This window comes from Mucilaginibacter sp. P4_C11, assembly GCF_056402115.1.
Map to the genome: position 1 here is coordinate 115,343 of NZ_JBFUIA010000004.1, position 57,671 is coordinate 173,013.

A 57,671-nucleotide genomic window follows, 5' to 3' on the forward strand; every position below is an offset into this window, starting at 1 on the left:
GATAACCTTAACCAGGAAGTGTTTTTGGACAAGGTGCAGGAATACTATTCCCTACGCTGCGTAACCCAGGTTTTGGGGCCCGTTTACGATACCATTTTTGAAGTGGAGCGCGTTGTTACTGATGAATTGAACTCGGTAAATGACAACCCGGTTATTGATCATGAAGCCAAAAACATTTTCCATGGCGGTAATTTCCATGGCGATTATGTTTCCCTGGCTATGGATAAACTGAAAATAGCTATTACCAAATTGTGTATGCTTTCCGAAAGGCAATTAAACTATCTGCTTAACGAGAAGCTAAACCATAAATTTCCGCCTTTTGTTAACCTGGGCGTGCTGGGTTTTAACTTTGGGATGCAGGGTATGCAGTTTACGGCTACATCAACCACCGCCGAGAACCAGACCCTATCGTACCCAATGTACCTGCACAGTATTCCTAACAATAATGACAACCAGGATATTGTAAGCATGGGCTGCAACGCGGCATTAATGACCAAGCGCGTTATAGATAATACTTTTGAAGTGCTGGCCATACAAATGATGGCTATTTTACAAGCTATCGATCACCTGGATTGCAGCGAAAAGCTATCACCGACAACCCATACCGTTTATACCGATCTGCGGGCTATATTCCCTAAATTTATTGAGGATAAGCCAAAGTATAAGGATATGGTGAACGTGAAGCAATACTTTGAAAAAGCCGAGCACGTACACTTGATTAAAAAGAGAAACTCCCACATTTTATAATTGCAAGCATATACTTTACGTAACAAATTAACACACCAGGACGATGAAATGTGCATTAGTAACAGGCGGATCAAGAGGAATAGGACGCGCCGTTTGCTATAAACTGGCCACTATGGGCTACTACGTGCTTATTAATTATAAAAGTAACCAGGCAGAAGCCAACAATACCTTAGCTGCAATTAAAGAAAACGGCGGCGATGGCGAGATTATGAAATTTGACGTAGCCCGCAAAGAAGATATCCGCGCCGTATTGGGCGGCTGGGTTGAAACCAATACCGAAAAATATATTGAAGTGCTGGTAAATAATGCCGGTATTAAGGATGATACCCTGATGATGTGGATGAAAGATGAACAGTGGGACAGCGTATTAAATACCAGTTTAGGAGGCTTTTTTTATGTAACCCAGGCAGTTTTAAACGGCATGCTGGTTAAAAAATATGGCCGCATTATCAATGTGGTATCTCTATCGGGCTTAAAGGGCTTGCCCGGCCAGGTTAATTATTCGGCTGCCAAGGCTGGTGTAATTGGCGCAACCAAGGCACTGGCGCAGGAAATTGCCCGCCGCGGTGTTACCGTTAATGCCGTTGCCCCTGGCTTTATTAAAACCGATATGACCGAAGGTTTGGATGAAAAAGAGCTTAAATCCATGATACCTATTAAACGCTTTGGCACCCCCGAAGAAGTGGCCAGCGTGGTGGGCTTTTTAGCATCGCCCGAAGCTTCCTACATCACAGCCGAGGTGATTTCTGTTAATGGCGGTTTGTATTCATAATTAATCATTTGTTCATATAAACATGCACATTAATATTTCGGGATTAAATAATTTTATTTAGTTTTAAAGGTATTTGTTAATTGATAGCCGGTATTAGCGTTATGAATAGAGTTGTGATTACAGGGATGGGGATTTACTCGTGCATTGGGAAAACCCAGGACGAGGTGAGAGACTCGCTTTTCCACGGCAAATCAGGGATCCTGCTTGATTCTATGCGCAAGGAGTTTGGTTACCGGTCGGGCTTAACCGGTTTTGTAGACAGACCCAACTTAAAAGAAAAGCTCGACAGGCGTTCGCGCATTATGTTGCCCGAACAAGGCGAGTATGCCTATATGGCCACCATTGAGGCCCTGGCCCAGGCCAGCATCGATATGGATTACCTTGATCAAAACGAAATAGGCATCCTTTACGGTAACGATAGTTCGGCCAAACCGGTTATTGATTGCACCGATATCATCCGCGTAAAAAAAGATACTATGCTGGTAGGCTCGGGAGCGGTTTTCCAAACCATGAACTCCACCGTGAGCATGAACCTGGCCACCATATTCAAATTAAAAGGCATCAACCTTACCGTTAGCGCAGCTTGTGCCAGCGGCTCACACGCCATCGGCCTGGGCTATCATCTCATTAAAAGCGGCCTGCAGGAAGGCATTATCTGCGGCGGTGCCCAGGAGCTTAACCATTTTTCGATGGGTAGCTTTGATGCACTTTCGGCTTTCTCGACATTGGAAAGTACGCCGACCAAGGCATCGCGCCCCTTTGATAAAAGCCGGGATGGCCTGGTGCCAAGCGGTGGCGCGGCTACCGTGATTTTAGAAAGCCTGGAATCGGCACAACGCCGCGGCGCAACTATTTTGGGCGAGGTTATCGGCTACGGATTTTCATCAAACGGCGGCCACATATCCAACCCTACCGTTGGCGGCCCGGTACGCTCACTGGCCATGGCCCTGAAGGACGCGGGTATGACTGCGGCCGATATTGATTACATAAACGCCCATGCCACATCAACCCCAGCGGGTGATGCCAGCGAGGCTAAAGCTATTCACGAGGTTTTTGGATCCAGCAAGCCGCTGGTAAGCTCAACCAAATCCATGACAGGCCACGAGTGCTGGATGGCCGGCGCAAGCGAGATTGTATACTCTATGCTGATGATGCAAAACTCGTTCATCGCGCCAAATATTAACTTCGAAACCCCCGACGAGGATTCGGCTAAGTTAAATATCGCTACTACCACCATCGAACGCAATTTCGACGTATTTTTGTCGAACTCTTTTGGCTTTGGCGGAACAAATTCGTCGCTGATTATTAAAAAATATTGATTAACCTACCCTTATGCAGTTTTTAGAAATTATAGAAAAAACCAATGCTTTTTTAGCAGAAGAATTTGAAATTGATGTGGCGAAAATATCGCCGGAAGCCATCCTGAAAGATACCCTTGAATTGGACAGCCTGGATTATATTGACTTGGTTGTTGTAATTGAAAGCAATTTCAATTTTAAGGTGCAGCCCGAAGATTTTGTTGGCATAGTCACTTTCCAGGATTTTTATGAATATGTTAACACCAAGGTGAACGCCGGGGAACTGGTATAATAATTGGGCAATACGGCAGATCCCTGATCTGCGAAACCTTTTACTAATTTTACCTGAACCACTGTTAAAACCTATTAAACCTGCTGATATGTTTGTACCACCTGCCAATACACCCGACCTTATCCCGCAAAAATTTCCTTTTGTGATGATAGATCATTTAACCTGGACGGATGAGAAAAGCAGCCGCACCCAGTTTTGTATAAAAGCAGATAACGTACTGGTTGAAGATGGCGAATTTAGCGCAGGAGGGCTGGTAGAAAACATAGCGCAAACCGCCGCCGCCCGCGCCGGGTACCTGGCCCAAAACAGTGAAAAAGCCGATGCCATAGGTTATATTGGTGCTGTTAAAAACCTCGAAGTATTTTCTTTGCCTAAAATAAATGATATCTTAGAAACGGAAATTATCATTGATAATCAAATATTTGATGTAACACTGATATCGGGAAAAGTAAAGCGTGGGGAAGAAACATTGGCACAGTGCCAGATGAAAGTATTTATAATTCAACAATAAATAAATTAAATCTACAAAATGAAACCTACAAAAAACACATGGCTGATAGCCTTTTTACTAACAGTTGTAAGCAGCTTACCTGCTGTAGCCCAAAGTACCAAAGCCGATATTTTTTCGGGCAGTGCCAAAATTACCTGGTTAGGACTTGATTTTACACAAACAAAATTTATAGGTACGGCTGAAGCCAAGGTAATGGGCATCGGCAGAAAAGACGATATAAAGCCAGAAGAATTCAGAGACGATTATACCGTAGGATGGAACCGCCTTTTTGTTACCGAGCAAAAGAAATATGATGTGGCCGAATCAATCCACCACAGTTCTGTTGATTATGCGCTTGATGTAGCTAAGGCTTCAAACGCCAAGGCAAAGTTTGATAAACTTTACACCGACAACCCGAGCGACTTTAAATTATTGGATGAGGCAAAAATCGCAGCTATTGTAAAAGGGTATGATTTCCAGAACAAGGAAGGTATTGGCTACATATTTTTTGTGAGCGGCATGAACAAAGGCATTGATAAAGCCGGTGTTTGGATAACCTTTGTTGATATGAAAACAAAAACGGTGTTGCTTACCAAATATTACGAAGGAAAACCAGGCGGTTTTGGCCTTAAAAACTACTGGGCAAAAGCGTTTTTAAACGTGATGAAAGATGTAAAATCTGATTATAGCAGCTGGAAATAAAAAGTACTAACAGAGGTGGATCTGTGCCGGTAAAGGAACAGATCCATCCTTTACAAAATTGAAGCCGGCATACATGTATTGACGGTAAACAGAACGAAGAATTGCAAAAAACACTGATAAATGCCACCGAGATAAGTGTAAAGTTTAGCGAGGTTGATTCGCTGGGCATTGTGTGGCACGGGCATTATGTACGCTACTTTGAAGATGGCAGGGAGGCTTTTGGAAAGGCATATGGTATTGACTACCTTACAGTTTACAATAACCTATACGTAACCCCTATTGTAAGTATAGATTGTAAATACAAACAGGTTTTGCGGTACGGCGACAGTGTAATTATTGAAACCGAATATGTACCAAGCGAAGCAGCCCGGTTAAATTTTAACTATCGCCTATTAAACGCCGCAACAGGCGAGGTAGTGGTTACAGGTTCAACCGTGCAGGTTTTTTTACAGCGCGATAATTTTATGCTTCAACTAACCAATCCGGTGTTTTTTGAAGAGTGGAAAAAGAAATATGGGTTCTGAGATCTGGGGCCCGTGGTTGGAGGTCGGAAACAATAAACTGACTACAGACCATAGATCTCAGACCTCCGACCACAGAACTCAGGCCTCAGAATAATGAACACAAAAGAGTAAAATTGATGAATACAGAAAAAGTTGATGTGTTGGTAATTGGTGCCGGCCCGGCGGGTACGGTGGCTGCTTCTATTGTGAATAAAGCAGGGTTTAAAGTTAAAATTGTCGAGAAGCAAAAATTTCCGCGTTTTGTAATCGGCGAAAGCCTGCTGCCCCGTTGCATGGAAGCATTAACCGATGCCGGCTTTGTTGAAGCAGTGGAAGCAAAAGGATTTCAGAAAAAATTCGGAGCCAAGTTTGTAAAAAACGGCGTTATCTGCGATTACTTCTTTTCAGATCAGTTTACTGATGGCTGGAACTGGACATGGCAGGTGCCCCGCTCTGAATTTGATAAAACCCTGGCTGATACCTGCGAAATCATGGGTATCCCGGTACATTATGAAACTACGGTTACCGATATCAAATTTAACGGATCTGATTCGGTAACAACTGTTGAAGATCTTGACGGAAACCAAACCCAAATTGAGGCCCAGTTTATTATTGATGGCAGTGGCTATGGTCGGGTTATACCCAAGTTATTTAACCTTGATAAACCATCGGGACTACCGCAGCGCAAAGCTTTATTTACACATACTGTAGATGTAAAGCGCAACCTGTTTGAAGAGCCCAACCGCATCACCATCGTGGTGCATAAACCCGGCGTTTGGATTTGGATCATTCCATTCTCCAGCGGAGTAACTTCATTGGGATTTGTAGGCGATCCGGATTTTTTTGCCGGTTATGAAGGCGCGGATGACGAGGCTAAGCTACGCAGCTTAATTGCAGCAGAGCCCTACCTGAGCGAGCGCTTTAAGGATGTTGAATTTGTTTTTGAACCAAGGATATTACAAGCCTGGAGCAGCACCACCAATACTTTTCACGGCGAGGGCTTTGTGCTTACAGGCAATGTAACCGAGTTTTTAGATCCTATCTTTTCATCGGGCGTTACGCTGGCAACCGTATCCAGCCAAAATGCAGCTAAATTGGTTATCCGCAAGCTAAACGGCGAAGATATAAATTGGGAAACCGAATACACCGAAAAGGTAATGCAAGGGGTGGATGTTTTCCGGTCGTACGTAAATGCCTGGTACGAAGGAACGCTTGACACCATATTTTTTTCGGGTACTTTTGTTCCCGAGATCAAAAACCAGATCTGTTCTGTTTTGGCAGGATATGTGTGGGACAAGGAGAACCCGTATGTTAAGCATCATGATACGGCAATAAAAAAATTAGCACGAATTATTAAGTTAGGCGAGCAAATTAACTCGCCTGTATAATTATAAAATGGACAAATTAATGAATGATCTGAAAGAACAGATCATAGACCAGTTAAACCTGCAAGATCTTAAGCCCGGCGATATCGGCGATGATGAATCGTTGTTTGCCGATGGATTAGGATTGGATTCGATAGATGTTTTGGAGCTGATAGTTTTGATGCAAACCATTTATAAAATTAAACTTTCAAAAGCCGAAGATGGCCCCAAAGTGTTTCAATCAGTACGTACCATGGCCGAGTATATTACAGCTAACCAGGCAGCGTAGGGAATAGAATCAAGAGGTTAGAGTCAGGAATTGAGACAAAGAAGTAGTTAACTAATATAAATTCGACGAGACCTACGAAGTTTTAAAAACTTCGTAGGTCTCGAATCTACTCTATGTCATTGCGAGCGATAGCGTGGCAATCTCGTCGGATGCATAGCAAACCACATTGTTCGCGATTGCTTCGTCCCTCGCAATGACATAAAGGCTTACTGTTAATCAAACCATTTTACAACCCCGGTGTCTATCTAAATAATAATTGCCTTTAGTAGTGAAAATAAACAAACTGTTCCTTACTGTAGCCATAATCACCGCCGCATTTACCGCCAATGCGCAGCATACCGGTTATACCCAGCTTACCGATCTCTCGGCATTTAAAGCCCAATTTACGGCAACCGCTCAAAAAACAACCAGCATTAAAAGTGATTTTGTGCAGGAGAAAAACCTGAGCATGCTATCAGAAAAGATCACATCTAAAGGAAAATTCTGGTTTAAAAAGGATAACATGGTGCGGATGGAATATACCCAGCCATTCAAATACCTGATGATCATCAACAAAGACAATATTTTGGTAAAGGATGAGCAGAAGGAAAATAAAATCAATACCAAATCCAACAAACTCTTCCAGCAAATCAACAAGATCATTATCGACTGTGTGCAGGGATCAATCCTGAGCAACCCCGATTTTAAAGTAAAGGTGTTTGAAAACAAGGGGACTTACCTGGTTGAACTGGCACCAGTATCAAAAGCGATCAAAGATTTTTTTAAATCAATTAATATCTCTGTTGATAAAAAAGATAACTCGGTAAGTAATATCGATATGCAGGAGCCATCCGGCGATAATACTACCATTCACTTTATAAATAAAGAGATCAATGCAAACCTGCCTGACGCGCTTTTTGCTGCTAAGTAGTTGCCTGGTTGCCTTGGCGGGCTGCACTTCGGTTTACAAAAACCTGAAGCCAGCTACAGGTAATTTTGATCATATCTACCAATTTCGTCCCCAATTTTCAGTGGTATTATACAATGCCGAAATTAATGTAACCAGCCATCATTTAAGCGGCCTGCTGCTGATGAAGGTAATGCCGGATAGCAGCACCCGCATTGTGTTTTCCAGCGAGATGGGCGTAAAATTTTTTGATTTCGCATTTCTGAAAGATGGTAGCTTTAAAGTATACTCCATCATTTCGCAGATGGATAAGGGACCTGTAATTAAAACATTAAGAAAGGATTTTGATTTGATACTGATGCGCCAGGAAGGCAGCCACGAGCATTATATGCTTAAGGATAGTACGCATTTATATTATGTGCTTCCGCAGGAAAAGGGAGCCAACTATTATATTACCAATATGGCCGGCGATACCCTTTTACGAATGGAAAAATCATCTAAAAGAAAACCCGTTGCCGTTGCTACCATGGCCGGCTATAAAAATGGCGTGCCCGATACTATAGGTATCGACCATAAAAACTTTAAATTTACCATCGGTTTAAAAAAAATAGAACGATAAGCTGAAGGCTCAAAGCATAAGGCAGAAAGCAGAATGCTTTAGTTAAAACATTGATAATATAAAAGAATAAAGCCAAAGGTTTAAAGCAAAAGGCTTTATGCTTTAGGCCTTCAGCTTTAAGCTAAAAATATATGCTCCAGGAATCCTTTTTTCAGTTTACCGCACCACAAACAGATGGTAATACCTCAAAAACAACCATCACGCTAAACGCTGACCACCAGATTTTTGAAGGCCATTTTCCAGGCCAGCCGGTTGTGCCCGGGGTTTGTATGATGCAGATGGTGAAAGAAGTGCTGGAAAACATCGTCGGCACCAAAACAAAACTGCTTAAAGCGGGCGATATGAAGTTTTTGGCCATACTAAACCCGCAGGTAAACAGCACCGCCGATATGCAGGTAACGTATACCACTACCGATGATGGTACGTTAAAGGTAGACGCCGTTATTCAGCATGAGGCCTCCACTTTTTTTAAATTTAAAGGCATATTTAAAAAATGAAGAAATTCAGGAATATATTTTTTTACATCGTCCTTATCGGTGGCTTTTCCTTTTTAATATACCTGGCATTAACAGCAGGCAGCGAGCTTGAAAAAGGCCGTAACATAGTTAAGCTGGCGGCAAGCAGCAAAAGCGCTGTTCACCAGTTTACCGATGGATTGATAAAAAACCTTACCGGGCCCCTGGCTACCTTACTGGCGCAAATAGCCATTATAATAATAGCGGGTAACATGGCAGGATGGGTGTGTAAAAAAATGGGGCAGCCCCGCGTTATAGGCGAAATATTTGCAGGAATATCTTTAGGTCCATCGCTGGTAGGCCGGTTTTTTCCGGCATTGTCTCATGTTGTTTTTCCGGCCCAGTCGTTAGGATCGTTGCAGTTTTTGAGCCAGATTGGCTTAATCATATTCATGTTTGTGATAGGCATGGAGCTTGATTTGCGGGCTATTAAAAGCAAAAGCAAGGATGCCATTGTCATTAGCCACGCCAGTATTATCATTCCGTTTACATTGGGCATCGGGCTGGCTTATTTTATCTATCGTTCGCTGGCTCCTGCCGGGGTGCCTTTCTTCTCGTTTGGTTTATTTATGGGTATCTCCATGAGCATTACGGCGTTCCCGGTTTTGGCACGTATTTGCCAGGAGCGGGGCATTAACAAAACACGCCTTGGCGCTTTGGTAATTACCTGCGCCGCTGCCGATGATATTACCGCATGGTGCCTGCTTACGGTTGTAATAGCAGTGGTTAAGGCGGGCTCGGTAATGAGTTTTGTTTATACAGCCCTAATGGCCATTGCCTATGTGTTGATTATGTTGAAGGGCGTAAAACCGCTTTTAAAGCGCATCTACAGCCGAAACATTAGGCCGGGTTATGTGGGTATGCCGGTGGCTATGTTTTTTTTAACGCTTATTATTTCATCATACGCCACAGAAAGTATTGGCATTCACGCGCTGTTTGGCGCTTTTATGGCCGGCATTGTAATGCCCGATAACATTACCTTTCGCGGGGTGTTTGTGGAGCGCATTAAGGATGTGGCTTTGTTTTTATTGCTGCCCTTGTTTTTTGTTTTTACAGGCTTACGTACGCAGATCGGGTTATTGGATACTCCATACCTATGGGCCATTTGTGGTTTAACTATATTAGTTGCTGTTACCGGCAAATTTGCGGGCAGCGCATCGGCAGCCAAATTTGTGGGCCAAAGCTGGAAGGATAGCCTATCTATAGGTGCGTTAATGAATACCCGCGGCCTGGTTGAGCTTATTGTACTGAATATTGGTTACGACCTGGGCGTACTAAACAAAGAAGTATTTGCCATATTGGTGATTATGGCGCTGGTAACCACCTTCATGACCGTGCCGATATTAAACCTGCTGGATAAGATTTTCGGTAAATCGCCATCGGAAGAAGAACTGCCGGATGAATTGCCCGAGGATGTTTTTATTTCCGGCGATCGATAAATTTAAACGGTTTGCGGCCCGATTCCTTGTACTGCATCTTCTGGATCTCATCATATTGCACATAGGTAACATGCGGGCTTACCCTTAACCTTGCCTGTAAATTGGCACGGATCTTCCGGTCGCACTCATCGGTATAGTTTACCGGCAGGATATGCAGCAGCACTTCGTCCATACCAATTTCGTTGGAGTAAACCTCGGCTACAAAATCCAATATTTCTTCCATCCCATTCAGCAAATCAAAAAGCGACGGCGGATAAAGCGTGGTGCCCTTGAATTTAATCATCTGCTTTTTACGGCCAATAATTGGCGATAAACGTAAGGTGGTTCGCCCACATTCACACGGCTTATCATCATACAGGCAAATATCGCCGGTTTTATAGCGCAGCAAAGGCATGCCTTCAACGCCCAGCGTGGTAATGGTTACTTCTCCGGGTTCGCCGGGGGCAACCTGCTGATTGTTTTCGTCAAGCAGTTCCACAATCAATAATTCAGGCTGATGATGACCGCCTTTACCATACCCGCATTCGGTGAATGCCGTTTGCATTTCGGTTGATGCATAAGTGGAATATAACTTGATATCCCAGGCATCGGTAATTTTTTTACCAAGGATGTTGAGAGAAAAATCGGTGTTCCGGATATTCTCGCCAATACAAACCGCCTTTTTTACCGAACTTGAATTGATATCGATACCATGCTCCTGCGCATATTGTATAAGCTTGTATATAAACGATGGCACGGCAACAATAGCCGTAGGCTTAAGCCGCAAAATGGTATCCCATTGTAACGATGGCACACCAGGCCCCAGGCGAATAATGCCTGCCCCTATTTTGCGAATACCCGAGTAGTATGCCAACCCGGCCATAAACTGCCTGTCGAGTGTCAGCATCAGCTGGTATACGTCGTCGGGCTTGCCATCGGCACAGGTAAAGGAGCTATATTCGTTATAGGTAAGTCGTAAAAGGTCATTCTCGGTAAGGGCGACGGTAACGGGGCTACCCAAAGTGCCCGATGTTGAGCTGTATTCAATGATCTGGTCGCGGCTAACGCACATAAAATCGTCATTACGCTTTTGCAGATCTTCCTTTACCGTTGTAGGGATTAGTTTCAGATCGTCGAGCGTTTTAATATCATCAATGTTGATATTGTTTGCATCAAACAGCTCCTTATAAAAAGGCGAATGAATGTTAAGATAGGCCAGCAATTCCTGCAGTTTTTGTTCCTGCATAGTCACTGTTTGTTCCTGCGAAATAAATGTAGGTTGATCTGTCACTTTTCGATAATTACAACGGCCGATGCGATGGCCTTAAGATGGGTTAATGATACGGAAATTTTCATTGGGCCCTGCTCCCTCAATAATTCGCCGGTTTGGCCAATAAGTGTAAGTTCGGGTTTGCCATCGGCATTGTTACTAATCTCCACTTCGTTAAAAGCGGTACCGTTTAACCAGCCGGTACCCAATGCTTTAAAAAAGGCCTCTTTAGCGGCAAAACGTGCTGCATAGTGCTGGTACTTATCTGCCTTAAGCTCGCAATAAGCTATTTCTTTTTCCGAAAACACAAGTTCTCGAAAGCCGCTGCCTTTTTCAATTTTGACAGCCACTCGGTCAATCTCTATCATATCTATCCCAACACCGGCAACCATCAATCAGTTTTTATGAGTTTAAGTTCGTTTTAAAACGATTTGTCCTGCAACGCAGGCTATCCCGTCATTTACAAAAATAATATTTGGTTTGTTATTAAGTGTATAGGAGCAACCTTTAAGTTTTTCATTGCTTCATTCAACCTTGTTGCTTTAATGCGGAAACTAACGCCGTGAATATTAAGCCAAGGTTAACACACCATGCATGAAATGAGAGGGATAGCGTATCACGTTTTACCATTATTAACAATTGATTACCAATTGATTAAGTTACCTTCCACTTGTCCATTATTCAGAATTTGCACAGGATTGGGCGTGTGCTTTGCAAAAAAAGTAACCATGATGAATAAATTTTACCTGATTGCAGTCTTCATTTTCGCTTCTTCGCTTGCCTACGCCCAGCAGGCAGTTTTAAAAGGACAAGTCGTCGACGATAAAACACATGAGCCCTTAACCGGCGCATATATCCACTTTGATGGCCAAAAAGGGGGTGCCATTTCTGATGCTTTCGGTCACTATGCCATCAATAATATTAAAGCCGGCCAATACAAACTGAAGGTTAAATATATCGGTTATATTGAATATGAACAACGGATTGATTTTACCGAAAACCGGGTTTTAAACCTTGAAATTAAGCTTTCAGAAAAGTCTTTGTCGCTTGAGCAAGTGAGGGTATATGCTAAAGCAAATGCCGAATCAGAAGCATCGTCGAGGAAATCAGAAAAGAATGCCGGTAATATCATCAACGTAATATCCGCGCAAGCCATGCAGCGCTCGCCAGATATTAACGCGGCTAATGCGCTGCAGCGCGTATCGGCGGTAACCATTCAGCGCAACAGCGGCTCGGATGAAGCATACGCCATCATCCGCGGGTTGGAGCCGCGTTATAATAACACCCTTATGAACGGTGTTAAAGTAACCAGCCCCGATCCTGTTTCCCGGTTTGTATCTTTAAGCATAGTACCATCTGATCTTTTAGATAGGATTGAAGTAAGCAAATCATTAACACCAGAAATGGAGGGCGACGCGATAGGCGGAACCGTTAACCTGGTATTTAAAGATGCCCCCGAATACGAATATTTTAAGGCAAATGCGGCCGTGGGGTACAGCGCATTATTTTTTAACCGCAAGTTTGATGATTTTAATCATGGCGCGGTGCAAAGTAAAAGCCCTACCGAAAGGTTTGGGGCCGGCTATGTAGCGCCTGCCGGTTATTTTTCGCGCGCCAATCTTGATTTTACCAAAAAGAATGCCCCGGTTACATCGCTATTGGGGTTTACTTACGGCAGGCGGTTTTTAAAAAACAAACTGGGCTTCATTATTGCCGATAGTTACCAAAATCAATATTACGGCACAAACTCGCAGTTTAATATTGCACAGCCCGATACCAGGGCCGGTAAAAACTTCCAGCCCGTTATATCCGATGTAGCTAACCGGACTTACTCTACCCAGCAATTAAACAATGGCTTGTCTGCCCATATTGATTATAAATTCGATGATAACAACAAAATAGGTATTGATAACGTATTCCTTTACACTCGCCTGGCCCAAACAAGGCTGAGTATTGATACGTCAATATTGGGCGGGAACGGCGGCAGAATAGGCCCCGGTACCGGAACGGTTTTTAATGATAACCGCTCCAATATTCAAAACCAGTATGTAGAAAACCTTAAAGTAAGCGGCAAGCATGTAATTGCCAGCCATTGGCTTTTTGACTGGGCCGGCGTTTACAGTAATGCTACCCAGGATGCGCCAGACCGTGCCGATTTATCTATAAACCACTTAATTAATCCCGACTTTACAAGTACGCCCGATTATTTCAATAACATAACCAGGATTTGGCAAAAAAGCGGTAACAAGGACCTTAGTGGCATGGCTAACCTGGGTTATAAAACCGGCTTAGGGCAAAAAAGCTCCATTGAGCTGAAGGCGGGTGGTTTATATAGGCATAGTACCCGCTTTAACCATCAAAACGAATACATATTAAAAGCGACACCTACCGCAAACGGCGATAAAAGTATATTCACCGACATATATTCGTCAGGATTTGTTGTGTATAACCCTACCGGTACTGACAAGGCCGACAAAACCAACTACACCGCATATGAAGATATTACCGCAGGTTATGGCGAAGCTAAGCTGACCGTTGGTAACCTAGACATTGTTGCAGGTGTGCGCGTTGAAGGTACCAAACAGGGATATGATACGCACCCCGTGGTATTAGACTCGTTAAGTAACGCCAAAAAAACATATACAGATGTTTTACCAAGCATACAGTTAAAATACAAGCTGAACGACCAGTCGAACTTAAGGGCATCCTATTTTAAATCAATAGCACGACCGTCATTGTATGAGCTGGTACCAACTCCAACCCTGGGCGAAAGCACAGATGTTACCGGTAACCCTAATGTTAAGCACACCGAAGCTGATAATTATGATATACGCTATGAACTATATCCCGGCAAGGAAGAGCAGTTTTTTTTAGGCGCTTTTTATAAAAACATTTCCAATCCCATTGAGTTTGCTTTAAAAGATTTAAGTGGCGGCCAGCTAAACACGCAGCCGCAAAACTTTGGCACTGCAAAGGTAACCGGGGCCGAAATTGTTTATAGCAGGTTTTTTGGCAACTTAGGCGTATCCGGTAACTATACCTACACCTACTCTAACATAAAATCGCCAAAAGTTGTACCAGAAGCTGGTTCAGTAAACGGACAACCTGTAATTAAATACCAAAGCAGGCCACTTCAGGGGCAAACCGGCGATGTATTTAACATCTCATTATTATACAAAAACGACAAGCAAAAGGAATTTATTCAGTTAGCATATACCTATACCAGCAAAACGTTATCCCTGGTGTACCCTAACTATGGTTATGATTATTATCAGCAGCCACAATCATTTTTAGCCCTCTCGGCCGAGAAACAGGTTGCTAAACATTTTGTGCTGGCGGCAAAAATCAACAACCTGCTCAATACGCCTACAACTGTAAAAATTAACAATTTATTACAGTCAAAGGATTTATATAACGTGAGTTTCAATTTGGGTTTCCGTTATTCACTTTAACCTAATACACCATCAACATGAAATCAAATAAAATATATTTAATAATAACAGGGTTAATGATTACCACTATCATCTCCTGTAAAAAAGCCGAGATCACCACCTTCGACAAAATAAAAATACCCACCTCAAGCCCTCTAAAAGCAGGTGACATCAGTGGCTTTGTTAAGGGTACGCTAATTGGCGGCCAAACTTATACGGTAACAGCAGATCTGACTGTTAAAAAAGGCGACACGTTATCGGCGCAGCCAGGTGCCATTGTGATTGTTAAAAACAACGCCCAAATTAATATCCAGGGTGTGCTGCAATTATTGGGCACTAAAAGTCAGCCTGTTTCTTTTAACTCCGATAGCAATCAACCCGGTACCTGGGGCGGTTTTCAATGCGATACTGCGCAGGCTATTACCATTAAATGGACGCATGTTGATAACACGGGAGGCCCCGACGATGGCGGCAGTGCGCGCGGTACACTTAAAGTGAAAAAGAATATCAATGTAGATATTGAAGATTCATGGTTTACAAACGGCCAGGACGACTTGATGGCGATAGGTGGCGGTGCAACTGTTACTATTTTAAGAAACACCATCAGCTCTTCGGGCAGTACTGATGGCGAGGGTATTAATTTAAAAACGGGGGTAACAGGCGTTGTTGCCTACAATGTAATATTTAGCCAGGCGGGCAGCGGTATAAAGTTGGAAACAAGCTCTAAAATACCTTTCCCTCAAACTGAAGTTAACGTTTATAACAATACGCTTGTATCTAATGGCTGGCGAAGGGGCGCTGCAGAGCCAGGCCGCGGTGTTTCTGTTGGTGTTAACGCCATAGGGCATATTTATAACAATATTATTGTAAACTGTTTCCACGGCCTTGAGCTGTTTGATGACGGCGACCTTGTAAAAACCACTTATGGAAATAACTTGTTTTACGGTACGGTAGATAGCTACCAGGGTGTAAACATCAGGGACGGCTTTTATCCGGCATCGGGCAAGGGTGTACCGCAATCAACAGACCTGATATCTAAAAGCGTGAATAACTTTAATCCCTTATTTGTGCAATTTGACGGTACCGTTTTAGCCCCTAATGGCTTTCCAAATACCAATAATTTTCAACTGCAAAGTGGCTCGCCGGCATTTGGAAGGGGTAACCCCAAATACAACCAGGACCTTGGCGCTTACACCACCGATGGAAATGGCAACCAGCACTAAACTATAAATATTTGATATGGGCGGGCGTATTGCCTGCCCTTTTTACACTAAAACATAAACACATGAAAACCAGCGCGTATAAGGTACTTTCGTTCATTTTATTTATTTCGGCACCGTTCTTCGCATCGGCTCAAAAATTGAGCTATGTAGCTGATAAGACAATCCCCCTGCCGGGTAACGGCGGCTACGATTATGTATATATCGACCAGGTTAACCAGGTGCTTTACGCGTCGCACGGTACCGCAGTAAACGTAGTTGATTTAAAAACCGAAAAAGTTATAGGTACCATTGGCGAGATGAAAGGCGTACACGGCATTGCCATTGTAAACGAACTTGGCCGTGGCTTTATCAGCGATGGCAAAGCCAACGCTGTTATTGCTTTTGATATTAAAACCCTTAAGGTGATTAAAGAGATCCCGGTAACAGGCAACGGTGCCGATGGCATTATTTATGATCGATACTCCAAACAAATATTCGCTTTTGAGGGGCATAGCAGTGCTGTTGTTGTGGTCGATCCTAAAGAGTTAAAACAGGTAACCTCGATAGACATGGGCGGCGCGCCCGAATTTGCCGTTGCCGATGGCAAAGGATTAGTTTATGCTAACCTGGAAGATAAAAGCACCTTAAATGTTATTGATGCCAAAGCCTTAAAAGTAATAAAAAACTACCCGCTTAATCCTTGCGGTGGCCCTACGGGTTTAGCTTTAGACAACCAAAACCATCGTTTGTTTACGGTTTGCCGCGAAAATAAGGGCATGAGTGTTATTGATGCCGGTACAGGTAAAGTTGTGCAAACCCTTCCTATCGGCGCGGGCGTAGACGCTGTAGTTTATGATGCGGTAAACAAGCTGGTTATCGCATCAAACGGCGATGGAACAGCCACCGTTTTTAAGCAGGATTCGCCGGATTCTTATACGCTTGTTCAAACCATAACTACCCAAAACAGGGCCAAAACAATGGCTATTAACCTGGCCACCCACAAACTATATTTTCCGGTGGTTGATTTTCAGCCTGGCACAAAAACGCCGTTGGCAGATAGCTTTAAATTATTGGTTTACCGGTTAAATTAATACAGCATGAAACGCAGAGACTTTGTAAGAAACGCCGCAATCGGGGCGCTTGGGGCCGCAGTAATAAGCCCGCTGGCAAGTATAGCCGAAACCGGTAACGTTACTTATTTTGAGAGTGATGACCTATCGCCAAGCGCATCTATTAAAGACGACTTCGCGCTCCATTTTATGGCCATTGGCGATTGGGGCCGCAACGGCGAATACGACCAGCTGGAAGTAGCTAAACAAATGGGGCAATGGGGCGCAGAACATCCTAATAACTTTGTTATTTCAGTTGGCGATAACTTTTATCCCAAAGGCGTAGTAAGCGAAAACGATCCGTTGTGGCATTACTCGTTTGAAAACATCTATACAGCCCACTCCCTGCAATGCGATTGGTACCCGGTATTTGGCAATCATGATTATCATTCAGACGTTGATGCACAGATCAGGTATAGCAAAATGAGCCGCCGGTGGAACATGCCAGCCCGCTATTATTCAAAAGAAATAGGACTGGGGAAAGATAAAGACAAAGAGATTAGGACTGCCTCAAAAGAAAAAACCAAGGACAAAGTGCTGTTTGTGATGATAGATACAGATCCGTTTTTACATGGAGACAAAACTGATTATGTGGCAACCCAGATGAAGTGGTTAAACGAAACGCTTGATAAAGCTTCGCCGGATGTAAAATGGAAGATTGTGGTAGGCCACCACCCCTTTTGTACCGTTGGCCCGCGCATTAATAATATTGATACCATCACCATAAAAAAGGCGTTGTATCAAACTCTAAACGATCATAAAGTAGATATATACCTATCTGGTCATGAGCACTCCCTGCAACATTTAAAATTAGATGGCATAACCCACCAGTTTATTTCAGGTGCCGGGTCGGAGCTTACCAAAGTTACCGAAGGACAGCCATACAGCCGTTTCCAGGCGTCTGAGCATGGTTTTATGTATTTTTCGATCGACAGCAACCGCTTAAACGTAAAAGCGGTAAATTATGAAGGAAAGGTATTATATGAAACCGAACTCAAGAAAGTTTGAAAAAAATCTCTAGTCAGTTCGAAGCCCTGGATTTATCCGGGGCTTTTTTGATATCATAGAAATATCGCCCCACCACTGTGGCATGCCATAGCAAAGGTTCCAATTATACCTGTAAATATTTTATATGCCATACCCAAAAAATGAATAAATGTTTTTATTATTTTGTATTTTTGTAAAATCGCTTAATTAATTTTATTAATTAACTGTTATTATTTTTTCCTTAACGTAGGAATTAATTAAAGTGAGTATGGATTATGGTGCAGAAATAAGTTTTAAGGCCGTTGGTTAAGCCAAAGCAGCTGTTCATGTAACAACCTAAATCGTTCTTTATAAAAACCATTAAGTGAGTCACTTTTAAAATATCCGGTAAACGGTATATCCGCAAACACTAAATAAATAACATATTTAAAAACTTTTACAACCTATTACATAACACTTGGATGTCGCCCTGATTCATCCAAAATGTTAGCTAATTAATTTAAACCATTATGCAAACTGAAGAGATCATTGCAAAAATTAATTCCTTCCTGTCTGAAGAATTTGAGGTAGATGTTGATACCATTACACCCGATGCTGTTTTAAAAGATACACTTGGTTTAGATAGCCTGGATTATATAGACCTGGTGGTGGTTATTGAAACTAATTTTGCGTTTAAGGTGCAGCCCGAAGATTTTACCGGCATTGTTACCTTCCAGGATTTTTACGATTACGTAGCAACTAAAGTACAGCCGAAGGAGCTTGTTTAAATGTCGTCCTGGAAAGGAAAATCAAAAGGGAAACCCTGGGGGTATTCGGTATTTCTGGCTATTTTAAAATATGGCGGGGTTAGTCCCGCTTATTTTTTGCTAAGGTTTGTATCATTCTACTATGTAGTTTTCTCTTACCAATCGTCAAAAAGCATTTACTACTATTTTAATAGCCGGCTGGGCTACAACCGCATTAAATCGCTTTGGATGGTTTACCAAAACTATTATGTTTTTGGCCAAAGCATTATTGATAAGGTAGTGGTCATGTCGGGCATCCGCAACAAGTTTACTTTTGAGTTTGATGGCAGGCCTAACCTGGATAGCATTGCCGCTTTGGGCAAAGGTGGCCTGCTTTTAAGCGCCCACATTGGCAGCTGGGAAATTGCCGGCGATTTGCTGAAGCATATTAACACCCGCATTAACATTGTGATGTTTGATGGAGAGGACCAGCAGATAAAAGCTTTTATGGAACGGGTTACCGGCAAACTAAGCGTTAATATCATAGTTATTAAAGATGATATCTCGCACATCTTCAAAATCAACGAAGCTTTTCAGAATAACGAGCTGGTATGCATGCATGCCGACCGGTACCTGGAGGGCAATAAAACCATCACCAAAAACTTTTTGGGCGAGGACGCCAAATTTCCATTAGGACCATTTATCCTGGCCCAAAAATTTAAAGTCCCGGTAGCCTACGTTTTTGCCATGAAGGAAACTAAGTTTCACTATCATTTTTATGCCAGCACAATTAAGGAATATTTACATTTGGGCAAAGAAGCCGGGATGGAGCAAATGACCAATGATTTTGTGGGCGAGATGGAAAAATACGTGAAAAAGTATCCCGGGCAATGGTATAATTACTATAATTTTTGGCAATAAAAACAAGTAATGAGAGGAGCTGTTTGTAAGTAATGAAGTCCGTTTTTATTGTTGCTGATAATATCCTGTCACCTATAGGCAGTACCTCTGCCGAAAATTTTGATAAGCTTACCCAAAACATTTCGGGAGTTAAAGAGCATCCGGTGGGCGATAAATCGGCGGTCCCCTTTTACGCGTCCTTATTTAATGATGGCCAGGAGTTTTTAACTGCGCCAGGCAACTACACAAAATTTGAGCAGTTATTAATAGCATCCATTACAGATGCATTAAAAGACAGTGGTATAGATACTGCAGATAAAAAAACAATTCTCATTATCTCCACCACCAAAGGCAATATCAGCATGCTGGAAACAGACGCCGATAATCCTGATTTAAACCATCGCATTGCGCTGCCAACATCAGCCAAATTAGTTGCCGAAAGGTTTGGGTTCGTGAATAAGCCGCTGATAGTTTCGCATGCCTGTATCTCGGGCTTAATGGCTATGATTACCGGAATGCGCCTGATCCAGGCCGGGCAGTATGATAATGCGGTCGTGGTTGGCGGCGATGTGATCACCCGGTTTGTGCTATCGGGTTTCCAATCATTTCAGGCTATTAGTTCGCAGCCATGCAAACCATTTGATTTAAACCGGGATGGCATTAACCTTGGCGAGGGCGCTGCTACGGTTATCCTATCGACAAACAAACAACGCGCAGACGACGTTCAACTGGCAGGCGGTTCGGTAAGTAACGATGCCAACCATATTTCGGGGCCGTCAAAAACCGGCGAAGAACTTTTTTATGCCATTGAGGCTGCTTTAAAAAGCGCGGAAGTTGCGGCAGAGAATATCGATTTTATATCTGCACACGGCACGGCCACTATTTATAACGATGAGATGGAAGCCAAAGCAATAAATTTGGCCGGAATGCAAAACATCCCTGTTAATAGTTTAAAAGGATATTACGGGCATACGCTTGGCGCTTCGGGCCTTATAGAGGCGATAGTGGCAGCTCATTCCTTAAAGCACAACACCATTATCCCCTCCAGGGGATTTAATGAGTTGGGGGTTACCCAATTATTGAATGTAGCTAAAGAGATACAAACTATACCTTTGGCCGCTTGCTTAAAAACAGCATCTGGTTTTGGAGGCTGTAACGCGGCAATTGTACTGAGGAAAAGCTGAAAGCCTAAGGCGGAAAGCTTAAAGCAAATAATAGATATAAGATTGACAGAAGCACTACATATTACATCGCACTGCGTCATTAGCAATAATGTTGTTTACGGCAATGGCATTCCTGTTTTTGAAAATAAGGGTGTTGATGCCGGGGCGTTCCTGCTTTCGGTTTACCAGTTTCTGGAGGTTAAGTACCCCAAGTTTTATAAAATGGATAACCTGTCCAAATTGGGTTTGCTGGCATCGGAAGTATTGCTGAAGGATAGCGATATCAGTGAAAAATATAAAGAACAGGAAGTTGGTATCGTTTTAGCAAACTCCAATTCCAGCCTGGATGCCGACATTAAATATTACGACCAGGCCAAAACTATTGCCAGCCCCGCCTTGTTTGTGTATACCTTGCCCAATATCGTTATCGGCGAGATCAGCATTAAAAACAAGTTTAAGGGCGAGAACGCTTTTTTTGTTTTTGAGGCTTTTGATGCCGCATTTATACAGCAGTACGTGGCATATTTATTAAATAATAATATATTGCAAGCCTGCATTTGCGGCTGGGTTGATGTGCTGAAGGAAGATTACAAAGCCGTTTTATACCTGGTAGAAAAGAACGTAAGCCCAACATCGGCGCCGTTTAGTGCAGAAAATTTAAATAACATTTACCTGTTGGCTAAATAGCCGGCAAATAATATAGTAATGAGCAAAACTGTTTTTGTAGCGGGTGTAGGTGTAATTTCGGGTATTGGCAACAATACTGCCGAATGCCTTAACGCGCTCGCGAACAGCCGCGCAGGTATTGATAAAATTAAATACCTGCAAACCGTACATCAAGACACTTTCCCGGTTGCCGAAGTTAAATTGAGCAATAATGAATTGGCCCAATTATCAGGCTTCGGGCCCGGTATAAGCCGCACAGCCATGCTAAGCCTCATCGCCGCGAGGGAAGCAAAAAAAGACGCAGGCATCCAAAATTTCGCATCATTACGCACGGGCTTTATATCGGCCAACACCGTGGGTGGTATGGATAAAACCGAAGATTTTTTTGTACAATTTATGGCCAACCCGGCAAAAGGTAAACTGCGTAATGTGGTTAACCACGAATGCGGCAAAGTGACCGAATTAGTAGTGGATGAATTGGGGATAAAAAATTATATAAGTACTATCAGTACGGCCTGTTCATCATCTGCCAATGCCATTATGTATGGCGCAAGGCTCATCAAAAATAACATACTTGATGTGGTTATAGCCGGCGGCACTGATGCGCTTACCCGCTTTACCCTAAACGGCTTTAATACGCTCATGATATTGGACAACCAGTATTGCCAGCCCTTTGACGCCAACCGCCGTGGCTTAAACCTTGGCGAGGGCGCCGGGTATATTACCCTGGTATCTGAACGGGTTGCGGCAGGGATGCAAAAAGCGCCTTATTGTACTTTGAGCGGTTACTGTAACGCCAACGACGCCTACCATCAAACCGCTTCATCGCCCGATGGCACAGGCTCCTTTATGGCTATGGAGGGTGCTTTAAAAATGAGCGGGTTAAAGCCGGAAGATATAGGCTACATTAACCTGCACGGTACCGGTACCCAAAACAACGATAACTCCGAAGGGACTGCTATAAAGCGACTATTCGATCCGCATTTCCCTAAAATGAGCTCTACCAAATCATTCACCGGCCATACGCTGGGCGCAAGCGCAGGTATCGAGGCTGTATTTTCGGCACTCTCGGCCCAACAGGGATTTATTTACCCCAACCTTCGGTTTGAAACACAGATTGCCGATCATCCTTTTGCGCCTGAAACAAGTTTTACACAAAACGCAGATTTAAACCATGTACTTTCCAATTCCTTTGGTTTTGGCGGGAACTGTTCGTCATTAATATTTTCAAAACTACCGGCCTGATATGTATATACGTTCAACAGCAAACATATCGCCTCAAAAAACATTCGGAAACGTCCCGTTCCTGGATGAAGTAGTAGTTTATGACTGCAATAGACTCAGCTGCGTTACGCCCGATTACAAAGAGATCATCGATCCAAAACTCATCCGCCGCATGAGCCGGGTTATCAAAATGGGGGTAGCATCTGCCATGGCCTGTTTGCAGGATGCGGGAGTAACCAACCCCGATGCCATTATTACCGGCACGGCCTACGGTTGCCTGGAAGATACCGGCGTGTTTTTAAGTAAAATGGTTGAACGCGCCGAAGAGTTACTTACCCCAACATCGTTCATACAATCAACCCACAACACCATTGGCGCACAGGTGGCTTTGCTGCTGCATTGCAACAACTACAACAACACGTTTGTAAATGGTGGCTCATCGTTTGAAAGTTCCCTGCTTGACGCGCAGATGCTATTGCAGGAAGGTGAGGCCAAAAACGTACTGGTAGGGGGTATTGACGAGATAACCGATATCAGCCACAGCATACTGAGCAGGTTTGGCTTATATAAACGGGGTGCTATCTCCAATACCGACCTTTATAGTGCCAATTCAAAAGGCACCGTTGCAGGTGAAGGCTCGGCATTTTTCCTGTTAACCAATGAAGCATCCGGAAACGACCTGGCTAAACTGGATGCAATCGCCACGTTTTATAAACCGGACAGCCATGCAGCTATTGAACAACAAATTGAATCGTTCCTGGCAGCACAAGACCTTAGTATGTATGATATTAGCCTGGTGGTAGCAGGTAATAACGGTGATGCCCAAAATGATGCAGTTTACGACTACCTGGAGGGCTCGTTATTTAACTACTGTAATGTTACCAGGTATAAACACCTGTGTGGCGAGTACCCCACATCATCCGCCTTTGCGTTATGGTATGCTGCCCAAATCGTCAAAACAAACACCATTCCGGGGTCGGAACCTATTACCCCAATTAAAAAAATATTGGTTTATAACCATTACCAAAACACCAATCACTCGTTAATGTTGCTATCAGCGTGCTAACATTCAGAAACACCAATATTGCATTCATCGTCCTGCTGGGTTTTGCCACCTGGGCCGACAAAACATATGGGGTAAGCTGGCTGGCCTATGGGGCAATTATCCTGGCGTATTCACTCATTGTTGCCTATGGCTGCTATTTTGTAAACTCCGCCTTTTTTATGCCGATGTACTGCTCGGCTAAAACAACCGATAAAGTAATAGCGATAACTTTTGACGATGGCCCGGTACGTGACGGGACTCCGCAAGTTTTACAAATTTTGAAAGAAGCAGAAGTAGAAGCTGCTTTTTTTTGCATTGGCGAGTGTATTGCAGGCAATGAAGCCATCATCAGGCAACTAAACGCCGAAGGCCATATGATTGGCAACCATAGTTATACACACGCGGCCTTGTTTGATCTTTTTCCATCAAAAAAAATGCTTGCCGAAATGCAGCAGGTAGACAGCGACTTGTATAATGTTATTGGTAAAAAAACAAGGCTATTCCGCCCACCTTATGGGGTGATGAATCCTAATTTAAAAAAGGCCATTGTTAAAGGAAATTATTTGCCCATCGGTTGGAACGTACGATCGTACGATACCATGGCTACCGATCCTGATGCGCTTTTGCAAAAAATAACCCTGCAAATCGAGCCAGGAGCAATCTTTTTATTTCACGACAGGTGCCCGGTTACGGTGGCTATGCTGCCTGATTTTTTAAAAGAGATTAATGCCAGGGGATATCAGGTTGTGCGGGTTGATAAGATGCTGGGGCTACCAGCTTACGATTAAGCACGATCCTATTATATGGAAACTCACTTACACCCCGGAATTATATACTTCGCCAGCAAATCAAAAGCCCGTTTGGCCTTCCAGTTATTGTAATTGCCCTGGGTAAATACCACCACCAGATCCATATCTTTAATAATCATAATGTACTGCCCGCCATTTCCCGATGCAAAAACAACGTCTTCTGTATAACCCTGGGCTTTTATCTTTTCGTTGTACCAGTAATAGCCATAATATGCAGGTTGCGGCGTGGCCATTTTATTCCTGCTCAATTTAACAAACGAAAAATCGGGAATTGAAATAGTGGCTGTGGTTGATGCCCTGAGCCATTGTGCCGATACTATCTGTTTTCCCTGCCAAACGCCATTGTTCTTTACCAGCAGTCCAATTTTAATCATATCCTTTGGCAGCAGAAAAAAAGAACCGGCGGTGGCACCGTGGCCGGTCGGGTCGACTGTCCAGTGGTAGTTAGTAATCTCCAACGGATCAAACAAATATTTTTTTGCAAAGGCCATAACAGACATATGGGAGGCATTACTGATAATACCACTAATGATCATTGGGTTACATGATGTATAGTTCCAAACCGTACCGGGATTGTTTTTCATAGGCAAATCCAGCGAAAACTTCACCCAGTCTTTGGTTTCTACCATTTCGGTTTCGCAATCCTTACCGTCATCATCCCATTCATTGCAATCAAAGCCAGACCGCATCTCTAACAGGTTTTTAATGGTGATGAGTTGTTTCCGTGCATCATTGTTGGCAAATGATTTATACTCAGGGAAAAACGCATAAACCTTTTGATCTGCATTTTTCACAAAGCCTTTATCAATGGCAATGCCCATCAGCAGGCTGGTTATAGATTTAAATGACGACCGGGAATCATGCACCGAATCAGCAGTATAACCGTTAAAATAATGCTCATAAACCAGCTTGCCGCCTTTAGATATCAAGATGCTGTGGATGCCGGTGTATTCCTGCTTTGCGATGGTGTGGGTCATCGAATCTAACAAAGCATGTGTTTGCGCATGTGCCCAATTGGATAGAAAGAAGAAAATGAGGGTCAAAAATTTTAATGGAGACGGCATATTCCTGCTGATAATGGCTGATAAAACATTAAACCATTCAGAAGATAAGACGCATGGGATAATGGCGCGTTGCAGGAAGCGTTATTATCCTTTCGTTCTTTCAGTCGCGGGGTTTTAACCCGTGACTACTGCGGGTTTCAGCTTTCAGCTGAACTAAGCCGGAGGCTTAAACCAGGTTAACCCACGAGTTACGTTACGCTAACCTCGCGGGAGGTTTATTTGTGAAGGATTATTTAGGCAACCTCACCAGCATGCAACTATGTTGCCCAACTTTATGGGTGTTGTATATCAGTATATTTTTAAAGTTGCTTGCTTCACCTTTTCTTTTGATTATATGCTGCGGCATGGTCAACACCCCGCTAACAAAATTGCAGGCCAGCCAAAGTGCAAAAGATGATGCCGTTGGATACTCGCCACACATGTGTTTAAAACGGGCTATGGTGGTATGTTTATCAAACAAGCTATCGCAGGAGGTATAAAAAGGGAGCGAGCGTTTGTCGCCATTTTCGCCGGTTAACAGCAGGTCTGGCCGTTCGCCTTCAGCAAGGTTTTCTTCAATGAACCTTTTAATGCGCGCTTTAATTACATCAACGTCGGCACTATGTATGGTAGTTATGGCTTTCAGTTGTGCTATGGCGTTTTGTTTATCATTACCCACCATAAACATAGCTGCGGCTTCGCCGGATAGGCTGCCATCGGTTGTAGAACGGTACATGTCGCTGTTCAGGCAATCTTCTTTTTTAAACCAGCCCGCAAGCGTATCAAGGGTGTAGTTGTTGAAAGAAATTTCATCAACGCCACCCAATAAATAGCGGCTATGCGGGTTTTCATTCAGCAGCATGGCTGCATCAATAACCGCGTTTTCAAAAGCCAGCCCACGGTGAACATGGGTAAGGTTATAGTTCTTATTATTGCTGATGAGCGCTATTTGCGACGATATGGTATTGGGGGTACCCTGCACAAAACTTCCGGGTGTAAGCATATCCTCGTTATACTCAATAATCTGGTTCAGGAACTTACCATTCTCCTCCATCCCGCTCACCTGGGTGCCTATGATTATGCCATTGGGCTGTACGGCGTCAGCAAGCAGCGGCAGGGCGGCTCCCGAACCGATGCGGGTACTTTTACTCATCCGGCGCAAAGCATTGCCTTTAAACTGCGGATAAGCAGGCTCAATAGCATACAGCTTATTATCAACCGAAGGGCGAAGCGTTTCAATATCAATATTTTCTCCAAACGTTTGCTGTGGAGAAATACAAGTGGTTTTGTAGATATACAACTTCATCATTAAGCTTTTGAAAAAATTAATGATGTACAATTCCCGCCAAAACCAAACGAGTTACTCATTACATTTGTTATAGTAGCTGCCCTGTTAAGTAGTACCGGTTCAAGGCCAATATCAGTTATCGGCACATTAAAATTCAAATTAGGGTATAGCTCCTGCCTGTCTATATTCAGGACGCTGTAAACCGCCTCAATAGCGCTGGCTGCGCCAAGGGTATGCCCGGTAAAGCCTTTGGTAGATGCAAAATCGGGCAGGGAGTCAAACAGGCGCAGCATGGCACGGCTTTCTACCTCGTCGTTATTTTCGGTGCCGGTGCCGTGCGCGTTAATAAAATCAATAGCAGCCGGGTTTAAGCCAGCATTGTCCAAAGCATATTTCATAGCCAGGTATGGCCCATCTCCTTCGGGTGATAATGATGAAGGATGATAAGCATCGTTGGCATTTCCATAACCGCTCACCACGGCATAGATTTTTTTGCCTGCTGCATCTGCCTGCTTCTCTAACACTAAAAACGCTGCGCCTTCGCCTAAATTTAGCCCTTTACGATTTTGATCGAAGGGTGCACAAGCTTCATCCGAAAGAATACGCAGGGCGTTAAAACCATTAACTGTAAATTTGGCCAGGCTATCGGCCCCACCTACTATGACACGATTTGCCAGCCCGTTTTTTATCAGTCGGCAACCGTACATAATGGCATTTGCCGATGACGAGCATGCTGTATTCAGGGTGTTAACTACTCCTGTTATACCATAACGCGTTTGGATATGTAGGTTTACCGATGCATAATCGTATGATTTTACATATTCAATGTGTTCGGTGTCGCCATGGGTATTGGCATATAACTCGTCGGTAAGGCACATGCCGCCTACGGTTGTAGCGCCCACAAGGGCAGTATCGGTAGCTGTTAGTTGGTTTGGGGTTAATCGGGCATCGGCAATAGCTTCATTAAACGCGTGCAAGGCAAGCAGGCTGGTGCGGGTAACACCCGGCTCCGTTACACCAAGTTTCTCTTTCAATTCTTCGGTGCCTGTCAATACCTCACCAAAAGGCAAAAGTCCCGAATACCTTGAAGGGAAATTACCACCGCCTTTTATAATACCGGTTTTGCCCAGTACCAATGCCGCGTGATTTTCAGCTACCGAATGGCCAATAGCACTAATCACACCAATCCCGGTTACTACAATCCTGTCCAATTTTTTATCCGTGTTTATTTTTGCCCGTTTTGCTCAATATAAGTTGCCATGGTGTTCACATCTACAAGCACCTTACGGCCTTCCTTAGGGTCTTGAATATTGATGCCGTACTCGCGTTTCAAAAGTACAATAAGTTCCAGTGAATCGATGGAATCAAGCCCCAGGCCATCGCCAAACAACGGCTCATCGTCTTTAATGTCTGCCGGGGTAAGATCAGTTAAATTCAGGAATTGAATGATCTGAACTTTTAACTTCTCCTTTAGTTCTGTAGTTTCCATCTTGTTTCTATATTAAATTCTTTCTTTTTAAACCAATAAACGTTAGCGCCTGGAATACAAATGTAATTCCAACCAACGGAATAATGCTGATAACAACATCCTTTAATCCCGCGCCCTCTAAAAATAAGCCATAATAGGCCTCAATGCACCAATGTAATGGCGATAATGAACTAATTGTTTTTAATGCTCCCGGCATGGCAAATGAAGGCACCATAAGGCCGCCGATGGCCGATAGTATCACTATGGATACCGCTCCAAAACCGTTTGCCTGCTCCTGCGTATGGGCAAACACGCCCACACAAATAGCGTAGCTTACAGCGCAATAACCAACGGCTACCGTTACTAAAATCAAACCGAAAATATCTGCCGGTAAGTTCAACGCGGGCAAATTAATATACGGAAAAAACCATAATCCCAACGAAAAAATTACCAGTGCCTGGAACAGTGTTACGCATAAATAGGTAATCTGTTTGGATAGTAGGCCTACAGCAAAATTAGTGGGCAGTGTTTTTAACCTGATAAAACTGCCGCTCACCTTTTCCCTTACCACGCTGCCGCTTAACGACATGATGATAAAAAACATGGCAAATATAGTCCATGCAGGTACGTTGTGCTGGGTAGCATTTGGCGCGGTTATGCTGCCGCCCTTTGATACCGGCACCTGCTTTATTTCGGCCTTGCCGTTCAGCATTTCCTGTTCCAACTTTTCGGGCATTTCCTTTTCGTTTATGGCGAAGTAGAGCGTGCGCAGGGTTTCCCGGCTTTCTACAATTTGTAAGGCGCTGGTCAAGGCTCCGTTTACCGAAAAGCGAATGGATTCGGGGATGGATGGGTTGTAATGTAAGATCAATGGCGTAGGTGCCGTCAGTTTTTCTTCCTTAGCCGAATCGGCCTGCAGGCCAAAGCTTTTCAACGCTTTATTTGATGATGATTTAGCTTTTGCTTCAATCTTTGCCGAAAAATCGGGCGGAATGGTAATAGCCAGCATGGCGTCGGCGTTATGCATGGCATCGCCCATTTGCTGTTCGTTTAAATTTGATGCCGCCTGCACCACTTTAAACATGCCAATTTTGTTGATGGTGGCTGTGAGTTGTTTGCTTAGTTTACCGGCATCTTGATTACAAACCACTACGGTGAGCTTGTTTTTGTTCATCAACTGAAAAGTGCTGTTCTGGATAAGCGTAACCACAATAACCAAAATAACGGGCATGATGAACATGAGCGATATGCCCACTTTGTCGCGCAGCAATATCCTTACATCTTTTACTATGGAGGCCCAAAGCTTAAACATTAGTTCCGGTAATCCTTTCCTGTTAAGTTTAAAAACAGTTCCTCCAGGTCCTGGTGGCCATACTCTTCCAGCAAACTATCCAGTTTTCCTTCCCTAACAATCTCGCCCTTATCAACAAGCGCTATCTGTTCGCACAAGCCCTCGGCTTCGGCTAACTGATGCGAGGTATATATTAATGTGGTACCTTCTTTATTCAGCTGTTTTAAGTAATCGATGATGGCGTGGCGGGTTTGTACATCCACACCAACCGTAGGTTCATCCAAAAACAAGATCTTCGGATTATGAATAACCCCTATGGCCAAATTAACCCTGCGTTTCATCCCTCCCGAAAAATTTTCAACGGCTTTATGGCTCACATCTGTAAGGCCTAATATCTCCAGCAATTCTGCCGACCGCTGTGCAATTTGTTTACGGTTTAAGCCGTACCAGGCCCCAAAAAACTCCAGGTTTTCTATCGGGCTAAGTTCCTGGTAAAAGGAAAAATCTTGTGGCACAAAACCAAACAGCTTATTTACAGCCTTGCTTTTGGTGCCAATTTTATGACCCAATAATTCAACCGAGCCTTTATCTGCAACCAGCAAGCCTGTCATCAAATTCATGAGCGTGGTTTTACCGGCACCATTCGGACCAAACAACCCGAAGCGCTCGCCTTCGGCAATCTTTAAATTCAGGCCATCGTAAGTCACCCCCGAATTACCCGGATAATGAAAACAAAGGTTTTCGATATTTACGGCGAGGGACGTTTTGCTTACCATTTAATATTTTTCAGCAGTGTAAAAGCTTTCTTTTCTATTTCGGCAATTTCTAACAAATAGTTGCCCATTACATTAAAATCTTCCTGGCTGCCTATGCGGCCTTTGTAAATACCCGCAGCTTGTACGGCGGCTGTTCGCCACATGTCACCCGCTTGCGTAAACATCTCTGATGCCTTTAACAATACCGGGTTGGGCAGGTAATCATTAGCCTGTTGTAAAAACGCGGCATAAATATACCTGAACCCGCCGCCGCCTGTGCCTATTTCTTCCTGCATACGCACCAACTGTGCCAGGTACAAACCTGCAGTTTTAAGGCCCAGCTTATCGCGCCAGCCTTTTATTTTATTGCCCGTATATCTTATTCCGTTTACACCAGCGAAAGGACCGGGGATAGAGATCATGTTAAAAGCGTTTTTTTTGATGCCGCTCTTAATAGCACTCCTGATCTGGTCGTCGGTAATTTCTGTTTGATTGGCAGGATAGTATAATTGTCCTTTTGGTGCCAAAGCCCCTTTGGCAAAACGCACGCGCTCCAGCTCGTAGCTGGTAAGGGTTGTAGCGTGCTCCATAATGGGGTCGCTTATCAGGTAATTATCACCTTCCTTGCCAAAAACTATAAGGTTGTGGGCATTAAAATGAAAACGGTATTCCTTCGGGAAATAGGATAAATAGTAAACCCCTACCTGCGCACCAACCGGCTGTCCGGCTTCAAGGCTTTCCATCAAAGCGGCCTCGGCCTTTTCTTTGGAATTGAATTTTTTCTGTATCACGGGTATCCCCAATGATTTGCAGGTACGGTTAAATATAAAGCCCGGCATAGAGCGAAAAGCAATTGCCGGCCCATTATTTATTTTTATTAGCGGTACGTATACAAAAAACAGTCCGGCACCAATACCAAAAGCCAGCGGCTCGGTTATTTTGCCGTTCGAGATCTTTTTTAATAAATTACTGGTAACCCCCGATTCGCAATGTGCAGCTTGTCCGTGTTCAAAATCAATCTTCATGCACATCCATACTTTTTAGCTCATCAACCTTTACATTAAAGGCTTCGGCATATTTTTTTAAATCTTTTTCTGATAGTTTATTAAACACACCGGGTTTCAGGTGGCGTTTTATCTGCCATTTCCAAAAACCGGTATAATCGGCCAAAATACTTAAGTCCATTAGCCGCCACTCCATAAAAAACAGCAGCGGGCTGGCCTCTCCGTTTAAAACCCTTTGTTTAGCGTTGGCAATGCGGCCATCAATTTCCTGCCATGCCACATCAAGCGCGGTTATTTTTACATCCCATCCATCGCTTAGCTGGGTTACATACTTCCCGTCGCTATCGGTAGCATAGCAAACCTCTTTGGTAATTTTACCAAGCGAGCTTAAATCCTGGGGTACGTTTTCTTTTTTCATTGCAAACTGGCTTCTCCCGTTAAACAACAGTAAGCATCGCATACATATACGAGAATCTTGAACTTTCGGGCACCAGCAGCAATATTTTTTCGCCAACTTTTAGTTTGCCACTGTGAAACAACTCGTTTATCATTAAGTAAACAGAGGCCGCGCCAACATTACCTACGGTATAAAGGTTCATAAACCATTTTTCGTAGGGGATGCCGCCGCCATAAATCTCCACCATATCATAAATTTTCGGCCTGAAAAAGTCGCTGGAGATATGGGGTAAAAAATGGTCGATATCTAAGGTGGTTAACCCGCGTCGTTCAAAAATCTCTTTTATTTTGGCACCACCCAACGGAACGATATTATCGCTCAGCAAACCAATATCCTGCTTAACGCTGAAAATGGATTTGTTCATCACCTCTTCGGGTGTATAATCCATAAAGCCTTTCAGGCTGCCATCGGCCTGTTTTTCGGCGCCCATATACATACAGGCGTCCATCTGGTTGGCGTATGATACCCCTTCAATCCACTCCACTCTTAAACTTAAGCCGGTTTCGTTAGGCTTATCGGTCATCAAAAACGCCGAAGCACCATCGGATAACATCCAGCGTAAAAAATCTTTATGGAAAGCGATGTAAGGATTTTCGGTAAGCTCTTTTAATTTCTGCGCTTCCTCTTCAAACACGTCAGACACCAGCAGGCCCGAAAATCTTTCAGACCCGGTTGCCACCGCTTGTTTGGCATCGCCCGATTTGATGGCCATAAAAGCATATTTTAAAGCATGCATCCCGGCGCAGCAAACCCCTGCCGGCGATACTACCTCAATTGCGCCAGCCTCGGGTAGCCAGCCATGTGTCATTACGCCGTGGCTGGGCATCATCTGGTCTGGAGATGAAGTGCCGCATGATAGGATATCGGTATCCTCTATTTTAGCATCGGTATTTTTAAACAGCTCTTTAACGGCCAACGCTGTCATCTGGGCATTGGTATGGGTAGCTTTTTTATTTTTATCAAGTGCATAATACCGGGTAGTAATTGCATTATTACGCAGTACAATTTTTTTTGATTTGGAAGGCTTATTATCAATATAACCCAGATACTGCTCCATATCGTCGTTTGCAACGGGCTGGTTGGGTAAAAAAGCAGATGTGGCGTTTATATAAACCTGATTAAAAGACATGTATATTTTAATTTAGTTGTAAGTAAAAGTTCTTTTTCTCCTGTATCCTGTCGCCAAAAAACGGCCTTATTAAAATCATATCAACCGTTAGCGCAATGGGTGCAACAATAAACAGGGCAAAAAAAAGATAATATTTAAAAGCTGCAAGCCATGCCGATTTATTTTTGCGTTTTGAAATAATTTTTGCCCAAACCGAAAATATGATCCGGGCCTTTCCTTCAATAAACATCAGCGGGTATTTAATGTTTACAGCATCGTTGTGCATTAGTTCATCCTGCAGGCTATCCCAATAGCCAACCATATTAAGCCTGGCTGCTATAACCCGGCCAAATTTGGCAGTTTCCTTTATCTCCTGCTCATCAACACCCGGCTTGGGGAATATATTCAGGTAGCTTTCTTTTTTACCTGTAAGCATCCAGTAAAAAATGGTAACAAAGCTTATGGGATTAAGGTGCCTGTCAACCAGGGCAATATTGCCAACCAGCCTTCCGCCTGCATCCTGTATAGATTTGCGTACCCGCACAAAGGCGTTTAGCCACATATTGCGGGCTGCACTGATAGTCACAACAGGCGTATCTTGTACTACTTTAATAAAGTCGGGGTGGTTAAGCAGTGAATTTGAAGGGATGCTGGGCGATAAAAACCAGGGCTGGTAGCCTACGATGATCATATCGTATTTGGTTTCCTTTAATATAAATGACTCAATTTGGGCAGGTACACCTAAAACACAGTCGGGCATAACGGCAAAAAAGCTGGAACCTGTCCATGGAAAATTATAGCTGTTTACCATTTTTATCTCTACCTTTTCAACCGATGCCCCGGCGTCAATAATAGGCTGCGTTAACGAGTCGATGACATCGCGCATCTGTCCAGATTGGGTATAGTAAATAGCTAATATCTTTTTACTCATTATTCAGCAGGTTTAAGGTCTTCGGTGTGCAAAACTTTAGAAGTTTTGCTATAATCAACTATGGCCCGCTGTACTACAGGCGACAAGGTTTTAAAGTTTTTTATCACCATAGTTTTATCCTTTTCGATATCTGTACGATAATGCACAATTTTAGGGGCTTTTTCCTGTATAACCAATCGTAAAAAATGCAGATCGGTGTTATCCGGTTCGGCCAGCAGGGCTGTTTCCAGCTTAATGCGGCCTGTTTTAAAAAAGCTTAACTTATCTTTGGGCTTGCCGGCAAGGCTGGCTTTTTTCATCAGTAAAGCGCCCTCATAGCCGCTTTTTGTTTCGGTGCCGGCATCAGTAAACGTGGCCAGTTCCTGGTTAATTTCGTCAATATTATCGCTTGCCATTGCTTTATAAAAAGCAGCTTTTTCTAATTTCTGCGCATACAGCGCGGTATTATTGCACGCTATAATTATCAGCACAAAACAAACAAAAGCAACGCGCTTTTCAATATAATTCTTCATAAAGCTTACCAAATGTAATAAATATTATGTGCCCTGCAAACAGCGTTTGCGCTTTACCAATAAGCATAAGCGCAACCGTTTTTGCTTCATTTAGTTTTATTTTTTTTCAATAACCTTAAACCTGCATATCCTGATGTAGGATGTTTTTTGTGGGCAATGGTTTAACTATGCCCAATTAATAGCGGTTACACCATTAAAAATCGATTTTCTTTCGCTTACTTTGGGGTTTGAATTTTTTTCGGAAATTTAATAGCAAAATAATTACACTATCTTCCATACCATAAACAATGAAATTAATTAACAGCAACTTACATGGATAAAACTAAACAGTTTGCTGGTTCATGGGCTGTAATTTTAGGAGGATCCGGCGGATTCGGATTCGGGGCTTTGCAAAAGCTTGCCGCGCATGGCATGAACGTAGCGGTTTTGTACCGTGAAACCTCTATTACCGAAAAGCCGCTCAAAATAAAACTTAGCCAGATTGCAGATGCAAACGGTATAACCATCCTGCCGTTTAACATAAACGCGCTTGAACAAACCGGGCGCGATTTATTTTTAAAACAATTTACCGAAGTTGCTGTACATAAACATTGTGTTAAGTTATTACTGCATTCAATAGCCCGGGGCAATTTAAAACCACTGGCTACTGAATCAGAAAATGCCGACAGCACCGCCGTTCTTTCAACTGATGATATACAGGCCACAAGCTATGCTATGGCCAATAGTTTGCTTGACTGGACAAGGCTGTTGCTTAACGCCGGGCTTTTTAACGCCGATGCCCGTATTATAGGCCTTACCAGCGATGGGGCGCATAAATATTGGGAAAGTTACGCGGCGGTATCTATTGCGAAGGCATCATTAGAAAGCCTTGCAAAATATATGGCTGTTGAATTCAGCCGCTTTGGTATAAAAACCAATTTGATACAGGCCGGGGTTACCGAAACGGCATCATTAAAAAGAATACCGGGCAGCGATAAATTAATTGAACTGGCCACGGCAAACAATCCTATGGGCCGGTTAACAAAGCCCGCAGATGTTGCAAACGTAATATATATGCTTTGTACCGACGAAGCCTTCTGGATAAATGGTGCATTGATTCATGTTGACGGTGGCGAACATTGTTTGTAACTATATTGATTTTTAGAAACATGAATAACCATATACTTAATCATTTACCATACAAATCTACCTTCCGCTTTATTGATAACATTACATCATTAAATGAAAACGGGGTTACCGGCGATTTTACGTTGAAACAGGATGCTTTTTTTTATGAAGACCATTTTGAGGGAAACCCAGTTACGCCAGGCGTTATTATTACCGAAATTATGGCCCAGATTGGTTTGGTTGTGCTGGGTATTTTTTTGATTATGAAAGAGCCCGGTAATGATTTTACCAGCGATACATCGCTGTACCCTGTGCTTACCTCAACCGATGTTTCTTTTTACAAAATGGTTTTACCCGGCCAAAAGGTTACGGTTATTTCACAAAAACAATATTTTCGTTTCGGCAAGTTAAAATGCATCGTAGAGATGCTGAACAGCGAGAAAGAGATTGTTGCCAGGGGTACATTTGCCGGCATTATTAAACATCTTGACTTAAAATGAGCAGGCGGGTAGTAGTTACCGGTATGGGCGTTGTATCGCCAAACGGCATCGGGGTCAGCACGTTCCTTGATTCCATACAAAACGGCGTGTCGGGCATCAAATTTCAGCCTTTGTACGAGGAGTTGAAATTTAGCTGCCATGTTGCGGGCAAGCCCGATTTTGTACTGGAAGATCTTAAAACTAAAAACTACATATCTGAGGTTGTTTTTCACGGCCTTAAAGGCACCAATATTGGTTATGGCCTTATGGCCGCGCTTGACGCCTGGGCTGATGCCGGGCTGGAATATGATACCGACGAAACCCGCTGGGAAACCGGCTGCATTTTTGGCAACAGCGTATCTGACACCGAGGCCATGAGAAACGTAATTACCCGGGTTGATAACAAAGAGGCCAAAAAATTAGGTTCGCGCGTGGTGGAGCAAGCCATGAACAGCGGGGTTACCTCCTATGTATCGGGCCGTTTAGGATTGGGTAACAAAGTAATCACCAACTCGGCGGCTTGTGCTACAGGTACACAGGCTATTTTAATGGGCTACGAAACCATTAAAGATGGTTACGCCAAACGAATGCTGGTTGGCAGCAGCGAATATGTTGATACCTATGTATTCGGTTCCTTTGATTCCATGCGCGTGCTATCCCGTAAATATAACGATAAGCCCGAAAAGGCATCAAGGCCGATGAGTATAACTGCCGGTGGCTTTGTGCCGGGCTCTGGTTCGGCAGCACTGGTTTTGGAAGACCTGGAATTTGCTTTGGCCAGGGGCGCAAAAATTTACGCCGAGGTTTTAGGCGGTTCAACCAATAGCGGCGGCCAGCGGATGGGCGGCTCCATGACGGCGGCTAACCCGCAGGGTGTTATCAAATGCATTGAAGATTCAATAACTAATTCAAAAATAAGCGCTAACGATATTGACCTCATTAGCGGCCACCTTACTGCTACCAATGCCGATATGCAGGAAATTCAAAACTGGTGCAAGGCGCTTGGCCGGGGCGGCGACGATTTTCCACTGATGAATTCACTTAAATCAATGATTGGCCATTGCTTGAGTGCGGCAGGATCGATCGAAGCTGTGGCATCAATATTGCAAATGGAACACGGGTTTGTTCATCCTAATATAAACCTGGATGATCCTAATCCCGAAATAGGCAACTACATCAATTTAAACCGTTTGCCTGTTTCAATAGTCAAAAAAGACATTAATATTGTTGCTAAAGCCAATTTTGGCTTCGGCGACGTTAATTCCTGCTTAATATTTTCTAAATTTAACCCTAATGACACGACAAGAGATTTTAATTGAACTAAAAAAAGTTTTATCGCCATATACCCTTGATAAAGAAGCCCTGGCCAGCATAGACGAAAATACCGACCTTATTAAGGACTTGAAAATCAATTCGGCCAATCTTGTTGATATCATTATTGATGCGGAAACCAAATACAATATCGAGATAGACTACGATGCTGCGGATAAAATGGTGAACGTGGGCGGCTGTATTGATGTGATTGAAGAAAAGACTAACCAGCAAACATGATCATAAGTGCCGGTAATGATATTGTAGACCTCCAGGCTATCGACACTGAGCGAACAAGAGAACCAAGGTTTTACTCCAAATTCATTACCGGCCCCGAAACTCAATTACCAAGCCTGCCCCAACTGGCGGCTATGCCCACTGAGTATTTTGCCTGGCTTTTATGGTCGGTTAAGGAGTCGGTTTACAAATTTGAACAGCGGCATAATCCCGGGCTTGTTTTTTCTCCCTCAAAAATTGTTGTCGAGCATATTACCCCCGCTTTGAGTATGGCCTGTGCTACCACCGGGCCAATTGAAGGCCAGGGGTTTGATGAGGAACCTTGTTACAACAGCATCATCGCTTTTAACCAAAATAAGTTTTACTCCCGGTCGATAATTACCAGCGGTTTTATTGTAACAGTAGTTAACAACAGTGATAATTTCGAAAATATGTACTGGGGGGTTAAGCCTATTGACGATAGCAGTCCCGCATATCAATCAATACAAGTACGGGAGTTTATCTTAAAAAAACTCGGTACTTTTTTTGAATTCAACCAGCTAAATATCGTCAAAATGCCGTCCGGCTGCCCCATTTTACATGATGGATTGACAGAAACAAGTATACCTGTTTCATTGGCACATCATGGGCATTACGTGGCCTATGCATTCCACTTAGCCAACGTTTAGGATACTAATTAGCTAATGCTTCTATCTTTTTGATATCGCGGTAGCAGATGTATAATGGGATAAAACCGAAAATGCCAAAACAACAATCAATGCAGCGCCAATAAATGGGGATACCACGTATAGGGCCGGCAATAAAGGCCAGCGGGAAAACCATAACACAGGCTATCATCCCAAACTGAATTATCCAGATATTTTTTACCGGATCGCGCAGGGGGCCAATAAAAGTAGTGGCTATAACCAGGTGCCCAAATGCCAGCCAATCGGTTCCATAACTCAGATAGGGGTAGTTTTCATTGGTTGTTTTTACAGCCTGGTAAACCTGTGCTATCCAATGATGCATAAACGGCGGGAATATGGTTACATTGGCCAGGAAAGCCAGCTCGGTTTCAATGGGGAAAGCGGTTACGCCGCTTAATACCAGCCCTATAATAAATACAATGATCCAGGTTTTTACTTTTTTGCGCAGCTGAGGTTCGGTTTGCATAATGGGTGTTCAATTATTTTTAAATGAAATGAAAATCGCCAAGTGATTAATCGAGAAAACAAAAGTACTTTGATATACAAAGTTACTTAAATTAATTTAAAAGCTACATTCTTTTAAATGCTTTGTGATTATATTTGTTGCAAAGGAAATGGTGTCTTCCTACTCAACCGCCCTAAAAAGCTGATGGCGCCTGCATTAATTAACCCGTGGAGTAATATTCTGCGCTAATTTTTTGTAGGTGAAAAAAATTCCTATCAAACCCGTTTCAAAAACATACCACCGCCCGGCACGGCCAGTATCCCCCTTCTGTCACTTATCAGCGTATCAACCGGTAAGCATCAATGCTTTTATGTTGTTGTTTTGCTGCATCGTTTACAATCCACCAATTTTAAAACTAAATTAGCGTCGCCATAAAAAATGAACGATAACATTTTTACGTCCGATTTTTTTTCGACAGTGAAAAACCTGCTCAGGTGGACACTGCTCATCATCCCTATTGCCGTAGCTATAGGCAGCATGGTAGCTTTGTTTTTATGGCTGCTGAGCTGGGCCACGCATTTCAGATTTGCCCATACTTACCTTTTATATTTACTGCCCCTTGCTGGGGTAGCTATCCATTTTATATACAAACTCGCGGGCAAACCGTCAGAAAAGGGAAACAACCTGATTATCGACGAGATCCACAAGCCCGATTGCGGTGTACCCAAACGTATGGCGCCGGTGGTATTGCTTACCACGGTGATTACCCATTTATTTGGCGGATCGGCCGGGCGTGAGGGTACAGCGGTACAAATTGGCGGCAGCATAGCGCAGGCCTTTGGCAAATGGTTTAAACTAAACCCTGCCGATACCCGCACCATACTTATTGCCGGCATAGCCGCGGGCTTTGGCGCTGTATTTGGCACCCCTGTTACCGGGGCTATATTTGCAATGGAAGTTTTAACCATTGGGCGCATACAATACAATGCCTTATTGCCCTGCCTGATGGCCAGCATAATTGGCGATGTTACCGTTGCCGCCTGGGGCATTCACCACACAGCCTATCATATTGATGTGTTTGCAAGTGTGCCGCATTGGTATGCAACTTATACGGCCTTTGATTTTTTACTGCTTGGCAAAATAGTTTTGGCTTCGGTGGCCTTCGGGCTGGCCAGTTACCTGTTTGCGTACCTGGTATATGGGCTAAAATCTTTTTTTGCAGCCATTGTTCCAAAACCCTGGCTTACCCCGGTACTTGGCGGCTTAATCATCATTGGCCTTACCGCTCTTTTGGGCAAGCCCGATTACCTGGGCCTTGGTATCGATGCCGGGCATGCCGGGGCAATTACCATACCATCGGCATTTAATGCCGGCGGGGCCGATACCTGGAGCTGGCTTTGGAAAACCATTTATACAACCGTTACCCTTTCAAGTGGCTTTAAAGGCGGCGAGGTAACACCATTGTTCTACATCGGGGCAACCCTGGGCAACACGTTATCAGTTTTAATGGATGCCCCGGCAGGCCTTTTTGCCGCACTTGGTTTTATTGCGGTATTTGCGGGCGCAACCAATACCCCGTTGGCTTGTACTTTTATGGGGATTGAGCTTTTTGGCAGCCAGTATGCCTTGTTTTTTGCGGTGGCTTGTTTTACAGCCTATTTTTTTAGCGGACACTCGGGCATTTACGGTTCGCAACGCATTGGTATTGCCAAAACGCCAGGCCGCTATGCCGATGCCGCAACACTGGCCGAGGCAGATAAGCGCAGGCGGGGATACATGCGGCAGAAACTGGCTAAGTATAAAATTAAAGGCAAACAGGAGTAATTGATGATAGAAGCCGGGCAACAATTACCAAAGCATCTCCTTTCCGTCGCCGTAAAAAGTGGCAACGAATTTGGATGAAGACAGGAACATTTTGTTGTACCGGAGCGAAAGCCCCGAAATGCAAAAAAGACACCCGTTTAGAGTGTCTCTTTTTGTTTCATTTTTGCTTATATACCTGAAGGCATATACTGCTGTTTCATTTATTGGTTTTCTCTAAAAAAGCAGCTTGTTTTTCAACGGGGTATCAAACATAAGTTTCTCCAAATAAGTGGTACGTAAGGCATCCTTGAGGGCCATAGCATGCCTTTCGTGGTGCATATCACTTGATATGAAATCTATCAATTGATTATCTATCAGCAATTCCGCTTTTTTCTTTACCTCACTACCGTAGTATCCTGTTAAGGATATAGTGTTTAGTTGCATACTACAACCCCAGCTCTGGATGTTTTTGTATTGTTCAATCTCCAAATATGGGTACCTTTCGGGGTGCGCTAAAATAGGCTTATATCCCAAATCGTTTAATTTTTGCAAAACAGGAATCATGTTTGGTGGCTGGTTGATAAACGAAAACTCAAACAGTACATAATTATCGCCCATGGTCATCAACTTCCCTTCATTTACACGCGCCTCAAAGGTCTCATCAAAATAATGTTCGGCAGCAGTTTCTACAGGTATATCTATATTTTCTTTTACCAGTTCGGCCTTCAATAACTCCAGCGATGCAGCAATTGTTTCGGGTGTGTTCCGATAAAAATCAATCATAACGTGTGGTGTGGCAATAATTTTTTTTATCCCCAGGTCCATCATCTTCCTGATCAGGATCACCGAATCCTGCGGTGTTTGCGCACCATCGTCAATTCCCGGCAAAACATGCGAATGCATATCAACCATGATAGATTCATAGTTGAAGGTTATTTCTTTTTTTACCTTTTTCTTTTTAAAAAAACCAAACATAGTTAACGGTTATTGTACTGCCCCTTGTAATATTGCTGGTAACTACCCGAAGTAACGTGGTTAAGCCATTCCTCGTTTGCAAGGTACCAATCTACGGTTTTTTCCAATCCTTCTTCAAAAGTAATGCTTGGTACCCAGCCAAGCTCGGTTTTCAGCTTCGTGGCGTCTATGGCATAACGCAAATCATGGCCTGCCCTGTCTGTTACGTAGGTGATCAATTTCGCCGATTCACCTTCGGCCCTACCCAGTTTTTTATCCAGTATAGTACAAAGCAAATTAATCAGGTCGATGTTTTTCCATTCATTATGGCCACCAATATTATAGGTTTGGCCGGCTTTGGCATTGTGGAATATTACATCAATGGCCCTTGCATGATCCTCTACCCAAAGCCAGTCGCGAATATTCTCGCCTTTGCCATAAACAGGTACAGGTTTACTTTGTTTAATATTGTTGATAGCCAGCGGTATCAGCTTCTCCGGGAAGTGGAATGAGCCATAGTTATTTGAGCAGTTGGATATCACGGCCTTCATGCCATAAGTATCCTGGTAAGCGCGTACAAAATGATCTGAACTGGCTTTAGATGCCGAATATGGCGAATGCGGATCATACGCTGTTTCTTCGGTAAACATTCCATCCTCGCCCAAAGTACCGTACACTTCATCGGTTGATACGTGGTAAAAACGGGTTTGATCATAACGTCCTTTCCAGCTTTCGCGGGCGGCGTTCAGCAAATTTACAGTACCTACCACATTGGTCATCACAAACTCCAAAGGATTGGTAATCGAACGGTCAACATGTGATTCAGCTGCAAGGTGAATTACGGCATCCGGCTTCTCGGTATTAAAAAGATTATTTATAAACTCAAGGTCAACAATATCACCTTTAACAAAGCTGTAATTCGGCTCGTTTTCGATATCTCTTAAATTTTCGAGGTTACCAGCGTAGGTCAGCTTATCTAAATTGATGATATTATAATTTGGATACGTTTTCACAAAACGGCGCACCACGTGCGACCCTATGAAACCTGCGCCACCCGTAATAATTATTTTTTGCATTTGCTGAAATTTAAGTTTATAGCGGATTTTGAGCTATATATTTTTCCCATTCCCAGGCTGATGACATCATGGTTTCTAAACCCAATTCTGTTTTCCAGCCAAGCTTATTGGTCGATTTGGTTACATCGCCCCAAACCTTTTCCACATCACCGGCGCGGCGCGGACCAATCTGGTAATTTACCTTTACCTCTGTTGCTTTTTCAAACGCGTGGATCACTTCTAATACAGTACTCCCCTGGCCGGTGCCCAGGTTAAACACATCGTATCCCTGGTAATCGTCGCTCTCGGCCAATTTCAGCGCCGCAACATGTGCTTTTGCCAAATCAACCACGTGGATATAATCGCGCACGCAGCTACCATCCGGGGTGTCATAATCATTGCCGAAAACAGTTATTTTTTCGCGTTTGCCAATGGCTGTCTGGGTAATAAATGGAACCAGGTTTTGCGGTACGCCAATTGGCAATTCGCCTATAAGCGCGGTTTCGTGCGCACCAACCGGGTTAAAATATCTTAACGATACTACTTTATAGCTGCTGGTACCAGAAGCTATCATATCTTTCAAAATCTCTTCGGCTATTTGCTTGGTATTGCCATAAGGCGATTGCGCGGGCTGTACCGGCGCTTCTTCGGTTACCGGCAATTGCTCGGGCTGGCCGTAAACAGTACAGCTTGATGAGAACACAAAATTCAATGGTTTACTATAATAAGCATCCAGTAAATTGATAAGCGAATAGAAATTGTTACGGTAATACTTTAACGGTTTTTGAACCGACTCGCCTACCGCTTTAAAAGCAGCAAAGTGAATGATACCGGCAACATCGGGCTCGGCAACGGCCAGCGCTTTTACGCCGGCTTCGTCGCACAGGTCAAGCTTATGAAAAACCGGTTTGTAGCCGATGATTTTGGCCAGCTGATCTAAAATTTTAGGGTCTGAGTTTGATAGGTCGTCAACAATAACAGGTTCGTAGCCTGCGTTTACCAGTTCGACAACGGTATGGGAGCCAATAAATCCGAGGCCACCGGTCACTAATATCTTCATTTTTAAGTAGGGTATATAGTAAGCCATAAAGGTAAGCAAATGGATGAATTTACATACCTCCTTTTATTAAACAACCACCTTTTACTTTACTAAAAGGTGGTTATCCAGGTATTATTTATAGAAAGGACATGTTTTACTATTTATTATAGTAAGTAAAATCCTTATGGTTTATTTCGGTTTCGGGCAACGATTTAAAGTAATCCAACGTGATCTTTAAACCTTCGCTCCTTGATACCTTTGGCTGCCAGCCTAAAATAGCTTTTGCCTTGGTAATATCCGGGCGACGCTGTTTCGGATCATCAGTAGGCAGTGGCAGGCTAATCAATTCCTGGTCGGTGCCGGTTAATTTGATAATCTCTTCGCCAAATTGTTTTATCGTGATCTCGTCGGGGTTACCAATATTCATGGGCTGCGCGTAATCGCTGTGCAACAGGCGGTAGATGCCTTCAACCAGGTCATCCACATAACAAAATGAACGGGTTTGCGACCCATCGCCAAACATGGTTAATGATTCGCCCCTGAGCGCCTGCCCAATAAAGGCGGGCAATACCCGGCCGTCGTTTAACCGCATCCTTGGGCCGTATGTATTAAAAATACGTACTATACGTGTTTCTAAACCATGAAAGGTATGGTAGGCCATGGTAATGGCTTCCTGGAAACGCTTGGCTTCGTCATAAACGCCCCTTGGGCCAACAGGGTTTACATTGCCCCAGTATTCCTCGGGCTGCGGGTTCACGTTCGGATCCCCATACACCTCGGAGGTGGAAGCTATCAGCATCCTGGCACCTTTTGACCTTGCCAAACCAAGCAGGTTGTGTGTACCTAACGAGCCAACCTTTAAAGTTTGTATTGGGATTTTCAGGTAGTCTATCGGGCTTGCGGGTGAGGCAAAGTGCAGGATATAATGCAGTTCGCCCGGAACAAATACAAACTTGGATACATCATGGTTGTAAAACTCAAAATTTTCGAGTTTAAACAGGTGCTGTATATTGCGTAAATCGCCGGTAATTAAATTATCCATGCCTATTACATGGTAATCTTCTTTAATAAACCTGTCGCAAAGGTGCGAGCCCAAAAAGCCCGCCGCCCCGGTAATTAAAATTCTTTTACGTTCTGTCATTAACTAACTACTTTACGTCCGATGCTGCTGTAATAAAAACCATAATCTTTCATTCTGTCCAGGTCATATAAATTACGTCCGTCAAATATAACAGGCGCGTTTAACTTTTCTTTCATGAAATCAAAATCCGGGGTACGAAAAACCGGCCATTCGGTAACAATCAATAAAGCATCGGCGTTTTCAAGTGCCGAGTACCTGTCTTTGGCATAGGTGATTTTATCACCAAGTAATTTTTTAACGTTTGGCATTCCTTCAGGGTCATAGGCGGTTACCGTAGCACCCGCAGCAATAAGGTCATCAATGATGTATAAAGCCGGAGCTTCGCGGATATCATCGGTCTCGGGTTTAAAAGCCAATCCCCAAAGGGCAAAGTGTTTGCCTTTCAGCCCATCAGCGCCATAATGTTCGCGCAGCTTAACTACCAGGCGTCTTTTTTGCGTTTCGTTAACTTCCATTACCGAGTTCAGTATCTTGAACTCATATTTATTTTCCTCGGCTGCTTTTGAAAGGGCCTGCACATCTTTAGGGAAACAGCTGCCGCCATAACCAACACCAGGAAACAGGAAGCGCTTGCCTATACGGGCATCGGCACCTACGCCTTTACGCACCATATCCACATCGGCGCCAACCAGTTCGCACATGTTGGCAATCTCGTTCATGAAGGTTATTTTGGTGGCCAGGAATGAATTTGCCGCATATTTTGTAAGTTCAGACGAGCGTTCATCCATATAAAGGATAGGGTTACCCTGGCGTACGTATGGCGCGTATAAATCGCCCATAATCTGGCGGGCTTTCTCGTCCATGGTACCTATAACTACCCTATCTGGTTTCATAAAATCTTCAACGGCCACACCTTCGCGTAAAAACTCGGGGTTTGATACCACCGCGAAAGGCACATCGGTATTGGCTTTTAGCACCGCGGTTACTTTATCGGCAGTACCTACCGGTACAGTTGATTTAGTTACGATAACCTTATACTCGGTAATAAGCTTTGCAATATCTTTTGCGGCACCAAGCACATAACTCAAATCGGCAGATCCATCGGCGCCCGGAGGAGTAGGCAAGGCCAAAAATATAACTTTTGCAGGAGCAATCGCTTCGGCAAGGTTGGTGGTAAAGGTTAACCTTTCCTGTTTTATGTTCCTGTTAAATAACAAATCAAGTCCAGGCTCATAAATCGGCATTTCACCCGCCCGCATCTTGTTCACTTTTTCTTCTACAATGTCAACACATATAACTTCGTTTCCGGTTTCGGCCAGGCAGGTTCCGGTTACCAATCCAACATAGCCAGTTCCGATTACAGCAATTTTCATAGTTTATTTTTGTTTTTTAGTGTTTAGTATTTTGTTTATGGTATAGCAAACAAGCAGCCCTTAACGGCACGGACTTATTATTTATTACAGTATAAGGTTTTTGTTGTTAATTTTAACCTTTGCTAATATACAATTCATGCGCTAAAATGATATTATATACTATTGGATTACGGCTCTATTTTATAACCATTTACATAGCCTCGCTGTTTAATCAAAAAGCAAGCCAATGGATAAACGGCCGGAAGAACCAGAAACTTATACGTATAGACAGCAGTATTTGGTTTCATTTTGCATCATTAGGCGAATTTGAGCAGGGCAGGCCCATATTAGAGGCGATAAGGGCCTTATATCCGCAGGAAAAGATTGTAATTTCCTTTTTTTCGCCGTCGGGTTACGAGATCAGGAAAAGCACGCCACTTGCCGATTTTGTGTATTATTTACCATTGGACACGGCAAAAAATGCCACACAATTTATTGATGCCATACAGCCTGCCATGGCAATATTTACCAAGTATGAATATTGGTACCATTTTTTTAAAGAGGCGCATACCAGACAAGTTCCCCTGTACATCATATCGGGAATTTTTAGGCCCAAACAGGTATTTTTTAAATGGTACGGCGGCCTGCACCGCAAAATATTAAGCTTTGTAAGCCACTTTTTTTTACAGGACGAGGCATCAAAGCGACTATTGCAATCTATTGGTATAACTAACGCTACAGTTAGCGGCGATACCCGTTTTGACAGGGTATGGGCCAATGCCCAATATTCCAAAGAAATTCCCGGCATTGCCGAATTTATAAACGGTCAAAAAGTTTTCATCGCCGGCAGCACCTGGCCACAGGACGAAGCATTACTTGCCACCCTACCTGAATTATACCCCGACTGGAAATTTATTTTTGCCCCCCATGAAATTGGCGAAGCCAGGATAAATAACCTTATTAATTTATTACCAGCAGGATCGGCAATTAAATACTCCGAATTAATTCAAAATTCAAAATTCAAAATTCAAAATCAGGAGCCGACAACTCGCTACTCAAAACTCAAAACTCAAAACTCAAAACCGTCAGTCCTGGTAATTGACAATATCGGCATGCTTTCGTCTTTATATGCGTATGGCAACATTGCCTATATTGGGGGAGGGTTTGGCGTGGGGATACATAACACGCTGGAGGCGGCCGCATTTGGCTTGCCCGTCATCTTTGGCCCTAATTATCAAAAATTCAATGAGGCAAGGGAGCTTATCGCTTTAAAAGCCGGGTTTAGCATCAGTGATGGCAGCCAGCTCAAAGGTATTGTTGATACGTTGGTTAATGACGAAGCTTTTTACAACATTACTGGAAAAAAAGCGGGCGATTACGTAAAGGAACATATCGGGGCAACCCAGATGATATTAGACCACATTATAACGCTGCCATCCGCCTGATAAGATAAGTCATTTTATCAGCCAAATCGCAAAAAAAGAGACCCCGCTCTTTTCAAAGTCAGGTCTCTTTCTTACTCCGAGGGCTCAAAGAATCACCTCGCCTTCTTAGCCAGATCAGCCAATGGCATGGTTGTCATGCGGCCAATTACTTTTTTACCGCGATAGGTTATCACCCTTAATTGCGTTGCATCTTTGGGTGCATCAATAGGGGCCGTGTATTTTGGATAAAAATTATCAGGGAATGAGTTATCAAAGCTGTAATAAATATCCAGGCCAGGGGCTTCGCTGGTAAGGGTTATTTTAAGTGTACTATCCGGATTTTTAGTAGCGCTGAACGAAGGGTCGTAAACACTTGGCGCGTATTTGGTCTCGGCCTCGTCAAAGCGTTCAAAATGTTTTTCAACCTTGCCAAAAAAGTATGGCCAGCTTTTTTTCTCTTTGGGCGACCATACCAATTCGGCAATGGCCATACCACGGGGCCAGGTCATGTACTCTGCCTGGCGTATGTTGAATACCTGTTCTGTCCACAGGTTGGCCTGTGCGCCTTTTATCAGCTTGGCATCTACGCTATCGGGTACAGGCTCATATTCGTAGGTTTTGCTCAGGCGTAGTTTAGCATAAACTTTGGTTTCGTTTACGTCGCTTTGCATATAATCCAGGTAGGCAAATGTTGTTGGGCTCATAACCACATCGTGACCCATTTTAGCTGCTTCAATACCGCCTTTAACACCCCGCCAGCTCATTACAGCTGCGTTGGGTCCAAGGCCGCCTTCCAGTATCTCGTCCCATCCCATAAATTTTTTCCCTTTTGATTCTACTATTTTTTCAAGGCGTTTTTCAAAATAGCTTTGTACCTCCTGCTGCGTTTTCAAGTTTTCTTTTACCATCAGCGCCTTAATAGCCTCACTTTGTTCCCAAAAGTTTTTAGCGCACTCATCGCCACCTACGTGAATATAGCCAAAGGGGAAAAGCTGGGCAATTTCGGTCATCACCTTATCCAAAAAAACGTATACGCTCTCATTAGCCGGGCAAAGGGTATTATCTACAATGGCGGTATTATGCGGCCCGTTCCAGTTCATAAAGGGCTCGCCGGAGTTTACTACATATTTATCGGCACCCGGAGTACATGAAAGTTCGGGATAAGCCACTACTGCGGCAAGGCTATGGCCCGGAACATCAACCTCGGGCAAAATATTAACAAAACGGTCCTTGGCATACTGTACAAGTTCCTTTATATCTTCCTGGGTATAAAAGCCACCATAAGTGCGTGGCTCATCAGCAGCCGGTGGCGTAAATGTACCAAACTGCCCAACTTTTTTTACGTTATAAGCGCCAACCGTAGTTAGCCTGGGCAGGCTTTTAATTTCTACCCGCCAGCCTTCATCGTCGGTTAAATGCAGGTGCAGCAGGTTAAGCTTGTATTTCACCATGTTATCAATATACTGCTCCACCTCGGCTTTGGTAAAAAAGTGGCGGGCAACATCAAACATTAGGCCCCGCCATTCAAACCTTGGGTAGTCGGTAATATCAACCGCGGGGGCTGTCCATTTAACTCCTTTAACAAACTCCTTACTTTCAATTTCTTTTGGTAATAACTGCATAAAGGTTTGTACACCATAAAATAAGCCTGCGGGGGCATTTGCTTTAATCACCACTTTTTTTGCTGTTACCGATAGGTTATAACCTTCGGCACCAATAAGCGGGTCATTTTTTTTATTGATAACAAATTTTATGGATGCCGTTGGTGCAACGTTTTTTACCGCTACTGCAGTACCGGCCGCAGTGCCAAGTTTCTTTTTCATATACGCTATAACCGGTGCCAGCCCGGCCTGGTTACCTGTTTCCAACACAACAATTTTGGGCAATACAAATTTACCTGCCTTTTGGGTAACCTTAACGGGCTCGGGGATAATTGACAGGGCATTGTTAGGCGCCTGGCCAAACGACAAGGTGTGCAGGCCACAGCAACCGAGTAACATGATTAATTTTTTCATAAAGAAAACTTAGTTTTTTGAATGCGTTTATAATTGGAAACGTTACGCAAATTATACTTTTTAAATAATATTAAAAAGTGTTGCGCGTGTAAAATTTGTATTTGGTGCATTAAATCTGCAACATTAAAAAAATGATTGAACGATTACCACAGAACGTTTAAGCCATTGCAGATGAGAAAAGCAAAAAGGCATACTTTAATTCTGTATAACTGATACCAATGTTCCGTTCTGCCCAAGCATGTGTCTCGAAGATCATCGCCAAAAAACACGATCAATTTAAATCATACAAAAACTATTTTATAATTAAGTAAAAAAACCACCTCGTAATTTCCTCAGCGCTTTTAATTAAAATTAAGTCTCTGTTAATCTTTAGCTTACTCCATATTTTTTGTTTTTATTATGTACTTTAACAAGGTAAAATAACCTTGCAGGTAACCCTATAAAAATCATCAACCCAAATTAATCACCCCAAACAATCTTTTTTATGCAAAATGTTTCTTTTTATTCCACAGCAATTTTTGCCTGGGTAACCACCTTTGGCATTAATTTATTGAGCGCAATACTGGTGTTTGTTGTTGGCCTTTATATTATCAACTGGATAGGCCGGTTACTTACCGTATCAATGGGCAAAGGAAAAATTGATGTATCGCTTCAATCATTTCTACGTAGTTTAATGACGGCCGGCCTAAGGGTTTTACTGTTGATAACCGTTGCCGGGATGCTGGGCATTCAAACCACATCGTTTGTAGCCATTATTGGTGCCTTAGGTTTGGCAGTAGGCCTGGCACTACAAGGCTCATTGGCCAACTTTGCCGGAGGTGTGCTTATCCTGATTTTTAAACCATTTAAAATAGGCGACATTATTGATTCGCAGGGGCAAAACGGCGCGGTTATCGAAATCCAGATTTTCAACACCATATTGCTTACCCCCGATAATAAAACGGTTATACTGGCAAACGGGGCAGTATCAAACAACACGATTGTTAATTACAGCAGGCATGGCAGCATTAGGGTAGATATATCGCTTGAAATAGACCCACAAAATGATATGGACTTTGTGCGTAAAATAGCCACAGAAGCATGCCTGAGCCATCCGCTTGTTTTATCAGAACCAGCGCCGGTTATAAATGTATCCAAAATAAATGAAGGCAAAATCGGGCTTGGCGTTTGCCCTTTTACCAAAGCACAGGATTATTGGTCGGTGCTTTTTGGCGCCCAGGAGCTTATCAAAAAGGCTTTTGATGAACATAAAATAGGCATTCACTCTCCACATTTATTTATCACCCAGGTGCCGGGCGCTACAACTAAAGCGTAAATTAATTTATAGCACTAAAGTTTAAGCAGCTATATCGGGTATTACATAACAAAGCCCGGCAAAAAACTGCCGGGCTTTTGATTGATATGGTATAGGTATTGATTTTTCGATTGTTTATTGGCATTACTCGTCGCCATTTGCGGCAAGCTCTGTTTTGCTTAACAGTTTGGCGCTTTCGGCCAGTTTAATAAATTCGGCGCGGTAGCCTTCGGTGTCCTCGCCCTTGGCGGCGCGGGCCATTTTAATAGCCTGGTCATACCCGGAATTTTGTTTAAACTTCGAATCGCGCAGCAGCATGCCAATTTCGGCAACAGCGGCGGCAAACCTGAAATCGGTTGATGTTGATTTCAGGTTGATTGGCTCGTCTTTAACCGTAACCTGGCTCAATTTGCTTTTTAACGATGTTGGCTCCTTATACCTGAATTTGATGGTCATCATTTCATCAGATGCATTTGAATAGGCAACAGGTTTGGGTTTCTGATACTTTAATGGATCCACGCTGGCCGAATAATCATCCTTTAACCCTGCTGGCACTATCTCATAAAAAGCGGTAACCGTATGGCCCGAGCCCATATCGCCGGCATCTTTTTTATCATCATTAAAATCCTCTTTGGCCAGTACCCGGTTTTCGTAACCAACCAGGCGGTATGCCTGCACTTTGGCCGGGTTAAACTCCACCTGTAGTTTTACATCTTTGGCAATAGTAAATAGGGTACCGCCAAATTCGCTTACCAGGGTCTTGCGGGCTTCGGTTATATTATCAATATAGGCGTAGTTACCGTTGCCTTTATCGGCCAGGGTTTCCATCTTACCATCTTTATAATTACCCATACCAAAGCCTAAAACCGATAACGATATCCCGCTTTCCCTTTCGTGCTCAATCAGCTTCTGCATGTCGTCATCGCTTGATGCACCTACGTTAAAATCGCCATCGGTAGCTAAAATCACCCGGTTATTGCCATTTTTCATAAAGTTTTGTTTAGCAATCTGGTAAGCCAGCTTAATGCCTTGTCCGCCAGCCGTTGAGCCGCCTGCACTTAGATTATCAATGGCGCTATTAATGGTTTCTTTTTTATCGCCGCCGGTTGCAGGCAGCACAACGCCCGCCGCGCCGGCGTAAACAACCAGGGTAACCTTATCTTGAGCCCGCAGTTGGTTAACCAGCATTTTTAATGACGATTGTACCAGGGGCAATTTATTAGGCTCGTTCATTGATCCCGATACATCTATTAAAAATACCAGGTTTGATGCAGGCAGTTTTTCGTTAGCTATTGTCCTTGCTTTAAGGCCTATGCGCAGCAGGCGGTGTTTGCTATTCCATGGGGCTGCAGATAATTCGGTATGGATGGCAACCGGGCCGCCATCGGTTGGCCCCGGCAGGTTGTAGCTAAAATAGTTTATCATTTCTTCAATCCTAACAGCATCTGCCGGTGGTAACTGGCCGCTATTGATAAATCGCCTAACGTTGCTGTACGAAGCTGCATCCACATCAACAGAAAATGTGGAGAGCGGCTCGGCCGATACCGCTTTAAAACCATTTTCTTCGATGCCTTTGTAGCTTTCATCGGTAACTACGGCAGGCTGGTAACTTTTCAAAACATCAGCATTGCCCGAATAACCGTAAATGGCAGATACCTTTTCCACTGCTACCAGGCCCGATGCTTTGCCACTTAAACCTTTTGCATTGTATGATTTTGCAGATATAGTAGTCACACTTCCTGTAATTTCCCTCCGTTTTTGTACTCCATAACCTGTTACCACAACCTCACTTAGTTGGTTTGAACTTGCATGAAGGTAAATTTTCAACACTTTGCCTTTACCTGCTTTTACATCCTGTGTGGTATAACCAATAAAGCTGAAGGTAAGTACGGCGTTGTCATCGGGTACAATAATAGAATAGTTGCCTTTGGCGTCGGTTTGTGTTCCAAAGCCGGAGCCCTTAAGCAAAACCGATACCCCCGGTATTGCTAAACTATCTTTGCTATCATATACGGTTCCGCTAATGCGGTGGCTGTTATTAGGCTTAAACCCAGTTAAACCGGCAAACAATAAAATAATTAAAACTAACTTTTTCATCCCTGGTTGTTTTTTAATAAGGATGCGGGCGGCGGATAATTTCCATAAACCGTTAAAAAAATTTATTTTGCACCTTTTTAATGACCAATTTTATTAAACCAGGCAAAACAGGCACATCAACGGATGACGAACTGCTTAACATTTACCGTAAAACCGGCGATGTTGCGGTTTTAGGACAACTATATGAACGCTATATGGGCTTGGTTTATGGCGTATGCTTAAAATACCTGAAAGATGAAGATGGCGCTAAAGATGCCGTAATGGGCATTTTTGAAGAACTGGTAGAAAAAGTTAAAAAGCACGACATCAGCATATTCAGGAACTGGCTTTATGTATTGGGGCGCAATTATTGCTTAATGCAGTTAAGGGCCGGTAAAAAGCTGCATGTAATTAATTTAGATGACGTTATGGAATTTACGCCATTACTGCATCATGATGATAATAACCGCGAAGAAGCCTATAAAGCTTTGGAGCACTGTATTGACAAACTGGCCGGTGCCCAAAAACAAAGCATCGATTTGTTTTATTTACAAGAAAAGTGCTATAAAGAAATTGCCGAAGCAACAGGTTTTAGTCTGAACGAGGTGAAAAGTTATATACAGAACGGAAAACGCAACCTTAAAATTTGCCTGGAGAAGAGCAGTGAACACTAAAAAGGCCGACATATTGCAAGTAAGAAAGTACCTTAACGGGGAACTTGATGCCAAAGCTATGCACCGGCTGGAACATGATGCCCTTGATGACCCTTTTTTAATGGATGCGCTGGAGGGTTTTGAACAAGCCCCTAAAGACCAGCAAGCCAATCTTGCCGATTTAACTTCCAGACTACAGCAACGTACCGAACAAAAGAAGGGCCGTGTAATATCGTGGCAGGTATGGTCAATAGCGGCATCGGTTCTTATTTTGCTTACCATTGGCGGCTTGTGGATAAAAAGGACCTCGCCGGAACAAACCAGGCAACTGGCCGAGTTACAAAAAGATAAAACAAAGGTTGTTAATAAAGATACTGTGACAACGCCGCCGCCCCATACCACGCAGGAAACCTTAATGGCAAATAATGCGGCAAAACACCCCCTTTTAACCAGTGCCGACAAGCCGTTTACTCCCCGGAAATACACTGCCGGCAAATCGGTTTACCAACAGGAGATCTCTGCCGACGATAATAAAACTGCCGCCCCTGCCGGGGATGTGTTAAAGAAAGTCCCCCAGGTTGCCGAACCGGCAGCAGAGCCTAAGCAGGAAAACAGCTCGATAAGCGAAATGGTGGTGATGAACTACACGGATAGCAAAGCGAAGGCGGATAGCCTCGCGTTACTTGCCAAAAAAGCCCGTGAAAAGGCATCCAAGCCTATTGAATCTAAACTAATGGGGAATATTGGTGGTTTGCAGGTAGTTACCTCTAAAGATGCCAAAACCCAGTTTGGCTATAGCAGTATAAATGGTGTTATTATAGGCAAAGGCGATAACATGCCGGTTGTTGGGGCCGCCATACGCATTTCGGGCACCAACAAAAGTACTGTGACCGATGTAAATGGTTACTTTAGCATGCCGGTTACCCAAAATAAAGAGACGCTTGATATTGCATCCATAGGCTACCAGCCAAGACAGGTGAGTGTAAAACGCGGCGATAGCCTTAAAGTAGTACTCAACCCGGATAATGAAGCCCTTGCCGAAGTAACAGTTGCAGGCATCGATAAAGTATCAAAAACAGTTGCTGCACATCCGCAAGGTGAAATGGCAGGCTTAAAAAAATACCTGCAGGCAAACGCTATCGTGCCCGAAGGTGATGCCACCGGGACAGTATCGGTGCTATTCACCGTGAATACAGATGGTTCTTTAAGCGATTTCAAGATCAAAAAAAGCCTCTCGGCCGTTGCCGATCAAAAGGCTATCGACCTGATAAAAGCCGGCCCTACCTGGGTAGGCAACAGCAACGGCAAACCAGAGCAGGTTACTGTTAAGGTCAAATTCACTACGAAATAGAATCAAGAGTTAAGAGTCAGGAATCAAGACGGAGAAAATAACAGTACTGTATGTCCGTTAAAGATATTCGCTTAAAACAGTCCTTAATATTTCTATCAGCTCGGGGTCGTTAAATTGGTAGTTATCTTCAATATCCAGCACTTTTACCTGCTTGCCGTTTAGTTCCAGGCGTTGGCTCAGCAACTGTTTATGCCTGCGCTCCATTACAAATACAACATCGGCCCGGTCAATCAATTTTTGGGTTACCCGGATACGGGCCGTGGCACTGGTACCTGCCGAGCGGGCAGTATGTTTTGGATGGTTTTTAAACAATAATTCGGCAGTAGGGCTGCGCCATTGGTTTTTACTGCAGATGAAAAGGAGGTTGGCCAATGGTAATTATTTTCCGGTTTAGGTATATACGCTATTACAATCCGTTTTTGGGTACCCAGGCCTGGCTTTTAATGAGCCATTTTCCGCTAACGTACCGAAACACAAAGGAAAATGCTCCTTCTTCGTTAAACGGGTCGCCGTTAACCGTGCCGGTGTATTCAACGGGAACAATCAGGTAGGCTACCTCTTCGGTTTGTTGAAAAATTTTGATCTTTTTTATGTTTACGATAAAGTCGCGGATTTTAAAATCCTTAACCGCCTTTTGCACCGAGTTCACCCACTGTACGCCGGCCAGCTGCCCGTTCCATGAATAAGGTTGCTGCTCGTCGGTAACAACGGCATTAGGGGCATACATGTCGGTAACTTTATCAATATCAAACGTATAAGAAGCTTTCAATACCGTATTGATGGTTTGCAAAACCTCGGGGTTAATTTTCTTTACGGTATCTTCGGCGGCCATATCCGCAGCAATGGTTTTTTGGCTTGTTATTAAAATTAATAACAAGCTTGTGTACACCATTGTTAATATGCTTTTCCTCATCTTATGCTGTTAAAAATTCCTGGCCATGCACTTTTTGGGCTTATAAAGTTAAGCATCAATCATCTATTTAAAGATAAATATCTTTTTAAATAGTAAACCATCCTTACTTCCCCTTAGCATTCATATAATCAAGCGTTAAATTGCACAATGCTTTTACACCCAGGGTAAAGCCACTTTCGTCGATATAAAAATCGGGCGTATGGTGCGATGGTGCTTTAAGCGGGTCGGCACCTTTAGGCATCCCGCCTAAAAAAATGAACATGCCGGGTACTTTTTCCTGGTAAAAGCTAAAATCTTCGGCCCCGGTAACAGGCGGTTTTAGCATCACATTTTCGGCTCCAGCCGTTTTTTGCAGGCTAGGCAGCATTTGTTGTGTGAGTGCAGGATCGTTATAAGTAACCGGGTAATGGCTGCTGTACGGAATCTTCACCTCGGCAGTAGCGCCTTGCGCTTCAGCCGTTTTTGTTGCTATTTGCTTAACCCGCTCAACCAGCATTTTTTCATCGGCGGCTGTAAATGAACGTAGGGTACCCAGCATTTCAACGCTCTCGGGGATAATGTTCGACCGGTTACCACCTTTGATGGAGCCAATAGTTACCACCGCCGGGTTTTCTGTTATGTTTATATTACGGCTTACAATAGTTTGCAGGTTATTGATGATCTCGGCCGAAACCACAATCGGGTCAACACTCGACCATGGGTAAGCCCCATGTGCCGACCGCCCTTTTACGATGATCTGCATATCGTTAACGCCTGCCATAGTACCGCCCGGGCGATAGGTTATTTTACCAACCTCGGTTTGCGAATTAATGTGCAGGCCAAATACTACATCAACTTTGGGGTTTTCAAGCACACCTTCCTTCACCATTTCTTCGGCGCCGCCTTTCTGGCCGGGCTCTACCCCTTCTTCAGCGGGTTGAAAAATAAATTTAACCGTTCCGTGCAACTCGCTTTTCATGCCCGAAAGCACCTGGGCCACACCCATTAAAATAGCCATGTGCGAATCATGCCCGCAGGCATGCATAACGCCAACCTCCTGGCCGTTATAAGTGGTTTTTACTTTTGATGCAAAAGGAACATCGGTGCGCTCAACAACCGGCAAACCATCCATATCTGCCCGTAAGGCAACTACCGGGCCCGGCTTGCCACCTTTTAAAATACCCACAACGCCGGTTGTAGCTACGCCCGTTTGCACCTGGATACCCAATGACTGCAGGTGTTTGGCAATAATTGCCGAAGTACGCACCTCGTGGTTACCCAGTTCAGGGTGTTCATGAAAATCTCGGCGCCAGGCTATTACCTTGTCTTTAAGGGCATCGGCTTTAGTACTTACCTGGCTTTGCTGGGCAAATACCTGTGTTGCAAACAACAAAAAAAGGGGAGCGATGCGTAATTTCATGGGCGCAAGTTTTGAACCGTTAATATAAGAACAAAACGCCGGATAATTTAATGTACCGGTTTGAATTTGAAGCTGATGCCTTTTCAATTCAAAATTATAGTAAGGCTGGTATCAGCCGGTTACTTTACCCCTATCAAATCAATATCAAAAACAAGCACCGAATTTGCCGGGATAGGCCCCAACGATGCCCCGCCATAGCCCAAAGCCGATGGCACAAACAGTACAATGTTACCACCAGCTTTTATATGTGGTATACCTATTTGCCACCCCTTTACCAGGGCCGCTAATGGCGAAGAGTAACCATTTGCCGAATCAAATGGCGGCCCGTTAAGCAGCTTGCCCCTATAATTTACCGTAACAGTTGAATTGATGGTTGCCGCGGCGCCGGTGCCGGGCTTAACAACCTGGTAGTACAGGCCCGACGAATCTTTCACGGCCTTTACAACCGGGTTATTGGAAAGATAAACCCGGATAAGCGAATCATCAATACGGGCTTGTTTAACAGCATCCACCGGAGGTGCGGTTTTACAGGACGAGATGCCAATAACCGCGGCAAATAATAAAAGTAGTTTGTTCATGTGCCGATATTAAAATTGAGCAGCCAAAACTACGTAAATAGGGCCTGCTGAAAAACTCAAGAATAAATATTCACCATAATTTTCCCTGATTGAAACAATAACCCAAGAGATATTGAGCCCTTGTTTCAATTGGGAT

At 43.6% G+C, this 57,671-nt stretch carries 60 protein-coding genes and 1 riboswitch (2 of these 61 running past the window's edge); of the genes, 34 read left to right on the forward strand and 26 right to left on the reverse strand.

Annotated features, from left to right (window positions below; translation table 11 throughout):
• From flxA to AC1DU2_RS05175, 13 genes are all read left to right on the forward strand, one after another.
• Positions 1-747, forward strand: partial view of a flexirubin biosynthesis tyrosine ammonia-lyase FlxA gene (gene flxA / locus AC1DU2_RS05115; protein ID WP_477383153.1) — the 3' portion only. Its footprint begins 822 nt before the window's first position; only the last 747 of its 1,569 coding nucleotides appear in the window; its start codon lies beyond the left edge, outside the window; the stop codon is at positions 745-747.
• A 43-nt stretch (positions 748-790) separates the two neighbouring features.
• A complete protein-coding gene (flxB, locus tag AC1DU2_RS05120) occupies positions 791-1,519 on the forward strand; it encodes a flexirubin biosynthesis SDR family reductase FlxB (RefSeq protein ID WP_477383154.1) in 729 nt (242 codons plus the stop codon).
• Between the two features lie 101 nt (positions 1,520-1,620).
• Positions 1,621-2,838: a beta-ketoacyl-[acyl-carrier-protein] synthase family protein gene (locus AC1DU2_RS05125; protein ID WP_477383156.1), complete on the forward strand. Its 1,218-nt coding sequence runs from the start codon at positions 1,621-1,623 to the stop codon at positions 2,836-2,838.
• Between the two features lie 13 nt (positions 2,839-2,851).
• Positions 2,852-3,109, forward strand: coding sequence for a phosphopantetheine-binding protein (locus AC1DU2_RS05130; RefSeq protein ID WP_477362469.1), 258 nt, complete (start codon positions 2,852-2,854; stop codon positions 3,107-3,109).
• An 88-nt stretch (positions 3,110-3,197) separates the two neighbouring features.
• Positions 3,198-3,620, forward strand: coding sequence for a hotdog family protein (locus tag AC1DU2_RS05135; RefSeq protein WP_477383157.1), 423 nt, complete (start codon positions 3,198-3,200; stop codon positions 3,618-3,620).
• Between the two features lie 18 nt (positions 3,621-3,638).
• Positions 3,639-4,301, forward strand: coding sequence for a hypothetical protein (locus AC1DU2_RS05140; RefSeq protein WP_477383158.1), 663 nt, complete (start codon positions 3,639-3,641; stop codon positions 4,299-4,301).
• Positions 4,302-4,402: 101 nt separating this feature from the next.
• The gene (locus AC1DU2_RS05145) at positions 4,403-4,825 is read left to right on the forward strand and encodes an acyl-CoA thioesterase (protein ID WP_477383159.1); all 423 of its coding nucleotides are present in this window, start codon (positions 4,403-4,405) and stop codon (positions 4,823-4,825) included.
• A gap of 116 nt (positions 4,826-4,941) precedes the next feature.
• On the forward strand, positions 4,942-6,192 hold the full coding sequence (locus AC1DU2_RS05150; RefSeq protein WP_477383161.1) for an NAD(P)/FAD-dependent oxidoreductase: 1,251 nt from the start codon (positions 4,942-4,944) through the stop codon (positions 6,190-6,192).
• A gap of 7 nt (positions 6,193-6,199) precedes the next feature.
• Positions 6,200-6,457, forward strand: a complete 258-nt coding sequence (locus AC1DU2_RS05155; protein ID WP_090638092.1) for a phosphopantetheine-binding protein — start codon at positions 6,200-6,202, stop codon at positions 6,455-6,457.
• A 268-nt stretch (positions 6,458-6,725) separates the two neighbouring features.
• A complete protein-coding gene (gene lolA2 / locus AC1DU2_RS05160; protein ID WP_477383162.1) occupies positions 6,726-7,367 on the forward strand; it encodes a flexirubin biosynthesis/transport protein LolA2 in 642 nt (213 codons plus the stop codon).
• Positions 7,330-7,962, forward strand: a complete 633-nt coding sequence (lolB2, locus tag AC1DU2_RS05165) for a flexirubin biosynthesis protein LolB2 (RefSeq protein WP_477383163.1) — start codon at positions 7,330-7,332, stop codon at positions 7,960-7,962. The genes lolA2 and lolB2 overlap by 38 nt, the downstream gene beginning before the upstream one ends.
• A gap of 131 nt (positions 7,963-8,093) precedes the next feature.
• Positions 8,094-8,459, forward strand: a complete 366-nt coding sequence (locus tag AC1DU2_RS05170) for an ApeI family dehydratase (RefSeq protein ID WP_477383164.1) — start codon at positions 8,094-8,096, stop codon at positions 8,457-8,459.
• A complete protein-coding gene (locus AC1DU2_RS05175; protein ID WP_477383165.1) occupies positions 8,456-9,916 on the forward strand; it encodes a cation:proton antiporter domain-containing protein in 1,461 nt (486 codons plus the stop codon). Before AC1DU2_RS05170 ends, AC1DU2_RS05175 begins: the two co-directional genes overlap by 4 nt.
• On the opposite strand, the gene flxY is transcribed toward AC1DU2_RS05175, so the two are convergent.
• Both flxY and acpS read right to left on the reverse strand, forming a co-directional pair.
• The gene (gene flxY, locus AC1DU2_RS05180; protein WP_477362451.1) at positions 9,897-11,186 is read right to left on the reverse strand and encodes a flexirubin biosynthesis putative acyl-CoA ligase FlxY; all 1,290 of its coding nucleotides are present in this window, start codon (positions 11,184-11,186) and stop codon (positions 9,897-9,899) included. The two genes, AC1DU2_RS05175 and flxY, sit on opposite strands and share 20 nt — an antisense overlap.
• Positions 11,183-11,557, reverse strand: coding sequence for a holo-ACP synthase (acpS, locus tag AC1DU2_RS05185; protein ID WP_477362449.1), 375 nt, complete (start codon positions 11,555-11,557; stop codon positions 11,183-11,185). The genes flxY and acpS overlap by 4 nt, the downstream gene beginning before the upstream one ends.
• A gap of 336 nt (positions 11,558-11,893) precedes the next feature.
• Between acpS and AC1DU2_RS05190 the strand changes: the two genes are divergently transcribed.
• The 11 genes from AC1DU2_RS05190 to AC1DU2_RS05240 all read left to right on the forward strand — a co-directional run bounded on the left by AC1DU2_RS05190 (position 11,894) and on the right by AC1DU2_RS05240 (position 24,405).
• Positions 11,894-14,617, forward strand: a complete 2,724-nt coding sequence (locus AC1DU2_RS05190) for a TonB-dependent receptor (protein ID WP_477383167.1) — start codon at positions 11,894-11,896, stop codon at positions 14,615-14,617.
• Between the two features lie 17 nt (positions 14,618-14,634).
• On the forward strand, positions 14,635-15,819 hold the full coding sequence (locus tag AC1DU2_RS05195) for a right-handed parallel beta-helix repeat-containing protein (RefSeq protein ID WP_477362444.1): 1,185 nt from the start codon (positions 14,635-14,637) through the stop codon (positions 15,817-15,819).
• Positions 15,820-15,881: 62 nt separating this feature from the next.
• Complete coding sequence (locus AC1DU2_RS05200; protein ID WP_477362442.1) at positions 15,882-16,889, forward strand: YncE family protein; 1,008 nt, start codon at positions 15,882-15,884, stop codon at positions 16,887-16,889.
• A gap of 6 nt (positions 16,890-16,895) precedes the next feature.
• Positions 16,896-17,915, forward strand: a complete 1,020-nt coding sequence (locus AC1DU2_RS05205) for a metallophosphoesterase (protein WP_477383168.1) — start codon at positions 16,896-16,898, stop codon at positions 17,913-17,915.
• Between the two features lie 488 nt (positions 17,916-18,403).
• The gene (locus AC1DU2_RS05210; protein WP_147053885.1) at positions 18,404-18,661 is read left to right on the forward strand and encodes an acyl carrier protein; all 258 of its coding nucleotides are present in this window, start codon (positions 18,404-18,406) and stop codon (positions 18,659-18,661) included.
• Positions 18,662-19,540 carry an LpxL/LpxP family acyltransferase gene (locus AC1DU2_RS05215; RefSeq protein ID WP_477383169.1) on the forward strand — a complete coding sequence of 293 codons (879 nt, stop codon included), beginning with the start codon at positions 18,662-18,664 and terminating at the stop codon, positions 19,538-19,540.
• A 32-nt stretch (positions 19,541-19,572) separates the two neighbouring features.
• Positions 19,573-20,703 (forward strand): beta-ketoacyl synthase N-terminal-like domain-containing protein, encoded by a 1,131-nt coding sequence (locus AC1DU2_RS05220; RefSeq protein ID WP_477383170.1) that lies wholly within the window; start codon positions 19,573-19,575, stop codon positions 20,701-20,703.
• 42 nt (positions 20,704-20,745) lie between these two features.
• Positions 20,746-21,369 (forward strand): beta-ketoacyl synthase N-terminal-like domain-containing protein, encoded by a 624-nt coding sequence (locus AC1DU2_RS05225; RefSeq protein ID WP_477362434.1) that lies wholly within the window; start codon positions 20,746-20,748, stop codon positions 21,367-21,369.
• Positions 21,370-21,387: 18 nt separating this feature from the next.
• The gene (locus AC1DU2_RS05230) at positions 21,388-22,593 is read left to right on the forward strand and encodes a beta-ketoacyl-[acyl-carrier-protein] synthase family protein (RefSeq protein ID WP_477383172.1); all 1,206 of its coding nucleotides are present in this window, start codon (positions 21,388-21,390) and stop codon (positions 22,591-22,593) included.
• A gap of 1 nt (position 22,594) precedes the next feature.
• Positions 22,595-23,638, forward strand: coding sequence for a beta-ketoacyl synthase chain length factor (locus AC1DU2_RS05235; protein ID WP_477383173.1), 1,044 nt, complete (start codon positions 22,595-22,597; stop codon positions 23,636-23,638).
• Positions 23,632-24,405 (forward strand): polysaccharide deacetylase family protein, encoded by a 774-nt coding sequence (locus tag AC1DU2_RS05240; RefSeq protein ID WP_477383174.1) that lies wholly within the window; start codon positions 23,632-23,634, stop codon positions 24,403-24,405. Before AC1DU2_RS05235 ends, AC1DU2_RS05240 begins: the two co-directional genes overlap by 7 nt.
• A 23-nt stretch (positions 24,406-24,428) precedes the next feature.
• On the opposite strand, the gene AC1DU2_RS05245 is transcribed toward AC1DU2_RS05240, so the two are convergent.
• The 11 genes from AC1DU2_RS05245 to AC1DU2_RS05295 form a co-directional block, all read right to left on the reverse strand.
• Positions 24,429-25,469, reverse strand: a complete 1,041-nt coding sequence (locus tag AC1DU2_RS05245) for a serine hydrolase domain-containing protein (protein WP_477383175.1) — start codon at positions 25,467-25,469, stop codon at positions 24,429-24,431.
• 250 nt (positions 25,470-25,719) lie between these two features.
• Positions 25,720-26,778 (reverse strand): hypothetical protein, encoded by a 1,059-nt coding sequence (locus tag AC1DU2_RS05250; protein ID WP_477383176.1) that lies wholly within the window; start codon positions 26,776-26,778, stop codon positions 25,720-25,722.
• The gene (locus AC1DU2_RS05255) at positions 26,778-27,968 is read right to left on the reverse strand and encodes a beta-ketoacyl-[acyl-carrier-protein] synthase family protein (RefSeq protein ID WP_477383177.1); all 1,191 of its coding nucleotides are present in this window, start codon (positions 27,966-27,968) and stop codon (positions 26,778-26,780) included. The genes AC1DU2_RS05250 and AC1DU2_RS05255 overlap by 1 nt, the downstream gene beginning before the upstream one ends.
• Positions 27,969-27,982: 14 nt before the next feature.
• Positions 27,983-28,246, reverse strand: a complete 264-nt coding sequence (locus AC1DU2_RS05260) for a phosphopantetheine-binding protein (protein WP_477383178.1) — start codon at positions 28,244-28,246, stop codon at positions 27,983-27,985.
• 7 nt (positions 28,247-28,253) lie between these two features.
• Positions 28,254-29,537, reverse strand: a complete 1,284-nt coding sequence (locus AC1DU2_RS05265; protein ID WP_477383179.1) for an ABC transporter permease — start codon at positions 29,535-29,537, stop codon at positions 28,254-28,256.
• Positions 29,537-30,292, reverse strand: coding sequence for an ABC transporter ATP-binding protein (locus AC1DU2_RS05270; RefSeq protein WP_477383180.1), 756 nt, complete (start codon positions 30,290-30,292; stop codon positions 29,537-29,539). The genes AC1DU2_RS05265 and AC1DU2_RS05270 overlap by 1 nt, the downstream gene beginning before the upstream one ends.
• The gene (darH, locus tag AC1DU2_RS05275) at positions 30,286-31,296 is read right to left on the reverse strand and encodes a BtrH-related acyltransferase DarH (RefSeq protein WP_477383181.1); all 1,011 of its coding nucleotides are present in this window, start codon (positions 31,294-31,296) and stop codon (positions 30,286-30,288) included. The genes AC1DU2_RS05270 and darH overlap by 7 nt, the downstream gene beginning before the upstream one ends.
• Positions 31,286-31,693: a flexirubin biosynthesis protein DarG gene (gene DarG, locus AC1DU2_RS05280; protein ID WP_477362414.1), complete on the reverse strand. Its 408-nt coding sequence runs from the start codon at positions 31,691-31,693 to the stop codon at positions 31,286-31,288. The genes darH and DarG overlap by 11 nt, the downstream gene beginning before the upstream one ends.
• Positions 31,694-31,712: 19 nt before the next feature.
• Entirely contained in the window at positions 31,713-32,861 is a 1,149-nt protein-coding gene (darB, locus tag AC1DU2_RS05285) for a dialkylresorcinol biosynthesis protein DarB (protein ID WP_477383182.1), read from the reverse strand.
• 7 nt (positions 32,862-32,868) lie between these two features.
• Complete coding sequence (locus tag AC1DU2_RS05290; protein ID WP_477383183.1) at positions 32,869-33,771, reverse strand: hypothetical protein; 903 nt, start codon at positions 33,769-33,771, stop codon at positions 32,869-32,871.
• Positions 33,771-34,283: a hypothetical protein gene (locus AC1DU2_RS05295; RefSeq protein WP_477383184.1), complete on the reverse strand. Its 513-nt coding sequence runs from the start codon at positions 34,281-34,283 to the stop codon at positions 33,771-33,773. Before AC1DU2_RS05295 ends, AC1DU2_RS05290 begins: the two co-directional genes overlap by 1 nt.
• Positions 34,284-34,595: 312 nt before the next feature.
• Here AC1DU2_RS05295 and AC1DU2_RS05300 point away from each other — a divergent pair, with 312 nt between their 5' ends.
• Genes AC1DU2_RS05300 through AC1DU2_RS05320 form a run of 5 tightly spaced genes read left to right on the forward strand, consistent with a single transcriptional unit; the run spans position 34,596 to position 38,085 of the window.
• On the forward strand, positions 34,596-35,411 hold the full coding sequence (locus AC1DU2_RS05300) for an SDR family oxidoreductase (RefSeq protein ID WP_477362406.1): 816 nt from the start codon (positions 34,596-34,598) through the stop codon (positions 35,409-35,411).
• 20 nt (positions 35,412-35,431) lie between these two features.
• Complete coding sequence (locus AC1DU2_RS05305; RefSeq protein ID WP_477362404.1) at positions 35,432-35,890, forward strand: 3-hydroxyacyl-ACP dehydratase FabZ family protein; 459 nt, start codon at positions 35,432-35,434, stop codon at positions 35,888-35,890.
• Complete coding sequence (locus AC1DU2_RS05310; RefSeq protein WP_477383185.1) at positions 35,887-37,188, forward strand: beta-ketoacyl-[acyl-carrier-protein] synthase family protein; 1,302 nt, start codon at positions 35,887-35,889, stop codon at positions 37,186-37,188. Before AC1DU2_RS05305 ends, AC1DU2_RS05310 begins: the two co-directional genes overlap by 4 nt.
• A complete protein-coding gene (locus tag AC1DU2_RS05315; RefSeq protein ID WP_477362400.1) occupies positions 37,163-37,420 on the forward strand; it encodes an acyl carrier protein in 258 nt (85 codons plus the stop codon). The genes AC1DU2_RS05310 and AC1DU2_RS05315 overlap by 26 nt, the downstream gene beginning before the upstream one ends.
• A complete protein-coding gene (locus AC1DU2_RS05320; RefSeq protein WP_477383186.1) occupies positions 37,417-38,085 on the forward strand; it encodes a 4'-phosphopantetheinyl transferase family protein in 669 nt (222 codons plus the stop codon). The genes AC1DU2_RS05315 and AC1DU2_RS05320 overlap by 4 nt, the downstream gene beginning before the upstream one ends.
• 4 nt (positions 38,086-38,089) lie before the next feature.
• Here AC1DU2_RS05320 and AC1DU2_RS05325 read toward each other — a convergent pair whose 3' ends face one another.
• A complete protein-coding gene (locus AC1DU2_RS05325) occupies positions 38,090-38,569 on the reverse strand; it encodes a hypothetical protein (RefSeq protein WP_477383187.1) in 480 nt (159 codons plus the stop codon).
• Between the two features lie 135 nt (positions 38,570-38,704).
• A riboswitch (Fluoride riboswitch) is annotated at positions 38,705-38,769 on the forward strand.
• A gap of 217 nt (positions 38,770-38,986) precedes the next feature.
• Here AC1DU2_RS05325 and AC1DU2_RS05330 point away from each other — a divergent pair.
• A complete protein-coding gene (locus AC1DU2_RS05330; protein ID WP_477362394.1) occupies positions 38,987-40,372 on the forward strand; it encodes a voltage-gated chloride channel family protein in 1,386 nt (461 codons plus the stop codon).
• 213 nt (positions 40,373-40,585) lie between these two features.
• Here AC1DU2_RS05330 and AC1DU2_RS05335 read toward each other — a convergent pair whose 3' ends face one another.
• The 5 genes from AC1DU2_RS05335 to AC1DU2_RS05355 all read right to left on the reverse strand — a co-directional run bounded on the left by AC1DU2_RS05335 (position 40,586) and on the right by AC1DU2_RS05355 (position 45,853).
• A complete protein-coding gene (locus tag AC1DU2_RS05335; RefSeq protein ID WP_477362392.1) occupies positions 40,586-41,326 on the reverse strand; it encodes a tyrosine-protein phosphatase in 741 nt (246 codons plus the stop codon).
• A gap of 2 nt (positions 41,327-41,328) precedes the next feature.
• Positions 41,329-42,381, reverse strand: a complete 1,053-nt coding sequence (gene rfbB, locus AC1DU2_RS05340; protein WP_477383188.1) for a dTDP-glucose 4,6-dehydratase — start codon at positions 42,379-42,381, stop codon at positions 41,329-41,331.
• Positions 42,382-42,397: 16 nt separating this feature from the next.
• A complete protein-coding gene (gene galE, locus AC1DU2_RS05345) occupies positions 42,398-43,420 on the reverse strand; it encodes a UDP-glucose 4-epimerase GalE (RefSeq protein ID WP_477383189.1) in 1,023 nt (340 codons plus the stop codon).
• Positions 43,421-43,556: 136 nt separating this feature from the next.
• Complete coding sequence (locus tag AC1DU2_RS05350; RefSeq protein WP_477383190.1) at positions 43,557-44,540, reverse strand: UDP-glucuronic acid decarboxylase family protein; 984 nt, start codon at positions 44,538-44,540, stop codon at positions 43,557-43,559.
• Positions 44,540-45,853, reverse strand: a complete 1,314-nt coding sequence (locus AC1DU2_RS05355; protein ID WP_477362384.1) for a UDP-glucose dehydrogenase family protein — start codon at positions 45,851-45,853, stop codon at positions 44,540-44,542. Before AC1DU2_RS05355 ends, AC1DU2_RS05350 begins: the two co-directional genes overlap by 1 nt.
• Positions 45,854-45,999: 146 nt before the next feature.
• Here AC1DU2_RS05355 and AC1DU2_RS05360 point away from each other — a divergent pair, with 146 nt between their 5' ends.
• Positions 46,000-47,277: a 3-deoxy-D-manno-octulosonic acid transferase gene (locus tag AC1DU2_RS05360; RefSeq protein WP_477383191.1), complete on the forward strand. Its 1,278-nt coding sequence runs from the start codon at positions 46,000-46,002 to the stop codon at positions 47,275-47,277.
• Between the two features lie 92 nt (positions 47,278-47,369).
• Here AC1DU2_RS05360 and AC1DU2_RS05365 read toward each other — a convergent pair whose 3' ends face one another.
• Positions 47,370-49,271 carry a beta-N-acetylhexosaminidase gene (locus AC1DU2_RS05365; RefSeq protein ID WP_477383192.1) on the reverse strand — a complete coding sequence of 634 codons (1,902 nt, stop codon included), beginning with the start codon at positions 49,269-49,271 and terminating at the stop codon, positions 47,370-47,372.
• 484 nt (positions 49,272-49,755) lie between these two features.
• Between AC1DU2_RS05365 and AC1DU2_RS05370 the strand changes: the two genes are divergently transcribed.
• Entirely contained in the window at positions 49,756-50,586 is an 831-nt protein-coding gene (locus AC1DU2_RS05370; protein ID WP_477383193.1) for a mechanosensitive ion channel family protein, read from the forward strand.
• Between the two features lie 123 nt (positions 50,587-50,709).
• Here the strand turns inward: AC1DU2_RS05370 and AC1DU2_RS05375 are convergent, their stop codons facing one another.
• Entirely contained in the window at positions 50,710-52,662 is a 1,953-nt protein-coding gene (locus AC1DU2_RS05375) for a vWA domain-containing protein (protein WP_477383194.1), read from the reverse strand.
• A gap of 80 nt (positions 52,663-52,742) precedes the next feature.
• Between AC1DU2_RS05375 and AC1DU2_RS05380 the strand changes: the two genes are divergently transcribed.
• Both AC1DU2_RS05380 and AC1DU2_RS05385 read left to right on the forward strand, forming a co-directional pair.
• Positions 52,743-53,315 (forward strand): RNA polymerase sigma factor, encoded by a 573-nt coding sequence (locus AC1DU2_RS05380; RefSeq protein ID WP_477383195.1) that lies wholly within the window; start codon positions 52,743-52,745, stop codon positions 53,313-53,315.
• Positions 53,305-54,645 (forward strand): carboxypeptidase-like regulatory domain-containing protein, encoded by a 1,341-nt coding sequence (locus AC1DU2_RS05385; RefSeq protein ID WP_477383197.1) that lies wholly within the window; start codon positions 53,305-53,307, stop codon positions 54,643-54,645. Before AC1DU2_RS05380 ends, AC1DU2_RS05385 begins: the two co-directional genes overlap by 11 nt.
• A gap of 57 nt (positions 54,646-54,702) precedes the next feature.
• Here the strand turns inward: AC1DU2_RS05385 and AC1DU2_RS05390 are convergent, their stop codons facing one another.
• From AC1DU2_RS05390 to AC1DU2_RS05410, 5 genes are all read right to left on the reverse strand, one after another.
• The gene (locus tag AC1DU2_RS05390) at positions 54,703-55,017 is read right to left on the reverse strand and encodes a low molecular weight protein tyrosine phosphatase family protein (protein ID WP_477383198.1); all 315 of its coding nucleotides are present in this window, start codon (positions 55,015-55,017) and stop codon (positions 54,703-54,705) included.
• Between the two features lie 34 nt (positions 55,018-55,051).
• A complete protein-coding gene (locus AC1DU2_RS05395) occupies positions 55,052-55,558 on the reverse strand; it encodes a nuclear transport factor 2 family protein (protein ID WP_477383199.1) in 507 nt (168 codons plus the stop codon).
• A gap of 103 nt (positions 55,559-55,661) precedes the next feature.
• Positions 55,662-56,957: an amidohydrolase gene (locus tag AC1DU2_RS05400; protein ID WP_477383200.1), complete on the reverse strand. Its 1,296-nt coding sequence runs from the start codon at positions 56,955-56,957 to the stop codon at positions 55,662-55,664.
• A 119-nt stretch (positions 56,958-57,076) separates the two neighbouring features.
• Positions 57,077-57,535 (reverse strand): FKBP-type peptidyl-prolyl cis-trans isomerase, encoded by a 459-nt coding sequence (locus tag AC1DU2_RS05405; protein ID WP_477367951.1) that lies wholly within the window; start codon positions 57,533-57,535, stop codon positions 57,077-57,079.
• 9 nt (positions 57,536-57,544) lie between these two features.
• A protein-coding gene (locus AC1DU2_RS05410) for an IS5 family transposase (protein WP_477383310.1) crosses the window boundary here: on the reverse strand, positions 57,545-57,671 show its 3' end. Its footprint extends 1,355 nt past the window's final position; the window shows 127 of its 1,482 coding nt (coding positions 1,356-1,482); the start codon falls outside the window, past its right edge — the gene reads right to left on this strand; its stop codon occupies positions 57,545-57,547.

Excerpts from the sequence above, each read along its gene's own strand:
- flxB (WP_477383154.1), top strand. The coding sequence starts at position 791 with ATGAAATGTGCATTAGTAACAGGCGGATCAAGAGGAATAGGACGCGCC.
- AC1DU2_RS05125 (WP_477383156.1), top strand. The coding sequence starts at position 1,621 with ATGAATAGAGTTGTGATTACAGGGATGGGGATTTACTCGTGCATTGGG.
- AC1DU2_RS05130 (WP_477362469.1), top strand. The coding sequence starts at position 2,852 with ATGCAGTTTTTAGAAATTATAGAAAAAACCAATGCTTTTTTAGCAGAA.
- AC1DU2_RS05135 (WP_477383157.1), top strand. The coding sequence starts at position 3,198 with ATGTTTGTACCACCTGCCAATACACCCGACCTTATCCCGCAAAAATTT.
- AC1DU2_RS05140 (WP_477383158.1), top strand. The coding sequence starts at position 3,639 with ATGAAACCTACAAAAAACACATGGCTGATAGCCTTTTTACTAACAGTT.
- AC1DU2_RS05150 (WP_477383161.1), top strand. The coding sequence starts at position 4,942 with ATGAATACAGAAAAAGTTGATGTGTTGGTAATTGGTGCCGGCCCGGCG.
- AC1DU2_RS05155 (WP_090638092.1), top strand. The coding sequence starts at position 6,200 with ATGGACAAATTAATGAATGATCTGAAAGAACAGATCATAGACCAGTTA.
- lolB2 (WP_477383163.1), top strand. The coding sequence starts at position 7,330 with ATGCAAACCTGCCTGACGCGCTTTTTGCTGCTAAGTAGTTGCCTGGTT.
- AC1DU2_RS05170 (WP_477383164.1), top strand. The coding sequence starts at position 8,094 with ATGCTCCAGGAATCCTTTTTTCAGTTTACCGCACCACAAACAGATGGT.
- AC1DU2_RS05175 (WP_477383165.1), top strand. The coding sequence starts at position 8,456 with ATGAAGAAATTCAGGAATATATTTTTTTACATCGTCCTTATCGGTGGC.
- acpS (WP_477362449.1), bottom strand. The coding sequence starts at position 11,557 with ATGGTTGCCGGTGTTGGGATAGATATGATAGAGATTGACCGAGTGGCT.
- AC1DU2_RS05190 (WP_477383167.1), top strand. The coding sequence starts at position 11,894 with ATGATGAATAAATTTTACCTGATTGCAGTCTTCATTTTCGCTTCTTCG.
- AC1DU2_RS05195 (WP_477362444.1), top strand. The coding sequence starts at position 14,635 with ATGAAATCAAATAAAATATATTTAATAATAACAGGGTTAATGATTACC.
- AC1DU2_RS05200 (WP_477362442.1), top strand. The coding sequence starts at position 15,882 with ATGAAAACCAGCGCGTATAAGGTACTTTCGTTCATTTTATTTATTTCG.
- AC1DU2_RS05205 (WP_477383168.1), top strand. The coding sequence starts at position 16,896 with ATGAAACGCAGAGACTTTGTAAGAAACGCCGCAATCGGGGCGCTTGGG.
- AC1DU2_RS05210 (WP_147053885.1), top strand. The coding sequence starts at position 18,404 with ATGCAAACTGAAGAGATCATTGCAAAAATTAATTCCTTCCTGTCTGAA.
- AC1DU2_RS05215 (WP_477383169.1), top strand. The coding sequence starts at position 18,662 with ATGTCGTCCTGGAAAGGAAAATCAAAAGGGAAACCCTGGGGGTATTCG.
- AC1DU2_RS05220 (WP_477383170.1), top strand. The coding sequence starts at position 19,573 with ATGAAGTCCGTTTTTATTGTTGCTGATAATATCCTGTCACCTATAGGC.
- AC1DU2_RS05230 (WP_477383172.1), top strand. The coding sequence starts at position 21,388 with ATGAGCAAAACTGTTTTTGTAGCGGGTGTAGGTGTAATTTCGGGTATT.
- AC1DU2_RS05235 (WP_477383173.1), top strand. The coding sequence starts at position 22,595 with ATGTATATACGTTCAACAGCAAACATATCGCCTCAAAAAACATTCGGA.
- AC1DU2_RS05250 (WP_477383176.1), bottom strand. The coding sequence starts at position 26,778 with ATGATGAAGTTGTATATCTACAAAACCACTTGTATTTCTCCACAGCAA.
- AC1DU2_RS05260 (WP_477383178.1), bottom strand. The coding sequence starts at position 28,246 with ATGGAAACTACAGAACTAAAGGAGAAGTTAAAAGTTCAGATCATTCAA.
- AC1DU2_RS05265 (WP_477383179.1), bottom strand. The coding sequence starts at position 29,537 with ATGTTTAAGCTTTGGGCCTCCATAGTAAAAGATGTAAGGATATTGCTG.
- AC1DU2_RS05270 (WP_477383180.1), bottom strand. The coding sequence starts at position 30,292 with ATGGTAAGCAAAACGTCCCTCGCCGTAAATATCGAAAACCTTTGTTTT.
- darH (WP_477383181.1), bottom strand. The coding sequence starts at position 31,296 with ATGAAGATTGATTTTGAACACGGACAAGCTGCACATTGCGAATCGGGG.
- DarG (WP_477362414.1), bottom strand. The coding sequence starts at position 31,693 with ATGAAAAAAGAAAACGTACCCCAGGATTTAAGCTCGCTTGGTAAAATT.
- darB (WP_477383182.1), bottom strand. The coding sequence starts at position 32,861 with ATGTCTTTTAATCAGGTTTATATAAACGCCACATCTGCTTTTTTACCC.
- AC1DU2_RS05290 (WP_477383183.1), bottom strand. The coding sequence starts at position 33,771 with ATGAGTAAAAAGATATTAGCTATTTACTATACCCAATCTGGACAGATG.
- AC1DU2_RS05295 (WP_477383184.1), bottom strand. The coding sequence starts at position 34,283 with ATGAAGAATTATATTGAAAAGCGCGTTGCTTTTGTTTGTTTTGTGCTG.
- AC1DU2_RS05300 (WP_477362406.1), top strand. The coding sequence starts at position 34,596 with ATGGATAAAACTAAACAGTTTGCTGGTTCATGGGCTGTAATTTTAGGA.
- AC1DU2_RS05305 (WP_477362404.1), top strand. The coding sequence starts at position 35,432 with ATGAATAACCATATACTTAATCATTTACCATACAAATCTACCTTCCGC.
- AC1DU2_RS05310 (WP_477383185.1), top strand. The coding sequence starts at position 35,887 with ATGAGCAGGCGGGTAGTAGTTACCGGTATGGGCGTTGTATCGCCAAAC.
- AC1DU2_RS05315 (WP_477362400.1), top strand. The coding sequence starts at position 37,163 with ATGACACGACAAGAGATTTTAATTGAACTAAAAAAAGTTTTATCGCCA.
- AC1DU2_RS05320 (WP_477383186.1), top strand. The coding sequence starts at position 37,417 with ATGATCATAAGTGCCGGTAATGATATTGTAGACCTCCAGGCTATCGAC.
- AC1DU2_RS05325 (WP_477383187.1), bottom strand. The coding sequence starts at position 38,569 with ATGCAAACCGAACCTCAGCTGCGCAAAAAAGTAAAAACCTGGATCATT.
- AC1DU2_RS05330 (WP_477362394.1), top strand. The coding sequence starts at position 38,987 with ATGAACGATAACATTTTTACGTCCGATTTTTTTTCGACAGTGAAAAAC.
- AC1DU2_RS05335 (WP_477362392.1), bottom strand. The coding sequence starts at position 41,326 with ATGTTTGGTTTTTTTAAAAAGAAAAAGGTAAAAAAAGAAATAACCTTC.
- rfbB (WP_477383188.1), bottom strand. The coding sequence starts at position 42,381 with ATGCAAAAAATAATTATTACGGGTGGCGCAGGTTTCATAGGGTCGCAC.
- galE (WP_477383189.1), bottom strand. The coding sequence starts at position 43,420 with ATGAAGATATTAGTGACCGGTGGCCTCGGATTTATTGGCTCCCATACC.
- AC1DU2_RS05350 (WP_477383190.1), bottom strand. The coding sequence starts at position 44,540 with ATGACAGAACGTAAAAGAATTTTAATTACCGGGGCGGCGGGCTTTTTG.
- AC1DU2_RS05355 (WP_477362384.1), bottom strand. The coding sequence starts at position 45,853 with ATGAAAATTGCTGTAATCGGAACTGGCTATGTTGGATTGGTAACCGGA.
- AC1DU2_RS05360 (WP_477383191.1), top strand. The coding sequence starts at position 46,000 with ATGATATTATATACTATTGGATTACGGCTCTATTTTATAACCATTTAC.
- AC1DU2_RS05365 (WP_477383192.1), bottom strand. The coding sequence starts at position 49,271 with ATGAAAAAATTAATCATGTTACTCGGTTGCTGTGGCCTGCACACCTTG.
- AC1DU2_RS05370 (WP_477383193.1), top strand. The coding sequence starts at position 49,756 with ATGCAAAATGTTTCTTTTTATTCCACAGCAATTTTTGCCTGGGTAACC.
- AC1DU2_RS05375 (WP_477383194.1), bottom strand. The coding sequence starts at position 52,662 with ATGAAAAAGTTAGTTTTAATTATTTTATTGTTTGCCGGTTTAACTGGG.
- AC1DU2_RS05380 (WP_477383195.1), top strand. The coding sequence starts at position 52,743 with ATGACCAATTTTATTAAACCAGGCAAAACAGGCACATCAACGGATGAC.
- AC1DU2_RS05395 (WP_477383199.1), bottom strand. The coding sequence starts at position 55,558 with ATGAGGAAAAGCATATTAACAATGGTGTACACAAGCTTGTTATTAATT.
- AC1DU2_RS05400 (WP_477383200.1), bottom strand. The coding sequence starts at position 56,957 with ATGAAATTACGCATCGCTCCCCTTTTTTTGTTGTTTGCAACACAGGTA.
- AC1DU2_RS05405 (WP_477367951.1), bottom strand. The coding sequence starts at position 57,535 with ATGAACAAACTACTTTTATTATTTGCCGCGGTTATTGGCATCTCGTCC.